Consider the following 55,876-nt stretch of genomic DNA (forward strand, 5'->3'; position numbering starts at 1 on the left):
CCTGCACGGCAGGCACGTCCAGCGGGCTGGGGAGGTAGTCCACGACCGCGTCGAGCATCGGCTGCACGCCGCGGTTCTTGAACGCCGAGCCACAGAAGACCGGGTAGATCTCGCTGTTGACGGTGAGCTTGCGCACGGCCGCCTTGATCTCGTCGGACGAGATCTCCTCGCCGCCGAAGAACTTCTCGAGCAGCGCGTCGTCGGTCTCGGCGACGGTCTCGAGCAGCTTCTGGCGGTACTCCTCGGCGCGCTCCTGGAGGTCGGCCGGGATCTCCTCGATCTCGTACTTCGCACCCATCGCGACGTCACCCTTGGCGTCGCCGCGCCAGGTGAGCGCACGCATCTCGACCAGGTCGACGACACCCTCGAAGCTCGACTCCGAACCGATCGGGAGCTGCATCACGAGGGGCTTCGCGCCGAGGCGCTTGATGATCGTGTCGACGGTGAAGTAGAAGTCCGCGCCGAGCTTGTCCATCTTGTTGACGAAGCAGATGCGGGGCACGTCGTACTTGTCGGCCTGACGCCAGACCGTCTCGGACTGGGGTTCGACGCCCTCCTTGCCGTCGAAGACGGCGACGGCACCGTCGAGCACGCGGAGCGAACGCTCGACCTCGACCGTGAAGTCCACGTGACCGGGGGTGTCGATGATGTTGATCTGGTGGTTGTTCCAGAAGCACGTCGTGGCGGCCGACGTGATGGTGATGCCGCGCTCCTGCTCCTGCGCCATCCAGTCCATCGTCGCGGCGCCGTCGTGCACCTCACCGATCTTGTGGGTGATGCCCGTGTAGAACAGGATGCGCTCGGTGGTGGTGGTCTTGCCGGCATCGATGTGAGCCATGATGCCGATGTTGCGGACCTTGTTCAGGTCGGTGAGCACGTCGAGTGCCACGGGGGTTCCTTCTTTCGGGAGTTGTCACTGGACGCGCAACGAGCGGCGCACAGGGCGCCGCTCGAGCGCGGAGTGGGAGTGCGTGTTACCAGCGGTAGTGCGCGAAGGCCTTGTTCGACTCGGCCATCTTGTGCGTGTCCTCGCGGCGCTTGACCGCGGCACCGAGGCCGTTCGACGCGTCGAGGATCTCGTTGGTGAGGCGCTCGGTCATGGTCTTCTCGCGGCGGGCCTTGGCGTAGCTGGTGAGCCAACGCAGCGCGAGCGTGTTCGCGCGGTGCGGCTTGACCTCGACCGGCACCTGGTAGGTCGAACCACCGACGCGACGGCTCTTGACCTCGAGCGTGGGGCGCACGTTGTCGAGCGCCTTCTTCAGCGTGACGACCGCATCCTGACCGTTCTTGGCCGCGACGCCCTCGAGCGCGCCGTAGACGATGCGCTCGGCGAGACCCTTCTTGCCGTCGAGCAGGATCTTGTTGACGAGCTGGCTGACGATCGGAGCGCTGTAGACCGGGTCGGCGACGACGGGGCGCTTCGGGGCGGGACCCTTGCGGGGCATTACTTCTTCTCCATCTTCGCGCCGTAGCGGCTGCGAGCCTGCTTGCGGTTCTTCACGGCCTGGGTGTCCAGAGCGCCGCGGATGATCTTGTAGCGCACACCGGGGAGGTCCTTCACACGACCGCCGCGCACGAGCACCATCGAGTGCTCCTGCAGGTTGTGGCCCTCACCGGGGATGTAGGCGGTCACCTCGGTGCCGTTCGACAGCTTGACGCGGGCGACCTTGCGCAGAGCCGAGTTCGGCTTCTTCGGGGTCGTGGTGTACACACGGGTGCACACGCCGCGCTGCTGGGGGTTGGCCTTCAGGGCGGGGGCCTTGGTCTTGGAGACCTTGGCGCTGCGTCCCTTTCGGACCAACTGCTGAATCGTTGGCACTGGACTTGCTCCTTGTGGGTTGTACTGCCGGTCTTTTCTGCACTACCGACCTCGCCGCGCAAAGCGGGCGTGTCGGGTTCGTCTGGTTCCTACCGGCGGTACACAATGCTTCTCGTACTGCTGGTCGGCACGGCGGTGGGGATCGAGGCCGATCCGACTTCGCCGGGAATCGGGCGCGCGTCAAAGCGCACACCGCAGAAATACTAGCCTCTGCGGTCAGGCCGGTCAAATGGTCCGGAGCCCGACACGAAGGTCATCCGCCGACGCCGCCCGGGCATTCCCCGAGCGGCGTCGATGCATCCGGTGCGCGATCACGCCGGACGGTACCCGTTCCGCTCACGTTCGACGCGCACCTGCTCGCGTTCGCGCTCGAAGTCCTCGCGCGCCTCCGCGTTGCGGGCCTTCACCCGGCGACCGCGGGCGGCGATCGCGGCGCCGATCCACAGCGAGACCTCGCGGGCGACGAGGCCGGCCACGATCACGATGGGGCTCGTCAGGTAGCCGACGAGGAAGCGCTGGGCCTCGACCGGGGTCATCTGCACGACGCCCTGCAGCACGAGCAGCACGCCCACCGTGCCGAGGTAGGTGAGCAACCCGACGAAGAGGCTGCCGACCACGTAGGCCCACCATCCGCCGCGGTTGACGATCAGCACGAGCAGCACGAAGGCGATGGCGAACACCACGACCGGGATGTAGAAGCCCGGCTGGGCGAGGAACCGCACGCTCACGTCGCCGAACGCGGTGCCACGGATGAGCACCGACAGCGCGGCGTAGAGCACGGCGAAGAGCAGGGTCGACAGCAGCGCGAGCAGCACGCCGAAGCCGCGGTTGCCCTTGCGCTTCGGCGGGGTCGGTTCGGAGACGTAGACCACCTGGCGCTGCGGGGCGTGGGCGGCATCCGGGTCGGCGACCGGCGGCACGTCGTGGCGGGCGGTCTCCGGGGCGGCGGCCGGGTACACGGCGGTCGCCTGCGGCGCGGTGAGCTCGTCGGCGGTGCGACCGTCGGGCAGGGTCGGTGCCGCGGTCGTGTCGGCCGCCGCGGTCGTGGCGGCCGCACCGGGGTCGGTCGTCGGTACGACGGGTTCCGTGGGCTTCTGCGCGACGGGCTCCGCGTCGACGCGCGCCTCGACGGGCACGTCGGGCGCGGTCGGGTCTTCGACGGGACGGTCCGCGGTGTACGCCGTCGCGACCGCGGTCGGTTCCGCGGGACGCTCGGGCTGCGGCGGCTCGACGAGCTCCGGCGCTCCGGCGCGGTCGTCGCCGCCGACCGTGACGGTGGTGTCGTCGGTCTGAGCGGACTCGGCACCGTGCTGGTAGCTCGCGGGCTGGGTCGGCGGGAGGCCGGCGGGGGGTTCGGCCGTGGGCGGCAGGTCGGAGAACGGCCGCTCCTCGCCGGGCGCCTCGGGGTCGAGCGCGTTGCCGACGGGCACCGCCTCCTCGCGCTCGACGAAGGTCTCGTCGGCGCCCTCCTCGCGCTCGACGAACGCGCCGCGCTCGGCGGGCTGGGCGGGCACGTGGTCGACGGGCGCGTCCGCGGCGCGGGCGTCGTCGACGCTCACGGGCTCGGCGCCGACGGGCTCGCGTCGCTCGTCCACGGGCGCGTCGCTCTCCGCGCCGCCCTGAGCGTCCGCCGTCGTGGCGTCGCCGTCGATGTCGCGCCGATCCTCCGGCACCGCGTCGGGGTGAATTCTGTCGCTCATGGGCGCCTCCTCGCGGTCTTCCGGCCGGTTGTGCTGGAAGTCTACTGAAGCCCGGCCGAGAGCCTCACTCGGACGCAGCGGTACCCGGCACCGTGTCAGGTGACGTCGCCGGGGACGCGGATGCGCTCGGCACGAGCACGTACACGTACGCCGAGATCGAGGCCGTCGACTCCTCGCCCGACCCGTCGACCGAGAAGTCCTTCACGAGGAACAACCGCGGGAGGTTGCGCAACGCGTCGACGAGGCTCACGACCTGCGCGACGTCGCCCTTCACCTGCAGGTCGAGCGGCACCGCGACGAGGTTGCCCGTCGAGACGAGTGCAGCATCGGTGGGGTCCACGGGTGCTGCACCTTCGAGCGGGTCGATGATCGCCGGCGCCGGCGCAGCGGGCGGTGCGGCATCCGTCGCCTCCCCGTCGGCGGGTGCGTCCGCCGGCGGGGCCTCCGGCGCGGGAGCGCCTGCGGACGGGGCGCCGTAGAGCACCGGCGTGCCGAGGGTCGCGCTGGTGATGCCGGCCCCGGATGCGGCGATCGCGTCGTTGAGCTGCAGGTAGATGCCCGACGGGTCGAGTTTCGGCGGAATGGCCGTCGCGACCCCGGCGAGCTCGTCCCGCAACGCGTCGATGCCGGCGAACTTCTCTTCGAGCACTGCGAGCTGCTGCTCGTGGAGGGCGTTGTCGGCCTCCGTCTGCAGGATCGACCCGGCGGCGGTGCCGATCTCGGTGAGTTTCGGGGCGATCCCCACGAACCAGCCGAGGGCCACGATCGCGACGATGAGAAGGGTTCCGCCGAGCACCCACAGTCGGCGCACGCTCACTGGTCGACCCCCTCGGCGTCGACAGTCGGTTCGGCGTCCGCATCGGTGGCCGTTCCGTCGGTGCCGGCCGGGGGCGTCACGAGGGCGTCGCGGGTGAGCGACACGGTCGCGATGCCGACGAGGCCGTTCTCGTCCTGCGTGAGTCCGTTCGGCATCACCTCCGACGCTCCCAGCATGCCGGCGAGGTTGCCCAGCCACGTCGCGTAGTCGGGCACCCCGCCGAAGGACGCGGTGAGCTGCATGGTCGCGATGCGACCGGCTCCGAGCGGCACGGTGGGTTGCGTGAGGGATTCGAGCGGGCTCGCGCCCTCGACCGAGACACCGGTGATCGTGGCTCCGGCCGGCAACGCGGCGGTCGCGGCGGCGACGTAGGCCGTCCAGTCGATCTCGGTCGCGGTTCCGACGCGTGCCGCGGCGCGGGAGACGGCGAGTTCGTTCTCGACGACCCGCACATCCGTGTACTGCAACTGCTGGGTGAGCAGGTCATCCGTGCGCGCCTGGGCGAGCTGCAGTTCGCTTTGCACCTGCAGCGCGACGAACGAGAACAGGCCGTACGCACCGCCGACCACGATCACGGCGAGCGCCGCGCCGATGATCATCCAGCGGCGCACGACCTTGTCGCGCTCGCGCTCGCGGATCTCGACGGGCAGCAGGTCGACGCGCGGGGACCCGCCGACGACGAGGTCGCCCTTCGCGGCGCGGGCGCTCACGCGGCGCTCCCGAGCGCGAGTCCGAGCGCGACGGTCATGCCGGCGGTCTGCTCGGCCGACGGGGTGAACTTGTGCAACTCGACCCGGGCCAACGGTTCGGCGGAGACCACCGGGATGCGGCTGAGCTCGTGCAGGGCATCCGGGATGCCCGGCATCCGCGCTCCCCGGCCGGTGAGCACGATGCGCGAGATCGGGGACTGCGGATGCTGCGACACGAAGTAGGTGAGGGTGTTGCGCAGCCCCACGAGGAGTTCGCCTACGGAGGCGTAGCTCGCCTCGGCGATGCGGTGCTCCTCTGCGTCCGCGGGGTTCGCCGGCATGCCGACGGTGCGCTTGAGCTGCTCGGCCTCGTCGAGGGTCACCTGCAGGCGGGACGCGAGGGCGGCGGTGAGGTCGTCGCCGCCGGCCGGGATGATGCGCACGAAGCCGGGCACCCCGCCGGTCGCGATGACGACCGTCGTGGTGGTGCCGCCGACGTCGATGAGGGCGACCGTCTCGGGGTCGTCGCGCGTGGTCAGCAGCCGGGTGAGGGCGAAGGGGATGAGGTCGACCTCGACCGGTTCGAGCTTCGCGAGCCGCACGGCGGTCACGTTTGCGAGCACCGCCTCCTTGAGGGCGGCGATGAGCAGTCCGTGCACGACCGGCCCGTTCTCGCTCACCCCTTCGGAGACCGGGTAGAAGTCGAGGATCGCGTCGGCGACGGGCACGGGCAGCAGGTCCTGCACTTGGAACGGCAGGGAGTCCTTGATCTGCTTCGCCGACAGCTTCGGCACCGTGAGCTCGCGGGCGAGCACGCGCTGGTTGCCCATCCCGAGCACGACGCGCTTGGTCGAGAAGCCGCCCTCGGCCCAGAGCCGCTTGAGCGAGGATGCGACGGTGTGCAGTTCGCGCACCTCGCCACTGCGCACCGCCCCTTCGGGCAGCGCGATCTCGTGGTAGCGCACGACCTTCGGCCGCGCCGAACCGGGGTCGACCACTTCGACCCCGCGCAGGCTGTCTCGACCGAAGTCGACACCCACCACCTTCGTACTCATCTGTTCCCCCCAGAAGTCATTGGCGTGCGGTCAGCTCACGCCGAAGAGACCGAGATACGACGACCAGATGCGGTCGCCGAGAAGGATCGCGAGCCACGCGCCGATGAGCATCCACGGGCCGAACGGGATGCCGGATCGACGCCCGACCCGCTTGCTGGCGAGCAGCACGAGGCTGACCACGCCGCCGACGAGGAACGCGGAGAGCGACCCCACGATCAACGCCGGCCAGCCGAGCCAGCCGAGCGCGAGGCCGATGGCCGCAGCGAGCTTGACGTCGCCCATCCCCATTCCTCCGCCGCTCGCGATCGCGAGCACGAGGTAGAAGGCGAACAGGATGAGCGCGCCGAGCGCCGCCGTGGCGAGCCGCGCGAGGTCGCCGGTGAGCAGAGCGGATGCGGTGAACAGCACCACGAGCACGGCGATCGTCGGCAGCACGATGCGGTTGGGCAGCGTGTGCGTGTCGAGGTCGATGAGGGTGAGCGCGATGCTCACCGCCATGAAGAAGAGGTACGCCGCGAGCACGAGCACCGCCGCGACGGTCGGCGCCCATCCACCCGCCTCGAGCACGCTCGGCCCGAAGACGAGCGTTACCGGCACGAACGCGAGTCCGGTGGCGAGTTCGACGAGCGGGTAGCGGGCCGAGATCGGCGTGGCGCAGTCGCGGCAGCGGCCACGGAGGGCGAGCCACGACAGCACCGGCACATTGTCGCGAGCGCGGATGGGCGTGCCGCAGTTGGGGCACGCGCTCGGCGGGTGCACCACAGACAGTTTGCGGGGCACGCGGTACACGACCACGTTGAGGAAGGACCCGATCAGGGACCCGAAGATCCCGAGGGCGACGGCGGCCACGATCATCCCGCCACATCGTAACGAGCGGTGAGCGTCACGGATCCGGGAGTGCTCACGGTGGTGGAGGAACTCGTCACGCCGGGGATGTCGAGGGGCTGGTAGATGAGGCGGGTGTTGCCCGGGAAGTTGACGTGGCCGCCGTACACCTGGCCCTGCATGCCCTCCGAGTGGTTGTTGATGCTCACGTTGCAGGGCGAGTACAACAGCATCTTCACGTTGACGAGATTGAACTTGTCGGACTTGATGTCCCCGGCGTTCTGGGTGTTCGTACACGAGACGGTGACGTTGTTCGGGTCACCAGGCACCGGCGCGAACGAGACGAAGCCCGCGTCGCTCGGCACGATGAACGCGACCTGCCGCTTGGTCGAATCGGTGGACTTCAGCTCGAAGTTGTTCTGGCTGCGGAATCCGCCGGCGTTCATGACGGCAAGATCGGCGCCGAGCTTCACCGTGACGTTGTCGAAGTTGATTGGCTCGAGGCAGCCGCGAGCGACGTAAAGAGTCTTGTGGGTGAGCGTCTCTGCATTCTGGATCGCGGTCTTCACCTGGCCGCAGGAGTTAGAACCGCTGTACAGCACCACGGTGTACCCACCATCGCGCCACTTCTGCAACGATGCGTCATCGCTCGCGATCTTCGGGAACGAGTCGCGGGCGGGCGGAAGCACCTGCGCGGGCACCGAGCCGGTCGCGGGGTAGCCGAGGTTGTTCGGCAGGGAGGCGGCGGGATCGGGAACCGGGATCGTCAGCGTTCCACAGGCAGGGTACGGGTCGCCCGTCTTGTTCGTACAGGTCTGGTTCTTGTCGCCGATGCTGCCGTCAGGGATGGAGATCTCGCCGTGCACGCGTACCGAGCCGCCGACCTTTCCGCCCTGGGTGCTCGACGTGCCATTGCCGATGAGGTTGCCCGAGGTCGAGAGCGCGTTCCGGCCGATGGCGTTGTAGCCGCTGGTGTTGTGGTTCGCGACGCCGATGCTGTCCTTGGCGTACACGCTGCCGCCGACGGACGCCTGCTGACCGATGGTCACGCCGCCCGCGAGGCTCACGATCGAGCCGCACACGCTGTGGCTGGCGCCGCCCGCGCTGCAGGGCTTGCGCCCGCCGTTGTCGCTCAGCTGGATCGGTCCGTTCGCGACGACGGTGCCGCCGACGTGGGCCGTACCGAGGTTGAGGAGCCCGCCACTCGCGGAGTAGACGCTGCCGTCGACCTCCACACCGCTCGAGAAGTTGATGTTGCCCTTCGCCCAGACGCCGCCCTTGAGCTTGCAATTGTTCTCGAGCGTGAGGTCGACCTGCGAGTGGATGTCGCCCTGGATGGGCACCTGCGTCTTGCAGTTGACCGACCCGTTCGTATAGACGTCGGCGTCGAAGACGCCGGGGGCCGAACCGATGAGCTCGGTGTTGTTCGTGAGCGTGAGCGACGACTCGCCGAAGATCGCCTTGTCGAGCGCGGCCGCGGCCTGGCCCGTCACGATCGTGAGCTCGGCGCGCATCACGTGGGTGTCGCCGACGCTCGACGACGTGCCGCGGTTCGCGGCACGGCCCGTCGAGGTGATCACGGCCGAGGCGGGGGTACCGGTCACGGTGGATCCGGTGCACGGCAGCACCGTGCCACCCGAATTCCGGTACTCGATCGTCGCGGTGTAGTTCGGTCCGTTCGGCACGCTCGGCGCGATGCAGTCGTACGAGCCGGTGAGGATCCGACCGTACGCCACATCGATGCCGGCATCCGCGGACGCCTTCGCCTGCACATCCGCTCGCGAGACCGTCGTGACGCTGTTCGCGGCGAGCACCGACGACGAGACGGCGACGCCGACGAGCACGCTCACCGCGACGAGGGCGACGACGAGCACGAGGGCGGACCCCTCGTCGTCGCGACGGAGTCGACGCAGGTTCGGGATGCGGGGCGACCGGGTCATGCGCATGAGGCGGGTGCCGTTCCGGTCGTGGGTGTCTTGAGTGCGGCGATGTCGGTGTCGATGCGCACCGGGGCCGTGTCGGTTCCGGCGATGTCGAAGACGACGCGCACCTTCGGCGCCGCGGTCGAGCCGGTGCTCTGGAAGATCGCGGTCTGGCCGGGCGCGAGCGTCACGCCTTGCGCGAGCAGGGTCCACCCGGCGAGGTCGCCGGCCGTCGCCGGGGTGGGTACCGCCGTCGCGCTGCGGCGGGTGTAGACCTCGCCGGTGAAGCGGTGGAACCAGGCCCGGCACTCCCACGTGACGGCACCCGCTTGCGTCACCTTCGCGGTGCGCGACTTGAGCACCTGCCCGAACGAGTTCGACGCGACGGAGATCGGGGTGGAGCCGCCCGCGTTGCGGATGCCCTCCTCGACCGAGGACGCGACCACTTGGCCGTCGCTCGTCGCGGTCGTGATGCGGGTGACGTCGCGCTGCGTCGTGATCGACGAGATGAGCATGCCGCCGCCGATCGCGACGATCACGCTCAGCAGTAGCGAGTAGATGATGAGCTCGACGAGCGTGAGACCGGCATCCTGCTCGCGCACTCGGCGCGCGGCGGTGCGGATGCTGTTCATGGTCTCACCCGCTTACATAGATGACGGTCTTCGCCGTGGAGACGAGGGTCGAGCTGCCCGACTTGAAGACCCGGGCGGTGTAGACGACGGAACCGGCCGAGGAACTGCAGGTGACCTGGTCGTCACTCGTGAAGGTGGTGCCGCGCCGGTCGGTGACCGACTCGTCCGACGCCGCATAGCTCTGCAGCGCCGCACACGTGGTGCTCGTGCGCGCCCCCTCGAGCCGGGAGCTGACGAGCTGAGTGGCGGTGGCGAGGGAGACGTTGTCCCTCGTCGTGGTGAGGCTCTGGATGAGGAGCGGCAGGATCGCGATCGCGACGAGCGCCAGCAGGAACATCGAGATCACGATCTCGATGAGGCCGATGCCCTCTTCACTCTTTGCTTGCCGGGCGAGGGCGGGGCGCCGTGCGTCCCGCCCTCGCTTTCGTCCGCGATTTAGGCGCAAGCGGCTTCGGTCTCTTCGACGGCCGTCTTGTCCGTGACCTTGAAGATCTTCCCGCCCTCGTACTGCGCGCTGATGCAGAAGGTCTTAGCGGCAACGTTGGGCTTGTAGGTGACAGGGATGTCGTCGCTCGGGTTGTAGCCCGCCCCGGTGTCGCCAGATTCGAGCGTGGTAGGAAGTTCGCCCTTCTCCGTGAGGTAGGCGACGACAGCGGTCTTTGCCTCAGTGACCGTGCCCTTCGCAGAGTTGTCCTTCGCCGTCGCCTGGACGTTCAGGTAGATCGGGATGGCGATGGCGGCGAGGACGCCGATGATGAGCACGACCACCAGGAGCTCGATGAGCGTGAAGCCCTTCTCGTCGCTCTTGATGCGGTCGCGGAACGAAGTCAGATTCGTGTGCAGGCGGGTGATCATTTTCGTGTCCTTTTTCTCGAAGAGAGTGATTCTCGAGCCGTCCCCCCAACGGTGATGACCCGACTCTTTGAGACTAGAAACCGCGACTCACCGGGGTAATCCCTTGAATGGGGGCAATGACGCGATATTGCGCCCCCAATGCGAGTGCCCCCGAAACGGGGGCACCTACTGCACGGTGCCGATGATCGAGAAGATCGGGAGGTACAGGGCGACGATCATGCCGCCGACGACGATGCCCAAGAACGCGATCATGAGCGGCTCGATGAGCGCCGTGAGCTGCTCCGTGGTGGACTGCACCTCGTCGTCGTAGAAGTCCGACACCTTGGCGAGCATCTGCTCGAGCGCGCCGGAATCCTCGCCGACGGCGATCATCTGCACGACCATCTGCGGGAACACCGGCTCTTGCGCGAGCGGTTTCGCGATCGACTGACCGTGCCGCACCGACTCCTGCACCTTGCGCAGCGCGCTCTCGATGACGAAGTTGCCGGAGGTCTCCCCCACGATCGCGATGGACCGCAGGATGGGCACGCCGGAGCCGATCATCGTGGAGAAGTTGCGGGTGAAGCGGGCGATGGCGATCTTCTTCGCCAGGTGGCCGAACACGGGCACGCGCAGCCGCCAGGGATCGACGACCCGGCGCACCTTCTCGTCGTTCTTGTGCCGGCCCCACCACACCGATCCGACGACGAGGAGCACGGCGAGCAGCGGCGCGAGCCACACCATCTGCTTCGACATCACGACGAGGAACTGGGTGGGCAGCGGCAGCTCGCCACCGAGGTCTTGGAACATCTTCTCGAACACCGGCACGATGAAGATGAGCATGCCGATCACCGCGAGGATCGACATGATGAGCACGATCACGGGATAGGTGAGCGCCGCCTTGATCGTGTTGCGGAGCTTCACCTCCTTCTCGAAGTTGCCGGCGACCGATTCGAGCGCCTTCTCGAGGAATCCGCCGACCTCGCCGGCGCGGATCATGTTGATCATGAGCGGCGGGAAGTCCAGCTGGTGCTTCGCCATCGCATCCGACAGCGAACTGCCGCGCTCCACATCCGTGCGCACCTCGCCGAGCACCGTCTTGAGCTTCTTGTTCTCGGACTGGTCGGCGAGGATGTTGAGCGTCTGCAGCAGCGCGAGGCCGGCGGCGATCATGGTGGCCGCCTGGCGACTCATGATCGCGAGGTCTTTGAGCCCGACCTTCTTCTCGAACGCCGGGATCGTGATCTCGCGCTGCAGTCCGGTGCCGCCGTTCACCGGGGTGATGCCCGTCGCCGCGATGCCGAGGGCGCGCAACCGCATGGCGACCGCCTGCTCGGAGGCGGCGTCGATGCGGCCCTTGATCGGCTTGCCGGAGCCGTCGACGCCCTTGTACTCGAACGTCGTCGCCGTGGTCATCAGGTGCCCCGCGAGAACGAGTCGCCGAAGTCGATGACGCCCATGTCCTGCAGCGGGGCGTCCTCGCGCTTCACGAGCCGCTGGAAGCCCTCGGGGTCGTGCACCTTCTCGAGCGCCGCCTCGTTGGTGACCGTGCCGGCGTTGACGAGTTCGGCGAGGTGCTGGTCCATCGAGTGCATGCCGAGCTCACGCCCCGCCTGCAGCGCCGACGGCACCTGGTAGGTCTTGCCCTCGCGGATGAGGTTCGCGACCGCCGGGGTCGTCACCATGACCTCGGTCGCGACGACGCGTCCCTTGCCGGATGCGCGCTTGACGAGCGTCTGACAGACGACGCCCTGCAGGGTCGCGGCGAGCTGGGAGCGGATCTGATCCTGCTGGTGCGGCGGGAACACGTCGATGATGCGGTCGATCGTCTGGGCGGCCGACTGCGTGTGCAGGGTCGCGAACACGAGGTGCCCGGTCTCCGCCGCAGTCAGCGCCGTGGAGATCGTCTCGAGGTCGCGCATCTCGCCGATCAGGATGACGTCGGGGTCCTGCCGCAGCACGTGCTTGAGCGCCGCACTGAAGCTCTTCGTGTCCTGCCCGACCTCGCGCTGGTTCACGAGCGAGCGCTTGTTGCCGTGCATGAACTCGATCGGATCCTCGACCGTCATGATGTGGTCGGCACGGGTGGAGTTCACGAGGTCGATGAGGGCCGCGAGCGTCGTCGACTTGCCCGAGCCGGTCGGTCCGGTGACGAGCACGAGACCGCGCGGCAGGCGCGAGAAGCGCTCCACGCTGTCGGGCACGCCGAGCTGCTTGAGCGTCTTGATCTCCGTCGGGATGAGACGGAATGCCGCCCCCATCGCCTCGCGCTGGAGGTACACGTTCACACGGAAACGCGACTCGTCCGAGAGCGGGTAGGCGAAGTCCAACTCGAGCTCGCGCTCGAACGTCTCGCGCTGCTGCTCGGTCATGATCGAGTGCAGGTGGGCGGTGACGGTTGCGGCATCCCAGGCGGCCGCGCCCTCGATCGGGCGGAGTCCGCCGTCGACGCGGATCATCGGCGGCGCGTCCGCGCTGATGTGCAGGTCGGATGCGCCGGACGCGACCACGTGGTGCAGCGCCTGGCGGATGACCGAGGCGTCGGCGGTGGACGCACGACCGGCGCTGTAGGCGCTCGGCGCGTCGGTCGTGTGCGGTGCCGGGAGGTACGACGTGGGGGGCGCTTCGACGGGCTCAACGAGCGTGCGTTCCCCGAGCTCGTCGACGGGAACCGTCGCGCGACCCGCTTCGACGGGCTCAGCGACCGCGCGTTCCCTGAGCTCGTCGAAGGGAACCGTCGCGTGACCCGCTTCGACAGGCTCGGCGGCCGGGGTGGCGTACATCGGAACGGCGAAGGCGGCCGCGTTCTGGGCCGCGTAGCCGACCGAGGGGTCCGCGCCGCCGAAGACGATCGGGTCGGGGGCGGGGGCCGGCGGCGGCGCCGTCGGAGTCGTCGTCTCATAGCCGGCGGGCGGCGGCACGACGGGCGGTGCCGCCGCGTAGCCGAGGTCGACCGGCGGGGCCGTGTACCCGAGGTCGACGGGCGGGGCCGCCGGGGTCGGCACGTACTTCGGGCCGGATCCCGAAGGGGGGCCGCCCCACGACGCGTCAGCCGAGGGAGCGGCCCACGCGTCGCGGGAAGCGGCGGTCCAGGCATCCGCTGCGGGTGCAGCGGACGGAGTGGCGGCGGCGGGGGCCGCCGGAGTGGTGTCACCGGCGGCGGGAGCTGGCCCGCTCGCCGCGGTCGTCCAGGCGGTCACGCCGGGGTCCGTCCAGGCCTGCACGGGCTCGGCGGGCGTGGTCCACGACCGCTCGTCCGGCGTCGCCCATGTGTTGGCGGGCGTGGCCGGGTCGGCGCCCCAGGCGGGCGACGACCAGGTGCCGTCCGCGCCGGACGCCGCGGCCTCATCCGCACCCCACACCGGTGGCGTGGGCTGCTCTTCGGCGCCCCCGAACGACGACTTGTCCATGCTCATGTCCCCCCTCGGGCCGTCAGGCGACGACCCGCAGAATCTCTTCGATCGAGGTGAGCCCGAGGCGCACCTTCGCCCACCCGTCCTGACGCAGCGTGAGCATCCCCTGCTCGATCGCCTTGCGCCCGATGTCGGCACTCGACGCTCGCGCCACGGCCATCCGCTCGATGTCCTCGGTGACCGTCATCACCTCGTGCACGGCGATGCGACCGCGGTAGCCCGTGTTCGAACACGTGATGCAGCCCACCGGGCGGTACACGGCGGGCGGCTGCTCCCCCGGGTGGTACAGGAACCCGAGTCGCGCGAGCTCGTCGATCGGATGCTGGTACGGCTCCTTGCAGCGGTCGCAGAGCCGCCGCGCGAGGCGCTGGGCGACGACGCAATCCAACGCGGACCCGACGAGGAACGGCTCGATGTCCATCTCGATGAGGCGGGTGACCGCGCTCGGCGCGTCGTTCGTGTGCAGCGTCGACAGCACGAGGTGGCCGGTGAGCGACGCCTCGATGGCGATCTGCGCGGTCTCCTGGTCGCGGATCTCGCCGAGCAGCACCACATCCGGATCAGAGCGCAGGATGCTGCGCAGCGCGCTCGCGAAGGTGAGGCCCGCCTTCGGGTTCACCTGCACCTGGTTGATGCCCGCCATGCGGTACTCGACCGGGTCTTCGACGGTGATGACGTTGATCTCCGGCCGGGCGACCGCGTTGAGCGTCGTGTACAGCGTGGTCGACTTGCCCGACCCGGTCGGGCCGGTGACGAGGATCATGCCGTACGGCTTCGTGTACGAACGGCGGTACGCCTCGAAGTTGCGCTCGAGCAGGTGCAGGTCGCTCATGCTGCGACCCGTGTTCGTGTTGTCGAGGATGCGCATGACGACCTTCTCGCCGTACACGGTCGGCAGGGTCGCCACGCGCAGGTCGATCTGCCGGCCCGCGTGCATGATCGCCATGCGGCCGTCCTGCGGGCGGCGGCGTTCGGCGATGTTGATGTCGCTCATGATCTTGAGCCGCGAGATGACGCCCGCCTGGATGTTGCGTGGCGCGCGCTGCACCTCGTGCAGCACGCCGTCGATGCGGTACCGCACGCGCAGGTCCTGTTCGCCCGGTTCGATGTGGATGTCGGAGGCGAGATCCTGGATGGCCTGGCTGATGAGCAGGTTGACGAACCGCACGATCGGCGCGTCGTCGTCCAGCGCCTCGATCGCGCTCGAGCCCATCGGCTCGATCGAGCCCGACTCCTCCTCGAGCGTCGAGGTCAGGTCGTTCAGCTCGCCGTCGGCGCGATGGAACCGGTCGATCGCCGCGGTGAGGTCGCCGCGTTCCGCGACGGCCTGCAGCACGGGCATCCGGGATGCCGTGCGCACGTCGTCGAGGGCGAGCACGTCGCCGGGGTCGGCCATCGCGACGATGAGACGGCCCTCGTGCATGCCGATCGGCAGCACCGCGTGGCGACGGCAGAGTCCGGCGGGCACGAGCGCGACGGCGGTACGGTCGACGGGGTAGTCGACGAGTTCGACGAACGGGAGTCCGAGTTGAGCGGCCCGCGCCGAGGCGACCTGCGCCTCGGTGACGACACCCGCCTCGATGAGCCCGCGCACGTGCTCCTCGTCCCCGCCAGGGTTCTGGGCGACCGCATCCAGGCTCTCGATGGGCATGAGGCCGCGGATGATGAGGATGTCGGTCAACGACGTCACGGTTCCCCCTCCCGCTCGGAATGCGTCGCGAGAAGAGGGCGATCCCCCCGAACGCCTCGCTCGTGTCACGCTAACCCGGCGTGTCTCCCCCGGACAGTCCGCGTTGTGGGGGTAGGACGCTCAGGATGCCCGGTCGGCCGCGCTGTCGCGGCGCCGCGCGACCACCGCGAGCCCGAGCATCGCGCTCGTCGCGAGCACCTGCGCAGCCACCGCCGTCCGCGTCAGCGGATCGGCATACCCCTCGTCGATGAGGCGCACGATCGAGATCACGACCGTGCCCAGCCACAGGACGGTGACGACGAAGAGGAGAAGAGCGGGGAGGACGGGATCCCGCCGTTCGCGGTCGTTCGCCCGTCGACGCGCGGCGAGCGTGAGCGCGACGAGTGCAGCGATCATGACGACCGCGGCGGCCACCGTGGCCTCGGCAGGCTGCAGCGCGTGGGCGTCGCTGCCGATCAGGGACGAGCGCGCGTGCAGGGCGGGCGCCACGAACGCGAGAACGACGCCGGTGATGCCGAGCGTCCGGGCAGTGCGGCGGCTCGGTTCAGCCACGGGGACGCCACCGGCGGCGTGCCGCCGCGTGCTCCCGCGCGACGTCCGGTCTCACTCCGGGCGACCGCCTCGGGGTGCGGGGCCGCCGGCCAGCCGCTGCAGCAGCCACCGCGCCGTCGCGTCGTCCACCTCTCCGTCGAGATAGAGCCATCGCACACCGGCGACCGCCGTGGGAACCGCCGCATCGCGGTCCGCGTGGTCGGCGACGACGTCGCGAAGGCGACGGAGCATCCCGCGGTCGATCTCGTCGTGCCGTTTCAACGCGTCGACGCGGGCCCGGTTCGGATCGACGGTGCGCTGCGAGGGCACGGCCCGTCGATGACGTCCGGCGAGCACGGCGTACGCCACGGCCGTCGCGAGGGCCGCGGCGAGCAGCACCAGTCCCCCGATGGCAGGTCCGGTCACGCCGAACGGCTCTCCGCCCGCGCGGGCGGCGGCCACGGCGAGTGCGATGGCCACGGCGATCGGGGTGGCGACCACCGCCGCACCCGACAGCAGCCCTGTGCGGGAGCCGAAGGTCCGGTCGCGACGGGTCTCCCCCCACAACAGCAGCGAGGCGGCGATCAGGGCGAGCACGCCCGAGATCACCGCACCGGTCTCCACCGGCAGGATGTACTCCCCGGCTCTCCTGAAAGCGGGAAGGACGGGGATCGGCGACAGCACCGCGAGGGTCGTGGACCCGACGGCGTGCGCCCGGACCGCGGGCGAGGCGCGCTTCCAGGCCGCGGTCTGGTCGTTCCCATCGGGCATCGGGACGGCCGCGAGTTCGGCCTGGTGCGACGTCACGAGCTCATCGAGTCTCGTGCGCAGGTCGGCGGGAGCGCTGGCACGCTCGAGGCGCAGCAGGATCTCCGCGCGGGAGTACGCACCGCGTCGGATCTCCTTGACCGTCTGCTCGACTGCAGGGGAGAGGGGAGCCTCGTTCACCGTGGCGTCGGCGAGCACCGCATTGCTGAGCGCGTCCCACTTCGAGGCATCCGTCATGTCGTCACCTCGCTCGGCTGCGACAGGGCGGTCGCATTCGCCTGCTGCGTGGCGGCGCCCGCGAGCACATCGAGATGTTCGAGCATCTGTCCCACCCACGGCAGCTGGTCGTCGATGACCTCGAAGATGTCGATGTGGTCGCCTTCCACCCGCGCTACACGGACGACGCCGTACACCCGGGGCAGAGGCTCCTCGTCATCGCCGCGTGCCAGCCGGGCCACACGAACCAGCCGTTCCGCGGAGCGCGGGGCGAGCTCGGTGACCACCGGATCGGTGGACGGCGACGGAACCTCCGCCAGCAGATCGACGAGCACGTTCTCGAGAGCGGGAGTGCGGGCGAGCCGGTACTGCTGCACGACCGCCAGTGCATGCCCGGCCAGCGGGTAGTACCAGTACCGGCGATGAGCACCGTTCCCCGGGTGGGAGGCGATCGCTCGCGCGCCGGCTCGGATGAGGTCGGCCTGCACACCCCCGGGGACGGCCGCTTGACGGGCGACCTCGTCAGCCCAGTCGTCGGGACCGGCGAGGTGTCCGGCGGGGAAGGTGAGGGGCACCTCGATCCACAGCTCGGGGTCGAGGTCGTCCTGATCCGCTTTCGCGTCCGTCACTCCGACCGCCTCCACGTGAACGTCCCTGCGACGGCGTCGATGAGCGCGAGAAGCGAACGGGTGAGCTCATTCTCCTCGTCCCCGGTCGGGTACAGGATGGATCCGGCGACCACGGCCGGCCGCAGCCGACTGCCGTCCGGCGCCGGGAAGACATACCCCACCGACAGGGCTGACACACCCTGCTCGCCGGCGGCGTGATCGGTGCGTTCCTCCCAGCGCACGATCCGTGCGGTCCCCTCTTCGCCCACCTTGACCGTCGCGCCGCGCGCGGTGAGCGCCGCCTCGAACCGCGCGGCGTCCTCCTCGCTGCGGAACGGGGCGGGCAGCACACTCACCGATGCGGGCAAGGCGACGCCCTCGACGGTCTCCGTGGGTACGTGCACGGCGACGGCACCTCGTCGACGCAGCTCCTCGAACGACGTATGCACGAGCGCACGGAATCGCGTGAGGGCCCGCATGTCACCGCTCGCGGCGAATGCCTCTGTGAGGTTGTGGACGACGTGGCGCTCCGCCTCCTGGTTCGGCCGGAAACGGCCCCACCCGGGCGGGAAGATCAAGGAGTACTCGTACGACGTGCCGCTCACGATGCTGCCGGCGCCAGGAACTCGTCCCGGAACTCCCCATAGCCGGGCACGACCTGCTGGGCCGGCGTGTCGAGGGCCAAGAGGGCGTTGATGCCGTTGTGCACCTGATTCGCGACGCTCGGCACCAAGTCGGCGAGTCCGGACTGTGTCATCGCTCGACGCAGGTCCGCGGCGCCGTTCATCGCGCTGAGCGCGTTCTGCTGCAGGCCGAGCGCGTTCGCCGTGAGCGTGTTGCCGCCGAGGATCGTGTTCCAGACGTTCTGCAGCCCGCGCTGCACGACGTTGCCGGAAACGGGACGCATGAGGTCGTCGATCTGACTGAGCACGGGGCCCCGCGCCGACTGCGCGACACCCTGAGTCATGTAGTGCGTCAGCTTGTCCCGTGTCAGGCCGAGGGCGGACTGCATGGCGGCCGGGCCGAGCGAGGCGGTGAAGGTGCGGACGAATCCTCCGCTCGCGCCGATGGCCGCCGCCGCGGGTTTGACGAAGGGGATGAGGCCGACGACGTCGAGGCCCACGTCGATCCAGGTGGCCCTGCCGCGCGAGACCCGGTAGATGTTGGCGAGCAGGCTGACGACGGTGAGCACGGCCGCGATCGCGAGGAGCACCGCAGCGGTCACCGGGAAGAGCATCGCGACGACGGTGATTGCCACGAGCAACCATCCGAGTGCCGTCATGAACTCGTCGAGGGCGTCGTCGAACCAGCTGTCGTCGTTGCCCGCGATGTCGAGGGCGTGTTCGATGCCGGCGACGGCGTCGTCGTAAGCGCTCGACCATGCCTCGAAGTGACGGTCGTACCGGGACCAGAGGTCCTCGAGAGCGTCCTCGGCGGAGGACAGTGCCGACCTTGCGTCGGAGAGCGTATCGCGGGCGTCGGCGCGCTCGCGGTCCGTCGCCTCCTCCTCCCACAGCCAGGTCGTGTTCTGGTCGTCGATCGTGCCCTGGGCCGCATCGACCTCCTCGCGCGCCGCGGCGGCGTTGCGGACGGCCTGTTCGATGTCGTCCACGAGGGGATCGACGTTCTGTCGAGCGGTCTCGAGCGCGGCCGCGTAGGCGCGCAGGACCTCGCCCGTCTTCTCGTAGCGGACGGCCGCCTTGCTCAGATCCTCGTGGACCTCCCCCGCGGATTCGCGCAGCTTGTCCACAGCGTCGCTGATCTGCGTGACGCCGTCGCTGATCCGCTCGAGCGAGGTGGCGGTGGCGTCCATCTGCTGCCCGAGCCGCTCGAGCTGCCGCCCACGGCGGTCGAGGTCGTCCGCGTTGCCGTCGAGCACCGTGAGCGGGTTGCCGCCCGGTGAGGTGATGAAGGTCATGATGCGCTCCCTCTCAGACGGCTCGGTTGTCGGGGCCGGGATTGTTCAGCAGCGTGTATTCGGCGTCCGACATCGACGACTGCAGACCCGCATCCAGCTCGCGGAATCCATCGACGATCGCCTGCAGGTGCTCCTGGGTCTTGGTGAGCTTCTCGGTGAGCTGTTCCCGGTTGTGATCCCAGCCGGACTCGAAGTCACCGACGCGGGCTTGCAGTTCGCCCCGGCCCGCCGGGTTTCCGGCCGCCTGCTCGGCGCGGTCGTTGTCCTGTGCCACATCGGTGAACTCGGTGATCGCGGCTCTGAGCCCCGCGTTCACCTCGTCGAGGTCCTCCATGTTGAGCCAGACCCTGTCGCCCACCCGGGCCCTCCTTCGGTTCGTTCGGTCACGACCGGACGGCGGGCACGCACGCGCACCCGCCGTCCGGTCGTACGACTTCGATCAGTTGCCGGCGAGTGCGGCGTCGTGCTCGCGGGTCTTCTGCGCCATGTCGCGCAGCGCCTGCGCCATCTGGGAGATGCCCTCGACGGCGTCACCCACACCCTTGTTCAGCTCGCGGTAGCCCTCACCGAACTTGCCCGAAGCAAGCTCCGTCTGGAACCCCTCACCCAGCAGGTCCTCGACCTTGCCCAGCAGCGTCGCCAGCTGGCCCCGCATGTCCTCGGCGCCGGCGTCGAGCGTGCTCGCGGTCTGCTCCATGTCGTCATAGCTCGCGTGGAAAGTCATCTCACTCGTCCTTTTCGATCCGATCAACGACCGCCCGAACCGGCGATCAACTGCTCACAAACTAACCGAGCACCCATCACCTGCGCGATGGGGAGCCCTCCCCATCCGCCTCAGACCGGCGAGGCGGGGTCGCGCTCGAGCTCGTCGATGGTGCCGATCCGGATGGAGTCGAGCAGCCCGAGCAGGTCGTCGAGCATCAGGGCGATGCGGTCGAGCGAGGGGTCGATGACCTCGATCAGGAAGATCGCGCCGTGCGACTCGGCGGCGAGACGGGCCACTCCGAGGATCCCGACGCCCGTTCCGCCGTCGGCGTCGTCGATCCTCGCCGGGAGCGTCTCGAGAGCGCGGACCGCTTCGCCGAACACCCGGGACGGGATCCGCTCGATGCGCGGCGCCATCACCGTCTCGGCTCCCGTGGTGGCGATGTCTTCGAGGGTCGCCTCGCCGATCACGGCGCGGGGTACCACCGAGAGGTGAGCCAGCGTGGTCTCCAGACGGTCGAGGGGCAGGTACCAGAAGGTCTCCTGCACTCCGGCGTGCGGCGCGGGCACGTCGAGCACCGCACTCGCGGTGCGGCGGTACCACTCGGCGATCTCCCCGGCGTCCGTCACGCCGGCCGCGAGCCGGCTCGGCACGTCGGCGAGCCAGGCGTCGGCGTCGACCCACTCGCCGAAGGGGAACTCACGCGGCACCGGCACCCACGTCGCCGGGTCGGCGATCAGGCGGTAGCCGTATTCGGTCATGTCCATCGGAACGTCCCAGCGATCGCATCGGAGAGCAGTTCGAGCGTCGAGACGTAGTCCGCCTCCGGCTCGTCGGTGAGGTGCAGCACGGCCGTGGACATGAGCATCGCCCGGCGCGTGTCGCCGGGAGCCGGGATGAGGTAGTGGAACGTGCGCGATCCGACCTCTTTGTCGCCCTCGACCCCCTGCCGTTGCTCCACCCAGCGCATCACCGCGCCGACCGGCAGGTCGGCCACGCCGAAGGAGCCGCGCGAGCGGTGCGCGGCGACCGTCTCGAGCGTGCTGCCCGGGTCGGCGGTGTAGCGGAACAGCACGACGGACATCGGAACGGGCGTCTCGTCGTCGAGCTGTCCGGGAAGGTAGACGGCGACGGCACGGGACCGCCGCAATCCCTCCATGTACTGCGTCACGCGACGGCGGACGACCGCCTCGACGTCCGGCCGCCCGGCACGCCGGAAGCGGTTCGTCGCGAGATTCAAGAGCGCGGACTCTCCCGCCGCGTCGGCGGTGAACTGACGCCATCCGGGCGGCAGGGCGATCCGGTAGGAGGCAGGGGTCGCGGACGAGCCTTTGAGGCTGTCGACGAGAGACGCGTTCATGCGGTGCCCTTCGGGACGGGGGTGAAGCTCGTCGCGCGCACGAGGTCGGCGAGCGGCTCGAGCAGGTCGTGGGCGATCTGCGGGTGCGCGGTCACCAACTCCGCCGCGACGACCATGTCGTCCACGACGCCCACCGCACGCGCGGTCACGATGTGATGATCGCTGCGGCCCACACGATAGACCGCGTCCCAGGCCGCGGACGCGACCTCGCCGTATCGGTCGTCCGGAACGCCTCCGTGGTGGAGCAGCGCGGCGGTGTCCTGCCTGCCTGCCAGCACCAGCTCACGCACGGACCCGCGTCCGATCGCGGCCACCGACGTGGTGTCGACTCGCGCGACCGTCACCGGTTCGCCGTCGACGTCGAACGCCCAGAAGGCGCCCACGGTGGTCACGGTCCGGAGCTTGGTGTCCGCCGCCTCCCCGGCGCTGGATCTCCATTGCCGTCGCGAGCGGCGCACGCGGCGCGCGTGCCGGTCCGCGTGCTCGGCGGCATCCGCGATCCACGCCGCCTTGGTCGTCCAGCGATCATTCGGATACTCGAAGGGCACCTGGAGCCACGTCGACGGGTCGGCGTCGACCTGCGCCGCCGCGCGGACGGTCGCGTCGGCCACGGCATCGCCGCCGCGCTTGCGGGCCGCGATCATGCCGACGATCAACGCCACGGCCCCGATCAGCTGCAACGGCACACCGATCCAGTGCAGTCCGAGCCCACCATCACGATCGAAGGGCACGCCCCCCTCCATGGGGTGCCACCGGGCGAAGGCGAACGGGACGAACCCGAAGACGATCACCTCGAGGACCAGGAAGTAGAACAGATCGGGCACGTCGCTGCGGCGTGCTCCCGCCGCGAGGAAGACGGCGGCCACGGGCGGGACCAGCGAGATCGCGACCGGGACGAACCACGGCAGCGGCACGACCGGCCACTCGATCAGTGGAGGCCATCGCACCTCGTCCAGCTCCCCGAACCGGCCGCCCGCGATGAAGGCCGCGACGATCGAGAGCAGGAACAGCGCGATGATCGCGAGCGCCGCCCCCATGAACGCGCGCCGGGCGTAGCGGTAGCGGGGCCACGGATTCGCGGCATCGGTGCTGAGCATGTCTCCCGAGCCTAGTAGCCCTTCTCGGCGTCCTTCAGCCCGTCGAAAGCACCGAAGTTGTTGGAGAGGTCGATGCCGAGGCCCCCACCCCAGAGTCCGGTGAAGCCGACCTGGTAGCCGGCACCGGGCAGCGCGGCCCGGCCGGTGTTCGCGAGCCACTGCGTGACCGCGGGGAAGTGCGAGAAGTTGTTCTTGACCTGGCCGAGGAAGGTGGCGTACTGCCCGAACTCGTCGCCGAAGCGGATCGCGTTCAGGGGGTTCTGCAGCAACGGGATCTTCGTTCCGGCATTCGTGATCGACCTGGCGGTCCACCAGGCACCGAGGCTGCGGAACGGGTGCAGCAGGCTGAAGCGCGGCAGCGTCGCACGCACGGACTGGTAGACCACCCCGCGGCCGCTGCTGATGAGCGTCGAGATGGCGGGCGCTCCCTTGCCGGCGAGCCGGGTCAAAGCGCCGCCGGCACCGAAGGTCAACAGCCCGATGGCTGCGACCGCCACGTCGGTCCACGATCCCCGCCCGTTGGCCACCTTCACGATCTGCGCGACGAGGATGGCCGCGGAGAGCGCGACGGCGAGCGCGGTGATGACGAGGCCGATGGGGCCGGTGATGACGAGCGCGAGCAGACCGAGCCCGATCACCACCCATCCGGCGACGTCGAGCACGTTGTCGAGGATCTCCCAGCCGCCGTCGTTGTTGTCCGCGGTGTCCATGGCGCTCTGCACGCCCTTGACCGCTTCGTCGTACGCCGTCTCCCACTCGCCGAACGCCTGGTCGAACGTCGTCCACAGCTCGTTGAGTGCGGTCTCCTTGCCGGTGACGGCGGTCTTCGCCGACGACAGCTCCCCGCGCGCCGCAGTGAGCTCGGCCTCCGTGGGTTCCTCCTCCCACACCCAGACCCGGTTCAGGCCGTTCAATTCGCCTTCCGCGTCGTCGCGGGCCTCACGCGCCGCCTCGAGGTCGGCATGGGCCTGCTCGATGTCGTCGATGATGGGATCGATGATGTTCTGCGCCTTCGACAGCGCGGTCGCATAGGTCTTCAGCGTGTCGCCGGTCATCTCGTAGCGCACGCCGGCCGCACGCAGATCCTGGTCGATGTCGCCCGCGATCTCGCGGATCTTGTCGACCGAATCCGCGATCTGCGCGGTGCCTTCCGAGATCTTGGTCAGCATCGTGGCGGTCGTCTTCATCGACTCGCCCACCTCGACGAGGTAGGTGCCGCGTGTGTGGATGTCCTCGGGGCGGCCTTCGAGGTGTCGCAGCTCGTGGCCACCCGGCGATGTCAGCGTCATGGTGCTCTCCGTAGTTCGCCGCGCCTACCGGGCGCCGTTGTCGGGACCCGGGTTGGTCAGCGCGTTCTGCATGTCCTGGTCGAATTGCTGCCAGCCGTCGATGATGCCCTGCAGGTGCTCCTGCAGCTTTTCGAGGTTCTCGAGGAGGTCGCCGCGCTTGTCGTTCCAGTCCTCCTCGAACGCCTCGACCTTGGAGCGCAGCTCACCCCGGTCGTCGGGGCGCCCGACGGCCTCCTCGGCGCTCTCATTGCTCTCGGTGGCGTCTTTGAAGTCGGTGATCGCCGCCTTCAGGCCGGCATTCACCTCGTCGAGGTCCTGCATGTTGAGCCAGACCTTGTCGGCCATGCTCGTCTCCTTCGCATGAGGCGGCCATCGCCGCGAAAAGACGGGGGTGGGAGCGGCGGGCGGTCACCGCCCGCCGCCCCTGGGTCAGTTGCCGGCGAGTGCGGCGTCGTGCTCGCGGGTCTTCTGCGCCATGTCGCGCAGCGCCTGCGCCATCTGGGAGATGCCCTCGACGGCGTCACCCACACCCTTGTTCAGCTCGCGGTAGCCCTCACCGAACTTGCCCGAAGCAAGCTCCGTCTGGAACCCCTCACCCAGCAGGTCCTCGACCTTGCCCAGCAGCGTCGCCAGCTGGCCCCGCATGTCCTCGGCGCCGGCGTCGAGCGTGCTCGCGGTCTGCTCCATGTCGTCATAGCTCGCGTGGAAAGTCATCTCACTCGTCCTTTTCGATCCGATCAACGACCGCCCGAACCGGCGATCAACTGCTCACAAACTAACCGAGCACCCATCACGTGCGCGATGGGGAGCCCTCCCCATCCGACTCAGACCGGCGAAGCGGTGCTCGGCACGTCGTCAGCTCGGCGTTCCACGTCCACCACGCGGTCGGTGTCGGAGACGAGCGGGAGCTGCACCCGGAACACCTGCCCGTTCTGCACGTACAGCCCGCGGCCCTCAGGGAACTCGTGTCGCGCGACGCGCGGGAACGGCACCTTGAACACGCTGTCGCCGTCGTGGGTGTCCGGTTTGAGGATGATCCCCTTCCGGCCGCCCTTCATGTCGCCGACGAGGCCGAACCCGCTGCCGAGCGCCGTGATGTCGGCTTCGGTGATCAACAGGTGGTCGCTCCGGTTGATGAGCTGAGCGAGCTGGGTGAGCGGCTTCTCGGCCGGCGTGCCGGCGAATTGCGGGAAGTTCTCGATCACGATGACGACTCGATCCCGGATGTCCTCGTCGGCGACGACCTCGTTGAGCTCCTTGATGAGTTCCACGGCGTCGTCGACCCGCGTCGCGCTCCGCATCCACGGGAAGTCGTCGGTCAGCCGCGAACGACGACCACCGATGTGGAAGAAGCGCGCCGAGGGATCCCATCGATGCACCAACCGGGTGAGGGCCCGGAGGGCGTTGGTCTTTCCGCTCAGCGGCGGTCCGCCGACCACGAAGCTGCCCATGGGGTCGAAACCCATGGCCGCGAGGGCTTCGTCCGAGACTCCGAGGGTCGGGAACTCGCCGACGGCATCGGGCAGCTGATGGAGCGACAACTCCCGCGGCAGGGCGCCGACCGGCGGGGCCGGAATCACGCCGTGCGCGACGAGACGCTCGGCGAGCGCCTTCGTCGCCGCCGTCTGCTCCGACACGTTCGTCGTGCCGCCGATGATCGCGAGCTGCGTCTCGTCGCCGTCCACGATGGCGCGACCAGGCGGTGACTTCTCGCTGAGCACGTCTTTCGGAGCGTCGAGGACCGCGTACGACCCCTCGTCGGGCATCCGGAGCACCACGCGGCGCTGGATCGCGGCGTTGACGGCGGTCGGCACGCTTCCGTACCGGTCCGCCGTGATCACGACGTGGATGCCGAGCGGTCGCCCCTCCCCGAGCACGCGCATGAAGGCGTTGTAGAGCGGCCCCCGCGAGAGGTTCGTCTCGTATTCCGCTCGGAAGGCTCCGAAGCCGTCGAGGAGCAGGAGGATGCGCGCCTCGTCGGGACGACGGGCAAGCTGCCGGTACTCGTCGATGCTCGCGGCATTCACCGCGGTGTAGGCCTCCGAGCGCCGATCGAGCTCGCCGCGGATCATCTTGAGCAGCCGGGCGATGCGCTCGTGGTCGTCACCGGATACGACGGCCCCGACGTGCGGGAGCACCTCGACGCCCCGCAGTGCACCCGTTCCGAAGTCCATGCCGTACACGGCGACCCGGCCGCCGCCGGGGTTCATGCCCGCCGCGACGGCGAGCGATCGCAGCAGGGCCGTCTTGCCCGTACCACCGGTCCCGTACACGGCCATGTGGCCGTCCTTGTCGGGGTGGAAGTACGTCGGCACCTGCAGCTGCAGGTGCGGGCGGTCGCTGATGCCGATGACGAGAGCGGAGTCGCGCTCCTGAGGGAGCTGCAGCAGGTCGTACGCCGGCCCCAGGTCGTCGAGCCACGGACGGCGCGGCGCGGGGATGTGCGCCTGACGGGCCGCCTCGACGAGGTTGGCGACGAGCCGCGACTGGTCGTTGGGACCGAGATCCGCATCCTGCGTGGCCGACTCGTGCGCGGGGGGCTCCCACACCTGCGTGGCGCCGAACCGCAGTTCCGCGACGCTCACGCTCACGGCATCCGGCTCGTCGGTCGTCCAGCCTCCCGCGTAGCCCGACTGGAACGGCGTCAAGCGTCCTGGACCGGTCTTGGCGATGCCACGGCCCGGGATGGCCGGGTCGAACGTGCCCGCGACGGGGTCGCCCACAACGTCCTTCGAGTCCGATTCGTCGGCCATCCGCAGCGCGACCCGCAGGTTGGTGTTGGCACGCAGGTTGTCCTTGATGACCCCGGCGGGCCGCTGGGTCGCCATGATGAGGTGGATGCCGAGCGAGCGGCCGCGTTGCGCGATGTCGACCACGCCGTCCACGAACTCCGGCACCTCCCCGGCGAGCGCCGCGAACTCGTCGATGACGAGCACGAGGGCAGGGGGGCACTCCGGGTCGCCGCGCTTCTCGAGCTCGAGCAGATCCTTGGCCTTCTTGCGGTTGAAGAGGTGCTCACGGTGATGCAGTTCCGCTCGCAGGCTGGTCAGCGCACGCCGCACCAGGTGCGGGCTCAGGTCGGTCACCAGCCCGACGCAGTGCGGCAGGTTGACGCACTCCGCGAAGGCCGACCCGCCCTTGTAGTCCACGAAGAGGAAGGTCACCCGGTCGGGGCTGTACTCGGCGGCCATGCCGAGCACCCATGCCTGCAGGAACTCGGACTTCCCCGACCCAGTCGTACCGCCGACGAGGGCGTGCGGCCCCTGCGTGCGGAGGTCGAGGTGCATCGCGTCCGGTGACGACTGCCCCACGAGGGCACGGAGCGTACCCGCGCGCTTGCGCTGCACGGGCGGTCGGCCGCTGCGGTCGTGGATCGAGTTGTTCTGAGTCCACCGCTCCACGGCCGCGCGGGGCTCCGCCCCGAGGTCCGTGCCGAGCAGCGTGAGCAGGCTCACGCTGCGGGGCAGATCGCTCGAGTCGGCGATGACGGCACCGGCATCGACGACGGGGGCGAGACGGCGTGCCAGCATCCGGGCGTACTCGACGGACACCCCCTCGACGGCCACGCGCTCGACGACCATGCCCTGCCGCACGAAGTGCACCTGAGCCTCGGTCAGCCCGGTGCTCACGTCCACGAAGGTGCGGCAGGCCGCGGGCAGCGCCTCGCGGACCGGTGCCATCCAGATCGGGAACACGTGTGCATCCGCAGCGTCCTCGACGAGCTGTACGAGGCGTGCGCGGTCGACCGGCGCGTCGTTGGCGATGAGGAGGACGAGCGCAGCGCCCCCGTCGGTGAAGAACGACGCGGCGTCGCGCGTACCCACCTTGGCCCCGCGGGCGGCGGCGGCATCGTCCTCGTCGCTCGCCCCCCGCTGCAGCTCGCGGACCCCGAGCTGCTTGCGGCGCACCGCGATGATCTCCTCGAGGGCGTTCAGCAGGGCGGTCCCCGTCGCGGCACTGTCGGCCAGCTGGATGCCCTCGACCGGGCTGTGCGGGGAGGTGGTGTGGGGCAGCCACTTGAGCCACTCGAACTCGGGGGTGACCGTCGGCGAGAGCAGGGCCGCGAACGCGACCTCCGCCGGCGAGTGGAGCCCGGCGTACTGCACGAGCAGCGCGCGCACCGCGTCGGCCGCCTCGACGGCGCCCCCGCAGACGCCCAGTGCGCCGGAGAGGAACGGGTTCTCGACGACGGGCACCCCGTCGATGAACCGCATGCGGTCGCGGAGCTCGTCGACCCGACGCTGGAAGGCGGGGAGCCCCCGATTGGCGTCGTTGTCCTCGATCGTGTTGCGGCTGGGCATGGCCCCCAGCCCGAGCCGCACGTCGAGGAAGTTCCAGTGCTCGGGGCGCCGGGTCCAGAGCATCGGGCCGAGCCGGTGCGCCTCGGCGTAGACCTCGGCGACGGACGGGCTTTCCTTGAGCCGGAGCGCCCGCTCCTTCGGCACCTCCGTCTGCAGCTGCTCCTCGAGGTCCTCGATCTGGAGTTCGAAGCGTTCGATCTCGATCTTCGTCTTCTTGCCCACGCGACTGCGTTGCGCGAACCAGTTGCCGATGGCCATGACGGGCGCGAGGGCGATGAACCCGAGCGACATCGGATTGCCCGTGAAGCTGAACATCATCGCGCCCATCAGGACCGGCGCGACCATGATGATCCAGTTGAACGGCTGCGGCTCCTTCTCCCGTGGCACCTCGGGGGCGTCGTATTCACGCCCGAGGTAACGCGCCTCGACCCGGGGGGACCGGTTGAACCGGAGCGCCCCGCCACGCTCGATGATGCCGTCGTCGAGTTCACTCGCCGACGCCAGCAGCACGATGGACACCCGCGTGTCACCGAGCAGCACGGACTGCCCACTCGGCAGCCGCAGTCGCGGAACGAGACCCCCGTCGACCAGGATGCCGTTCGCCGAGTTCATGTCGACGACGTCGATGGTCGACGAGGTGATCTCGACCCGGGCGTGACGCTTCGACACGAGCGGATCGCTCAGCACGACGGCGTTCCCGGCGTCGCGGCCGATGGTGCTCGAGCCGACGGGCAGCCGCACTTCGAGCCCGGCATCCGGACCGCTCAGCACCCGCACGACGGCCGCCGCGCTCCGCGGGTCGACGCCCGCGGCCCCCGTCGGATGGATGGGTGCCGGCACCGTCGCGGCGTCGAAGCCCGACCCGACCGGGGCGTCTCCGATCGGCGACGCGGGGTCGAGGGTCACACCCTTCGGGGCCTCGGGGGGCGCCACCTGAAGGGTGAGGGGGACGGACCGGTCGGGCGCGCCCGGCGAGAAGGGATCGGCCTCGATGACCGCGCGGGCGACATCGCCGACGGTGGCTGTCGCGTCCGCCGTGACGACGATGTCCACCGGCTCGCCACTCGAGCGCCGGTATGCGAGCTTCAGCTTCATCAGTCGACCGCCGTTTCGAACTGCTTGACAAGGAAGGACCGCTCACCGAGGTGCACCCTGCTGCCCCAGGGTGCGTGCGCGCGCTCCTCGGGCACGAGCGCCGTCTCCTGGCCCGAAGGGGGAACGACGGCGGATCCGTTGCTCGATCCTCGGTCCTCGATCCAGATGCCATCGGGCTCGATGCCCACGAGCGCATGGGTCTTGGACATCGAGAAGGAGGGGTCGTCGATCGCGATGGCGGAGGAGATGTTCTCACCCGCGCGGGGTTCGGGCCGACGGCCGATGAGCGTCGTGCCAGTGAGTTCGTAGCGCGCACCGTCGTCGCCGACGAGCACGGCGCCGTCCGGCGCCCGCGGCGGCATCGGAGGCGGTGTGACGTAGCCGGGACGGACGGGCGGCGGCGCAGCGGTGGGAGCCGGGGCGCCCGAGTGATCCGGGGCCTCCGCGCCGACCACGGCGGCGCGCGAGCGCTCCCCGGCCGCGAAACGGACGGCATCCGATGCGCTCGTGGCCAGTGAGGGCATCTGCACCTCGTCGGCGTGCGGTGCATTGAGGCGCCTCCGCGCCATCCGCAGCGCCTTGGCGTCGAAAGGGTCGACCCCGTGTCGCCGGTCGATGATCCAGTTGCCGCCGATGTGGTCGTGCCAGCCGCGCCCGCGCCGCTCGCGGTCCCACAGCGGCGAGAGCAGGAACACCAACGCGCCGATCAACGGCACGATGACGGACGCAGCACCGACCACGAACGCGCGCAGCACCATGCGCCAGAAACCCGGCTTCTCGAACGTGCGGGCGTTGACGGAGCGGATGCCGACGATGGCCTTGCCCGCCGTCACGCCGCGTAGTCCGTGCACGATGAGCTGGACGAGCACGTAGACGACGATCAGGGTCTGGCTGATGATCGACCAGAGCAGAACCGCTTGCAGGTCGGGGTGCCCGAGCCCGGCCGACACGGCGTCGGGGTCGGCCATCAGACGGAGCGCAGCGGGCGCGGCGCCGATCCCCATCGGCAGCGCCAGCAGGGCGTAGAACGCGGCGTCGATCGCGAACGCGGCGGAACGACGACCGGCGGAGGCGGGGACCAGGCCGAGGGCGGCGGCGTACGCAGGGTCCGGCTTGCCGTCGGGGAGTAGTCCGGCGATGGGCTCCTTCTCAGGCACGTCGAGCGTGACGCTCACTGGCACTCCCCTCGGGTTCTCGTCGTCCACGGCGCGCGTGACCGATCCATCCAGTTCAATCGGCGCGAGGAAGGATGTCGATGGGGACGAGTTCCCATCCCCCCGCGCCAGGATACCGGCGGCGCGGCAAACCTGAGGGCGCCTCTTCGAGGGGCGCGGCCGCGCCGGCGAGATCAGCGGGCGGCGTCGTCCGTCGCCGGCTGCGGGGCGGGGAGCGTGCCGAGCAGGCCGGCGAGGGTCTCGGCAGCCGCGTCGTCGGTCTGCGCGGCGGCGCGGTTCTGCTCGGCGACGGCGGCGACGACCTCGGCACGCTGGATGGGCACACCCTTGGGGGCGTCGAGCCCGATCCGCACGCTGTCGCCGCGCACGTCGATGACGGTGATGACGATGTCGTCGCCGATCATGACGCGCTCCCCCTTCTTGCGCGTCAGCACCAGCATGGCGTCAGACTACACGCGCTCCGCCCAGCCGACCGGGAGCCCGAGGGCGTCGACGGTGGCGGGCGAGGCGGTGTGGGCTCCGTGCACGACGGCGAGCGCGTGCACCGTCAGCGCCTCCCGGGCGACGCGCACCCAGCGCTCCGTGTCGTCGGCCTTGCGCGACGCGTCGACGACGAGCCACAACTGGTCGGCGCCGATCTGCCGCAGGGCGTCGAGGTGGGCGACGACGGATGCTCCGCTGCCGAGCCCGTACGCGACGAGCACCCGGTGACCGGACTCGACGCCGCGGGCGCGGGCGGCGGTGGCCGTGCGGCGATCGTCGACCCGGGGTCGCTCGGGCGAGCTCAGTTCGCCGCCCTCGAACAGCATCCCGCCGAAGGGGTCGCGGCCGAACGCGGCGGCGACCTTCACCGCATCCGCGGCGAGACCGGCCACGACGACGAGGTCGCCGGGACGGGGCGGGGCGGCCGGGGGCGCGTCGCGGCCCGGCACGACCGTCCTCGTGCGCGGGGCGGCCTCCCGCTGCAGCTCCTCGAGCAGTTGGGCGAACGCCGCGCCCTGGGTAGATACCGGGGTGGGGGCGGGAGGCGCGACGGCGGGGGCGACGAGGGTGCGTTCGACCGCGTCCGCCTCGTCGATGAGCGCGGCGATACCGCCGGCCCCCGTCGCGCTCGGCGGCGCGGCCGGCGCCGGAGGGGCGGCCGGCGCGGGACGCCGGTCGGGCACCGCCTCGAAGTGCGGCGCGGGCACGTCAACGGTCACCTCGAGCACGCGTTTGGCGAAGAACCCGGCGATGCCGCCGACACGCACCTCCTCGATCGAGAGGATGCGCGCATCCGGGCCGTACTCCGCCCGCACGTATCCGTCGAAGCCGCCGCGCGGGCGCTTCTCACGCCGGAATCGGATCGAGGGCACGCACCACCCCCACGGTCTCGATGTCGGCGTCGGCCGAGGTGACCTCGGTGTACGACAGCACCGGCAGCCCGCCGGTCTGCGGGGCGACCATGCGCCGCACCGCCGCACGCAGCGCCGGAGCGCAGACGAGCACCGGCGAGTGCCCCTGCTGCTGGGCGGTGTCGAGGGCGCTCTTGAGCGACGCCATCACGGCCTCGAGCCGGGTCGGGTCGAGCACGATCTGGGTGCCGAGCTCCGACGGCCGCAGCGACTCGAGCAGGTGCTGCTCGAGCGCGGGCTCGATCATGAGGATGCGCAGCAGCCGACCCTCGAGGTGCGGGGCGACGACGACCGGGCCGAGCGCGACCCGGGCCGCCTCGACGAGCCCCTCCGCATCCGGCGACAGCTTCGCCCGCACCGCGAGCGCCTCGTAGATGCGCGGCAGGTCGTTGATCGGCACGCGTTCGGCGAGCAGCCCCTGCAGCACCCGGTGCACATCCGCGAGGGAGAGCAGCCCCGGAACGAGCTCATCGACGGCCGCCGGGCTCGACTGCTTGACGTGGTCGGTGAGCATGCGCACGTCTTCCCGGGACAGCAGACGCGCGGCGTTCGCCGTGATGACCGAGTTGAGGTGGGTGACGATGACCGAGCCGCGGTCGATGACCGTCGCGCCGGTGAGCTCGGCGCCGTGGCGCATCTCACCGGGGATCCACTTGCCCGGCAACCCGAACACCGGCTCGACCGTCGCCGTGCCCGGCAGGGTGTCGAGGGCGTCGCCGAGGGCGAGCACGCGACCGGCGGGGGCGATGCCGCGGGCGACCTCCACCCCGGCGAGGCGGATGGCGTAGGTCGATGGCGGCAGGTCGACGCTGTCGCGGGTGCGCACCGGCGGAAGGACCATGCCGAGGTCGAGGGCGGTGCGACGGCGCAGCGCCCGCACCCGGGCAAGCAGATCGTCCGCGGCGCCCGAGACGAGGTCGACGAGGTCGGGGGCGAGCTGGATCTCGAGCGCGTGCACCCGCATCTGCTCGAGCAGGTCCTCCGTCGTCTCCGTCGCGGTCGTCGCCGGGGCCGCCGCGGCGGCGGCTTCGGCGGCCGCCGCGGCCTTCTGGCCGCGCACGATGCGTCGGGACGAGACGATCAGCAGCCCGCCGACGATGAGGAACGGCAGCACCGGCATGCCGGGGATGAACGCCATCACGATGGCCGCGCACCCCGCGATGAGCAGCGCGAGCTGCGACTGCGCGAGCTGCGACTGGGTCGCGGTGCCCATGTCGGCCTCGGCGTTCGAGCGGGTGACGATCATGCCGGTCGACACCGCCATGAGCAGCGCCGGGATCTGCGTCACGAGCCCGTCGCCGATGGTCAACAGCGCGTAGGTGTTGAGCGCCTCCTCGATGCCGAGGCCGTTCTGCAGCATGCCGATCGCGATGCCGCCGACGATGTTTATCAGGATGATGACGATGCCGGCGATCGCGTCGCCCTTGACGAACTTCGACGAGCCGTCCATCGCGCCGTAGAAGTCGGCCTCCGCCGAGACCTCCGCGCGCCGCGCGCGCGCCTGCTCCTCGGTGATGAGGCCCGCGTTGAGGTCGGCGTCGATCGCCATCTGCTTGCCCGGCATCGCGTCGAGGGTGAAGCGGGCGCCCACCTCGGCGACGCGTTCGGCGCCCTTCGTGACGACGACGAACTGGATGACGACGAGGATGAGGAACACGACCGCGCCGATGATGAGCGACCCGCCGACGGCGACGTGCCCGAACGCCTGGATGACCTGCCCGGCGTAGCCCTCGCCGAGCACGAGACGGGTCGAGGCGACGTTGAGCCCGAGCCGGAACAGCGTCGCGACGAGCAGCAGCGACGGGAACACCGAGAAGTCGAGCGGCTTCTTCACGAACATCGTGGTGAGCAGGATCACGAGCGCGAACAGGATGTTCACGATGATCAGCAGGTCGAGCAGCCAGGCGGGCACCGGCACGACGAGCAGCAGGATGATCGCGACGACGCCGACCGGCACGGCGAGCGTGGGGAGCATGCGTTTCATGGGTTTCCTCCGGTTCAGGCGGGCTGCGGGGCGAGGCGGTGGACGCCGGCGGCGGACCCGCGGGCGGTGAGACGGTGCACGAACGCGAGCACGCGGGCGACGGCGGTGTACAGCTCGACGGGGATCTCCTGACCCACCTCGCACGCGGCGTGCAGGGCGCGCGCGAGCGGCACATCCTCGACCATCGGCACGCGGTGCTCCCCCGCCTTCTCGCGGATGCGCGCGGCGATGAGCCCGGCGCCCTTCGCGACGACGCGCGGGGCGGAGCGACCCGGTTCGTACTTCAGGGCGACCGCGATGTGGGTGGGATTGAGCAGCACGACGTCGGAGTCGGCGACCGCGGCGATCATGCGGTTGCGGCTCATCGACAGCTGCCGCGACCGGCGGTGCGAGCGCACGAGCGGGTCGCCCTCGCTGTTCTTCGCCTCGTCGCGCACCTCGCGCTTGGTCATCATGCTGCGCTTGCGGTTGCGGCGCATCACGACGAGCAGGTCGAGCGCGGCGAGGGCGAGTCCCGCGGCGATCGCCGCCTGCAGCAGCGAACCGACACCACCGGCCGCCGCCTCGAGCAGGCTCGCGACGGAGAGCCCGCCCGCGGTCATCAGCACCGGCATGAGTCCCTGGGCGACGGCGAACAGCACCACCCCGACGACGATCGACTTGAGCAGGGCCTTCGCCCCCTCCCACATCGCCTGCGCCCCGAAGATGCGCTTGCTGCCGGCGACGAGGTCGAAGTTGCGTCCGCTGACCTCGAACTTCTTGAGGTGGATGCCGCCCTGCAGCACCGCGCCGCCGAGGGCGCCGAGCAGTACGGCTCCGAAGAACGGCAGCAGCATCCCGCCGAGCGTTCCGAGCGCTGCGGCGAGGAACGCGAGGGCGCGCTCCGGATCCGGATCGCCGACGAAGGTGCCGAGGTCGATGACCATGGCCGTCGTCGCGTCCGCACCGGATTGCAGCAGGAACGGCAGGCTGACCGCCCCGGCGCCGACCGAGAGCCACGCGGTGAGGTCACGCGAGGTGCCGAGTTCGCCCTTCTCGCGCGCCTCCTTGAGGCGCTTCGGCGTCGCCTTCTCGGTGCGCTCCTGCCCGCCCGACATCAGCCGACCCCCGTCAGCAGGGTGACCGCCTCACCGGCGAGCGCCGCCACCACGCGCGGCAGCGCGAGGAAGAGGATGCCGGCGAGCACGACGGTGAGCAGGATCTTGAGCGGGAAGCCGAGGGAGAGCGCGTTCATCGCGGGGGCGACGCGCGTGAGCAGGCCGAGCCCGACATCGGCGAGGAACAGCACCACGAGCAGCGGCCCGGCGATCTGCACCGAGGCGACGAACATCTGCGTGATGCCGCCGAGCGCCGCATCCGCCGCCCACGCCATGTCGATGCCGCCGCCGATCGGCACGGCGTCGAAGGTGCGGATGAGTCCGCCGAGGATGAGCTGGTAGCCGTCGGTCGCGAACAGCAGGGCGAGCGCGGTGAGGTGGAACAGGCGGGTGAACTGCGCGCCGTTGACCATCGACTGCGGATCGAACGCCTGGGCGAGCTGGAACCCGCCGAACAGGTCGATGAGGTTGCCCGCCGACTGCACCGCCGAGAACAGCACGTACACGAGGAAACCGAGCGCGAGTCCGGCGAGCAGTTCGAGCACGAGTGCCGAGAGGAACGGCCACGTGTCGAGCGCCTCGTACCCGGGCGTCACGCGCGGCGAGACGGCGACGGCGAGCCCGACCGCGAGCATCCCCTTGATGCGCAGCGGGAAGCCGTTGTGCGCGAACGGCGGCGCGATCACGAGGAACCCGATCATCCGCACCCCGGCGAGCGCGACCGCTTCGAGCCACGCGGCGTCGACGGCGAACTCCACCTCAACCCCCGCCCGTCAGCCGCGGGATGAGCGCGAACATGTCGTGCGTGAAGGCCACCGATTCGGTGATCATCCAGTGCCCGCACACGAGCAACGCGACCGCGCACGCGACGGCCTTCGGCACGAACGAGATCGTCATCTCCTGCAGCTGGGTGATCGACTGCAGCACCGAGATCGCGAGTCCCACGACGAGGGCGGTGATGAGCACGGGGGCGCTCAGCTTCGCGGCGAGCATGACGGCCTGCGTGGCGATGTCGATGACCTGGTTCTCGTTCATCACGTCACCTGGTAGCTGCCGACGAGGGCGGTGACGATGAGTCCCCAGCCGTCGACGAGGATGAACAGCAGGATCTTGAACGGCAGCGAGATCATCACCGGCGGGAGCATCATCATGCCGAGGGCCATGAGTCCGGCCGAGACGACGAGGTCGATCACGAGGAACGGCACGAAGATGACGAAGCCGATGATGAACGCGCTGCGCAGCTCCGAGATCATGAACGCCGGGATGAGCGTCTGCATCGGCACGTCGGCGAGCGACTCCGGGTTCTCCTGCCCGGCCGCCCGCGTCATGAGGGCGAGGTCCTCCTCGCGGGTGTGGGCGAGCATGAACTCGCGCAGCGGGCCGGAGGCCGCCTCCACGGCGGCGGAGAAGTCGATCCGCCCCTCGACGTAGGGTTCGACAGCGGTCGTGTTCACCTCGCCGAGCACCGGCCACATGATGAACAGTGACAGGAACAGCGCGAGCCCGGCGAGCACCTGCGTCGGCGGGATGGTCGGCAGGGCGAGGGCGTTCCGCGTCATCGCGAGCACGACGAAGATCTTCGTGAACGACGACATCATGAGCAGCAGCGCGGGCGCGACGCTCAGCAGGGTGATGCCGAGCAGAACGAGCACGGAGGCCGACGGGGCGCCATCGGGGCCGGTGATGTCGATCGAAATGCCGGGCGGGGTCGGGGTGACCGGCGCGGTCGGCGCCGTGGGGTCGGTCGGCTCGACCGGTTCCGCCGAGGCGAGGGAGGCGGGCAGCACGACGAGCAGGGCGGCGAACGCGGCGGTGGTGCCGATCCGCGCGAGCACCCCCCTGCCGCGCGTCGCCGTGCCCCCTCGGGTCATCGCGCCTGCCGCAGGGCTGCGCCGGCCTGGCGCCAGGTGTCGGGCGAGAGGATCGAGCCGGCGAACGGACCGGCGGCGCGTTCTCGCTGCAGGCTCGAGCGCACCTGCCGGCGGGTCGGCAGCACGGTGACCGCCGCGGAGGGCTCGACCCGCAGCGGGTCGACCGGGGCGGCGTGCTGGGCGTTCGACTGCGAGACCTGGGCCTGCTGCAGGTCCAGGATGCGCGCGAAGCCGGGCGCGGTCGGCACCGCCTGCAGCTCCGGCTGCTGCAGCGGAGTCGCGTTGAGCACGTTGACCGACTGCTCGGTCACGCCGAGCAGGAAGCGTGTGCCGTCGACCTCGACGACGGCGACCGACGCCTTCGACCCGACACCCTGCCGACTGACGACGCGGATGTCCTTGCGGTGGCCCGCCCCGCGGCCGCGCGCCCAGCGGCGCTGCACGTACCAGATGACGGCGAGCACGGCGGCGAGGGAGACGAGCACCCGCAACGCAAGGAAGATCGTGTCCACGATCAGCGCACGCCGTCAGCGGTGTCGAGGATCGAGGTGATGCGCACCGCGTAGTCCTGGTCGACGACGACGACCTCGCCGCGGGCGATGAGGCGGCCGTTCACGAGCACGTCGGCGGGCGTGCCGACGGAGCGGTCGAGTTCGACGACAGAGCCGGGTTCGAGCGAGAGCAGGTCGCGCACCGACATCCGGGTGCGGCCGATCTCGACCGTGAGTGCCATCTCGACCGAGCTGATCCGGCCCAGGCGGCTCGACACATCCGTGGCCGCCGCCGCGGCGCGGTCGCGCAGCCGCACGGCGAACCAGCCGACCGTGCGGCCCTCGCCCGTGAGCTCGAACACCGTCGCGCCCTCGCCGAGCACGTCGACCGCCGTCGCCTCGCGGAGTTCCCCGAGCACGCCGTCGCCGAGCAGGTCGCTCGCCCGCTCGAGCGCCGGCCGCAGCACGTCGAGCGGCGACGCGAGCGGCGCCCCCTCGCCGATCGACACGAGCTCGTCCCCCGTGAAGGCGAGCACGAGCTCCGCCGAACGGGAGCCGACGAACGTCGCGGCGACGGCCCGGGCGCCCGCGAGACGCTCCGGGGCGACGGCGGCCGGGTGGGCGGTGAGGCCGGGGAGCGGCAGGTGGTCGGTGAGCCGGGCCGCGACGGCGTGCGCCTCGGACTGCTCGAGCAGGGTTGCGGTCATGCGGGGACCTCCAGGGTGTCGACGACGACGCAGGCGAGTCGGGCGCCGTTCGCGCCGACCGCGGCGTGGGCGACCGTGCGGCCGTCCACGGCGATGTTGAGGGGGCGGTGCTGCGGATGCGCGAGCGGCAGCACGTCGCCGACCCGCAGCCCGAGGATCGCCGCGGGAGACACGGCGGTGGCGTCGAGCTGCAGGGCGACGTCGACCGGCGCGGCGGCGAGCTGGTCGCGCAGCGCCCGCGCCGGATCCGTCGCTTGCGTCGCATCCGGCGTCATGCCCAGCTGCGGCAGCACGCTGTCGGCGGGCAGCGCGACCGTCGCGGCGGTCGAGCGGTCGCCGACCTGCACGACGAACTGGGCGACGATCATGAACTCGGTCGTCGCCGCCGCCTGCGCGAACTGCGCGTTGTAGTGGATCGTGTCGACCGCGAGGGCGCTCGTGATGAGCGAACCGAGCGAGTACTCGAGGTCCTCGAGCGCGTCCTCGACGAGGGCGCGCACGATCGCCTGCTCGATGGGCGTGAACTTGCGCTCCGGCGGCTCGATCGACCCGGCACCGCCGAGCATCCGCCCCACCCAGCCGAGCGCCGCGGCGGTCGGGAACTGCACCACGGCGCGGGCGCTCGCCCCGTCGAGGGTGCACAGGATCATCGCGCTCGTCGGCGGCAGCGACGCCGCGTACTCGTCGTAGGTCTGCATCACGACCTGGTCGAGCGCCACCCGCGAGATCACCCGGATCTTCGCGGTCAACTGCGTGCCCCACTGGCGCGCGAACGTCTCGAACGCGAACTCGAGGGCACGCGACTGGTCGCGCGCGAGCGTCGCGGGTCGCTGGAAGTCGTACGGCTCGGCGTCCGGCCGCACGCGAGCGCGCGCGGGTGCCTCGAGGTGTCCCAGAACCGTCACGCGGGTACCTATCGGCCGCGTGCGGGCGCCCGTTACCCTCCGCGTTCGGGGGGCACAGCCGCCGGGGCCGCCTCCTCGCCCGCCAAGACGCCCGGGATGAGCGAGCGAACCGCATCCGATTGCATCGAATGAACGACGATGTCGACCCGCCGGTTCAGCTCGCGATCGGCCGGGGTGTCGCCGGGAGCGAGCGGATGGGAGGAGCCGAAACCGACGGCCGAGACGCGCGCGCCCGGCAGTCCGCTCGCCTCCACCATGCGGCGCAGCACCTGGGTCGCCCGCGCGGAGGAGAGCTCCCAGTCGGTCGGGAACCGGCCTGAGGTGCCCCGCGGATCGGCGTGACCCTCGACCGAGACGCGGTTCGGCACGCCGGCGAGCACCGGTCCGATGGTGTCGAGCACTTCGCGGGCGATCGGGCGCAGCGCGTCGCTGTTGCCGTCGAAGAACGTCTCGCTGCCGACGAGCTTCACGGTGAGACCGCGCTCGTCGATCGAGAACTCGACGCGTTGCGCGTGCCCGGCCTGCTCGAGGCGGATGCGCAACTGCTCCTCGAGCTGTTCGAGGTTGTCGACCTCGAGCTCGGCGAGTTCGGCCGCGGTCGGCTCGTTCTCGACCACGCTCTCGGTGGGCGGGGTCGAGGCGTCGATGAACCCCTCCCCCTTCTCGTCGACCGCCTCCGGCGGCACGACCACCCCGGATGCGGTGTCGACCGTCTCGGAGGACTCCTGCCCGAACCCCGTCGCGAGGGAGGCCTTGAGCTTGACGAACTTGTCCTGGTCGACGGTCGAGATCGCGTACAGCACGATGAACAGGCACATGAGCACCGTCACCATGTCCATGTACGACGCCATCCAGCGCTCGTCGGGACCGTCGTGACCGCCGCCGTGGCCGCCCGCGGCGCGGCGGCGCCGCGCGCTCATCCGAGCACCTGCTCGATCGGCACGGACTCCTTCGCCGCCGCCTTGGTCGTCGACGGCAGCTGGTGGGCGGGCACGAGCGCGCGCAGCCGCTCCGCGAGCATCCGCGGCTGGTGGCCGGCCTGCACGGCGACCATGCCCTCCATGAGCAGCGTCATCCGCTCGGCGTCGAGTTCGGCGAGCCGGGCGAGGCGGGTGCCGATCGGCAGCCAGATGAAGTTGGCCGACAGCACGCCCCACAGGGTGGCGACGAACGCCGCGGCGATCGAGTGGCCGAGCTTCTCGGGGCTCGAAAGGTCTTCGAGCACGTGGGTGAGCGACACGACGGTGCCGATGATGCCGATCGTCGGGGCGTAGCCGCCGAGGGTCGTGTAGAACTTCGCGGCGGAGCGGTTCACGCGTTCCCGCGTCGCGATCTCGTCGTCGAGCAGCGTGCGCAGATCCTCGGCGTCGGTTCCGTCGGCGATGTTCTGCAGCGCCGTCTTCACGAACGGGTCGTCGACCTCATCCGCCTCCTGCTCGAGGCTCAGCAGACCCTCACGGCGGGCGCGCTCGGCGTATCCCACCACCTGGTCGATGACCTCCTGCGGCGGGGTGACCCCGCCGCGGAACGCGCGGGGCAGCGCCTTGAGCGCCTGCACCGCATCCGGGATCGTGCCGCTCGCGATGCCGACCGCGATCGTCGCGCCGAACACGAGGATCATCGGCGCCGGCAGCAGGATCGAGTCGAGACTCGCCCCCTCGAGGAACACCATCGTCACGAGCGCGCCGAACGCGAGGACGATGCCGATCAGGGTCGCCGGATCCATCAGCGTGCCTCTCCGGCGAGGGCGTCCGCGCTGCGCAGCGGCACCGGCGCCGCGATCGGACGCGCGACCTCCTGCGGGGCGTGGGCGAGGGCGATGACGCGCGCCCGGTAGTGGGCGATCATGTCGATGACCGCGTCGAGTTCTTCGCGCACCACGTAGGTGGTGCCGTCGACGAGAACGAGGGTGGTGTCGGGGCTCGCCTGGATGCGCTCGATCAGGTCGGGATTGACCGCGAAGCGGCTCCCGTTCAGTCGTGAAACGACGATCATGCTGCGTCCTGTCCCCTTCAGCACGGCCGTCCTGGCCGTGGAACCCCGGTGACGGGGGCCCATCCTGGGCCCCTCGACCTGCACTGTCGGCCGCTCCGCCGCATCCGTTAGGTGCGGGCTGCCGCACTCGCCCCGATCCGGCGGCTCGCGGATGCGGCGAAGTCGCAGTCGCGCACAGTGCGATCGCGCCCGCACTGTGCCGGAGTGCGACTTGGCGCGCTCCTCGCTGGTCGAGTGGGCGCGGCGGAGCCGCCGTATCGAGACCCCCACGCGCTCGGCGGTTCTCTGAAACGGCGAACGTGCCCGTTTGCGACGCGGAGAGCCCGGATGGGCGGGTTTCGTGTCGCGAACGGGCACGTTCGGCGGCGAGCGCGCCGGGCGGCGCGCCGGGCGGCGCCGGCGGGTGGGTCAGCGCTTGAGGTTGGTGAGCTCCTGCAGCACCTCGTCGGAGGTGGTGATGATGCGGGCGTTCGCCTGGAAGCCGCGCTGGGCGACGATGAGGTTGGTGAACTCCTGCGAGAGGTCGACGTTCGACATCTCGAGGGCGCCGCCGACGAGCTCGCCGATGCCGTCGCTGCCCGGCGTGCCGAGCGTCGCGACACCCGAGTTGATCGTCGCGCGGTACGCGGAGCCGCCCGCCTTCTCGAGGCCGCCGGGGTTGACGAAGGTCGCGAGCGAGAGGCGCGCGAGCGGCTGTGTGGCCCCGTTGCTGAACGACCCGATGAGGGTGCCGTCCTTCGACATCGTGTAGTTCTGCAGCGTGCCCGCCTCGCGGCCGTTCTGCTGCTTGATCGAGACCGTGCGCAGCTCGGCGAACCCGGTCACCTGGGAGAGGTCGACCGTCACGCCCCCGACGGTGAGGCTTCCGCCGGTGGCGAGCTCGCCGTCGACGAACGTCATCGCGCCGGTCGCGGTGCCGCCCTGGCCGTCGTTGCCGGCGACATCCCATCCGGCGGCCGTGCGGGTGAAGGTGAGGGTGAGCGTGTGGGCGCCACCGAGGTCGTCGTAGACCTGGATGTCGCGGGTCAGCGCGGTGCCGACCGTCGCATCCGAGGGCAGGTTGCCGGCGACCGTGGCCGCATCCGTGCCGACCGCCGGGGCGACGGCGTTGCGCGGGATGGTGATCGGTCCGATGCCGCCGCCGGTGTTGACCACGCCGTTCACGGCGCTCCACCCGAGCACGAGGGCACCCTCGGAGGTGAGGCGTCCGAGCGGGTCGATGTCGAATGCGCCGGCGCGGGTGTAGAGCGTCTCGCCGCCCGCCTGCACGGTGAAGAACCCGTCGCCCGAGATCATCATGTCGAGCGAGCGGCCGGTGGCCTGCGTCGACCCCTGCGTGAAGTTCGTCGAGATGCCGGCGACGCGCACGCCGAGGCCGACCTGGGCGGGGTTGGTGCCGCCGACGGTCTCCTGCGGGCCGCCGGCGCCCTGCACGAGCTGCGACAGCGTGTCCTGGAACCGCACGGCAGACGCCTTGAACGCGGTCGTGTTGACGTTGGCGATGTTGTTGCCGGTCACATCGAGCATCGTCTGGTGGGAGCGGAGACCGGAGATGCCGGAGTAGAGCGAGCGGAGCATGGTGCCGCCTTTCTGGATGAGGTGGGTGGGAGGTCAGGAGGCCGGCGGCGTCGGTGCCGCCGGCGGGGTGTCGGTGACGGCGGAGATCGCGTCGAGTCGCACGTCCTTGTCGCCGATGCGGATCGTCGGCACGGCCGCGGCGAACGACACCGACGACGCGACACCGGTCTTCGTGCTGCCGTCGGCGTCGAGGTAGCTCACCGTCTTGCCGATGAGCGCGGATCCCGCCATGCGCATCTGCAGCGAGAACCCCTCCTCGTTGAGCCCGGTGAGGGTGGTGAGCTGCTCCATCGAGGCGAGCTGGCTCGTCTGCGAGATCATCGCGTTGGTGTCCATGGGCGAGCTCGGGTCCTGCGCGCGCAGCTGGGTGACCAGCAGCGAGAGGAACATCTCGCCGTCCATCTTCTGCTTCGGCGCTCGTGTGGGCGGGGTGGAGTAGAGCGCGGTCGTGGATGCGACACCGTCGACGGGCATGGGTCCTCCTAGGCGTAGACGTCGAGCGACGTCGTGGGATCGGTGGGGCGGATGCGGGGGGTCGCGTCGGGCACGGCAGTCGGCTCGACGACGGATGCGGGGTGCGCGGCGGGTCGGCGGTCGCCGGCGCGGTCGCCGTGGTCGGAGCCGCCGGAGTCCCCCGCCGCCACGTCGAGCGCGGCGCCGGCACCGCCCTGGGCGAGGTCGCGGCGCAGGTCGGGCAGGAGGGCGCGGAGGGCGTCGCGGGCCTGGTCGGTGGGGGCGAGGAGTTCGACGTGCTGCAGTCCGTCGACGCCGACGGTCGCCGTGACGGTGACCGGTCCGAGCGCTTCGGGGGTGACGCGCACGGTGATGACGTGCTGGCCGGGTGCCGCGTGCCGCAGCGCGAGCAGCGGTCGCACGAGCTGCGGCGTGAGGTCGGCGTGCGCGGGCGCGGCGGCAGGTGGCGGGGCCGCAGCGGCCGCAGCGGACGTCGCCGGGGCGGCCGGGGCGGCGGTCGTCGTCACCGCGGCGGTGGCCACCGGCTCGACGGGTCGTCGCTGCGGGGCGGATGCGGTGTCGGGCGACGCGGCGGATTGCGCGGGTGGCGACGCGGCGACGCCCTCCGGTTCGCCGGCGCCGGCGGGCGGCCCGCCCGGAGACGCGGGCACTGCGCGCGCGCCCGACTGCGCGGCGGGCTCGCCCGATTCGTGCGGGGCTGGAGCGTTCGAGGGGTTCGCCGACGCGGGGTCTGCAGACGCGGAAGACGGGGGCGCCGGCGAGGCGCCGGCTGCGGTGGTCCCGGCGACCTGCTCGGCGGCGGGCGCTGCGGCCGGGGCGGGCGCCGCCGGTGCCGGTGATGCCGCGATGGACGGCGTAGCGATGTCGCCCTCGGTGACCACCGACGGCGACCGGACGGCGGACGTGACCGCGGCGTTCGCGCCATCGGGGGCGTCCGTGCCGACCGGCACGGCGACGGAGGCGTCGGGTACGGGGACGGAGACGTTCGGCACCTCGACGGCGATCGGGAGGAACGTCGGGGGAACCGCGGCTGCGGGCACGCCGGCGTCCGCCGGGGTGACCTCTGCCCCCTCCGACGTCGACCCCTCCGCGGCCGTTCCTCCCGAACCCGACTGATCGGCGTCGAGCGCGAGGGCGACCTGTGCCGCGATCCGGCCGAACTCCTCGGCCCCCGTCGGCGACGCACCCGCGGCCGAAGCGCCCGACGACGATGCGGCGGCGGGCGCGGACACCGGCGGAAGCAGGGTTCCGACCGGGCCGGTCACGAGCGCGCTCCCGCGAGCAGCGCCGACTGGGCGACCAGCAGTCGGGCGATCGTGCCGGCACCGGCGGCCGACCCGCCGAGCCCGGCGCCGCCCAGACCCGCACTGAGCCCGGCGCCACCGAGCCCCGAGCCACCGAGCCCCGAGCCGCCGAGGGCGGACGCGAGCAGCGCGGTGACGTCCGTCGCCGCGGGGGCGATCGGCGCCGGCGCGGGCGGGGCGGACTGGGTGGGGGCGATCCGGCGGATCGTGTCGATGCCGTCCTCGCCGACCCACAGCTTCTGCAGCGAGACGGTGCGGCCCGGGTAGGGCGCGTGGATGACCATGCCGTCGCCGGCGTAGATGGAGATGTGGCCGCCACCGCCGGTGACGATGAGGTCGCCGGGGCGCGCCTCGGCGAGCGACGGCACCTCGGTGCCGAGGTTCTTCTGGTCACGCACGAGCCGCGGCACGTCGATGCCGTGGTCGGCGAAGACGCGCTGCACGAGGCCGGAGCAGTCCATGCCGCTCGCATCCTCCCCGGCGAAGACGTAGGGGACGCCGAGGTACTTCTTCGCCGCCGCGACGATGCTGTCGCCGGTCAGCTGGCCGCTGCCGGCGACCGGGGTGCCCGTCGCCGGCGCCTGGCCGCCGAGCACCCGGGCGAAGTCGGCGGCGGATGCGGGAGTCGTCGACGCGGGCGGTGCCGCCGTGGTGCCCTGCGGTCCGAACAGCTGCTGCAGCCGCGACTCGATCTGCTGGATCGACGCGATCGCCTCGGTGACGCTCATGCCTTCCCCCTGTTCCGTGTATGCCACGCCCGTGCGGCGAGCTCGTCGAGCACGCCCTGTTCGGCGCGCGCCTCGAGCACGCCTTGTTCGACGGCGAAGCGCTCGCCGAGCTTCTCGATCGCGAGCTGTCGTCCGCGGGCCTCGTCGTGCGCCGCTCGTGCTTCGTCGATGCGCTGCCGGTGGCCCGCCTCGAGGGCCCCCAGATCGGCGAGCATGCTCGATGTGGACGCGCGAGCGGCCGCGATCGCGGTCACCGTCTCGGCCGAGTTCGGCTGCGACGGTCCCGCAGCGAGCACGCTCCGGGCCGCGCGCCGGCGGTGGGCGGTGCGTGCCGCGTCGGCGCGGGCGGCGGCGAGTTCTGCGGCGGCGAGGTCCTTCTCGACCTGGCGGATGCGCAGCAGCCCGGCGAGCGGGAAGAGCCGGCTCATGAGGTCGCCCCCATCGTCGCGACGAGGTCCGCGAGGCGCGCCCACGAGTCCTCGGCGTTCGCGGTCTCGTCGACCCGCTGCTGCAGGAACGCGTCGATCGCCGCCTCGTGGTCGACCGCCGCATCCACGAGCGGGTTCGCGCCGCGCGCGTATGCGCCCACGTCGAGCAGGTCCTGCGCCGTGCGTCGCGCGGCGAGCACGCGTCGCAGCCGACGCCCGAGCTCGACCTGCTCCGGCGAGCTCACCCGCGACGCGACGCGCGAGACGGAGCCGAGCACGTCGATCGAGGGGAAGTGGCCCGCGGCCGCGAGCCGACGGTCGAGCACGACGTGACCGTCGAGGATCGACCGGGCCGTGTCGGCGATCGGCTCGTTGTGGTCGTCACCGTCGACGAGCACGGTGTAGATGCCCGTGACCGACCCGCGGGGGCCGGTGCCGGCGCGTTCGAGCAGCCGGGCGAGCAGCCCGAACACCGACGGCGGGTAGCCGCGGGTGGCGGGCGGCTCGCCGACCGAGAGGCCGATCTCGCGCTGCGCCATCGCCACGCGGGTGAGCGAGTCCATCATGAGGGTCACGTGGCTGCCCGCATCCCGGAACGCCTCGGCGATGCGGGTCGCGGTGAACGCGGCGCGCACGCGCATGAGCGCGGGCTGGTCGGCGGTCGCGACCACGACGACGGAGCGGGCGAGACCGTCGGGCCCGAGGTCGTCCTCGAGGAACTCCCTCACCTCGCGTCCGCGCTCGCCGATGAGGGCGATCACCGACACCTCCGCGGCGGTGCCGCGCGCGATCATCGACAGCAGCGACGACTTGCCGACCCCGGAACCGGCGAACAGCCCGATCCGCTGCCCCACACCGACGGTGGTCAGGGTGTCGAGCACCCGCACGCCGAGCGGCAGGGCGGTGCGGATGCGCGCACGGTCGAGTGCGGGAGGAGCGTCGGCGTCGACCGGCACCCGGTCGACCTGGCCGAGCGGTCCGCGGTCGTCGAGGGGCGCCCCCGTGGCGTCGAGCACACGCCCGAGCAGTGCGGGACCGGTCGGCACGAGCATCCGCCGTCGTGCCGTCGTCGCGGGGGTGCCGGCGACGAGCCCGTCGGTGCGGTCGAGCGGCATCGCGGTGATCGAGTCGCGGGCGACCGCGACGACCTCCGCCCGGAGCCCGTCGCCGAGGGTGACGAGGTCGCCGAGGCCGGCGGTGAGCCCGCGGATCTCGATGCCGAGACCGGCGACGGCGGCGACGGTCCCGCTGCGCAGCGGACGGGCCGCGTCGGTGACCCGGTCGAGCGCGGTCGGGCGGTGCAGCACGGCGGCGCTCACGATGCCGCCTCCGCGAGCGCGGCGCGGGCGCGCCGCAGGGCGGCGTCGATGCGCGCGTCGAGCAGCCCGTCGGCGAGCTCGACGACGACGTCGCCGGGCGCGAGGGCCGGGTCGGCGGCGATCGGATGCGCGGGGCCGGTGTCGACGGCCCTCACGAGGTCGCGGTCGGCGGGGTGCAGCCGCACGGCCACCACCTCCGCGGCGTCGAGACCGGTGAGGGCGTTCCGCAGGCGGTCGCGCACCGAGCCGGGGTGGTCGGTGAGCTCGCGGGCGAGCACCGCCTCGGCGAGCTCGATGGCCGCGGCGGTGAGAGAGGCGTCGACCGTGTGCAGCGCGGGCAGGGCGAGCGCTTCGACGCGGGCCCGCGCGGCGTCGAGCGCGGCGACCGCCCTCGCGACGGCCTCGCGACCCTGGCGTTCCCGGCGCTCGGCGTCGTCGGCGAGCCGTGCGCGTTCGGCCGCGAGCTCCCGATCCGCGGCGCGGCGACCGGTCGCGTACCCCTCCGCGTGCCCGCGGATGCGCGCCCGCTCGGCCACCGCATCCGTCTCGGCGTCGCGCAGCACGGGGTAGCTGACGGGGGCGAAGGCGGGCTCAGGCGACATACTCGTCCTCGTCGCCGCGCTGCACGGTGATCGCGCCGGTGGCCTCGAGTTCGCGGATCGCGCGGACGACCGCGCCGCGCGCGTCGTCGACCTCGGCCTTGCGCACCGGCCCGAGCATCGAGATCTCCTCGTCGAGCAGTTCGCGGTTGCGCTCGGACATATTGCCGCGCACCGCCTGCACGACCTGCTCGGCGGCGCCCTTGAGCGCCACGGCGAGCACGGCCGCGTCGATGCCGCGCAGCACCTGCTGCACGTCGCGGGATTCGAGCCGCACGATGTCGGCGAAGGTGAGCATGCGGGAGCGCACCTCGTCGGCGAGCGCCGGGTCGCGGGCGTCGAGCGCGGCGAGCAGCTCCCGCTCGGTCGCCGCGTCGGCGCGGTTGATGATGTCGACGAGGGGCTGCACTCCCCCGACGACGTCGAGGTTCTCGCGCGGCACGACGATCGCACGCGCCCGGTGCCGCAGCGTGTCGGCGACGACCGCCACCGCATCCGGGGAGGCGCTGCCCATCGTCGCGATCGACTGGGCGACGTCGGCACGCAACTCCGGATCCACCCGGGTGAGCACCGCGGAGGCGTGCGGGGCCGGCAGGTGGGCGAGTACGAGCGCGATCGTCTCCGGCAGCTCGCCGTCGAGCAGGGTCGACACCTGGGTGGGTTCGGCCGCCTCGAGGAACTCGAACGGGTTGCCGGCCATGGTCGAGGTGAGTCGGTCGAGCAGGCCCGCCGCGCGTTCGCTGCCGAACGACGCCTCGAGCAGTCCCGCGGCGACGTCACGGCCGCCGCGTGCCTGGCGCCGGCCGGAGAGCGCGCGTTCGTGGAACTCGGTGAGCGCGGCTTCCGCGGTCTCGACGTCGACCCGTCGCAGTCGCACGATCTCGGCGGTGATCTCCTCCGCCTCGCTCTCGGTGAACTGGCGCATCACCTCGGCCGCGCGGTCCTGGCTCATCTGCATGAGCACGAGGGCGGCCTTCTGGGTGCCGTTCAGCGCGGCGGTGCGGTCGCTCATACCGGCTGCCGGTCGTCCATGAGGTTGCGCAGGAACTCGGCGGTGCGCTCCGGACTCGCGCTCGCGAGCGCGTCGACGTCGGCGCGCACGCGGTCGATCGGTGTGGGCTCGAGCACGAGCGCCTCGGTCGGCGCGGTCGGCAGGGTCGGCATCGGCAGGGTGATGCCGGCGCTCTCGAGCTGCGCGGTCGTGTCGTCGACGAGCGGGTCGAGGGCGCCCGCGTCGAGCGGACCGAGGTCGGTCGCACGGCGCCGGGCCCGGCGCACGATCGCGATCACGGTGATGAGCAGCAGGATCGCGCCGAGCACGACGATGCCGGTGGTGATGAGGCTCGTGGTGGCCGCGCGCTCCTCCGCGGCTCGTTCCTCGGCGAGCGCGGCGGCGGCCTCGTCGGCGCCGGCGGTGGTGAACGGCACCGACTCGACGGTGACCGCGTCGCCGCGCTGGATGTCGATGCCCGCCGCGGCGACGACGAGATCCTGGATGCTCGCGGCGCTCACCCCGTCGAGCGCCTCTTCGTTGAGTGCGACGGAGACGGTCTGCCGGTCGATCGCTCCGGCGGGGATGTTGCGGGTCTCGGTCACCTTGTTGACCGCGTTGTTGCGGGTGGCGGAGTCGGAGGTGAACTCACCCTGCCCGTCGGCCCCGCCGGGCACGGCGATGTTGTCGGGTCCGAGCACCCCGGTCGCGCCGCCTCCCGCGCCGCCCGCGTAGTTCTCGCTCGTGGTCGACTCGTTGAGCACCGGGGCACCCTCCGGGGTCGTGAAGGTCTCCTCGACGCGTTGCGCGGTCTCGGCGCTCATGTCGGCCGTGACGACGACGGTCGCGTTGCCGGATCCGACGACCCGGTCGAGCATCGACTGCACCGACTCCTGCACCCGCTTCTCGTAGTCGCTCGCCTGCTGCGCCGCACCGCCCGCGGCGCCGACACCGACGGAGGAGAGCACCGTGCCCTCCGCGTCGACGACGGCGACGTTGTCGGGGTCGAGCCGGTCGACCGATGCCGAGGTGAGGTGCACGATCGCCTGCACCTGCTCGCTCGTGAGCGTGACGCCGCGCTCCGTGTCGACGAACACCGAGGCGGTGGGATCGGCTGCCTCCTCGACGAAGACCGTCTCCTCCGGGATGGCGAGCCGCACCGACGCGGTGCTCACGCCCTCGAGCGCCTCGATCGTGGTCGCGAGCTCGCCCTCGAGCGCCCGCTTGTAGGTGACCGACTGCTGGAACTCGCTCGAGGTGACACCCATCGAGTCGAGCAGCGCGTAGCCGCCCGTGTCGGCGCTGGGCAGCCCGGCCGACGCGGCCTGGAGGCGTTCCTGGTCGACCCGGTCGGCGGGCACCATGATCGTCGAGCCGCCGTCGGTGAGTTCGTACGGCACCCCGTCGGTGCGCAGCTGGTCGACGATCTCGCTCGCGTCGGAGGCGGCGAGACCGGAGAACAGGGGCGCGAACGCGGGGCGGGTGAGCCACGTGCCGAGCGCGATCCCGCCGAGTACGACCGCCGCGAGTCCGATGAGCGCGATGGTGCGCTGGGCGACGGTGAACTCACGCACCGCGTGGGCGAGCCGGCGGAAGACGCCGGTGACCTGCGCGGGCATCAGGCCTGCATCCGCATGATCTCGTTGAATGCCTCGACGCCCTTGTTGCGCACGGTGGCGACGAGTTCGAGGGTGACGGCAGAGCGCGTCGCGGCAATGGTCGCGTCGTGGATGTCGGTGAGGTCACCGGTCACGGCCTGCACGGCGAGCCGGTTGGATGCGGCCTGTTGGGCCTGCACCTCGTCGATCGCGCCGGCGAGCACGGCGCCGAAGTCCGGACCCGAGGTCGCTTGGGTGCCGCGCGTCGGCTGCACCGAGGTGACGGCGGCGGAGACGGCGGAGACGGCGTCGATGGGCATCAGGACCTCCCGATCTGCAGGGCGGCGAGGTAGGTCTCGCGGGCGCGGTCGACGACCGCGGCGTTCGCCTGGTATCCGCGCTGGGCGGTGATGAGCTGACCCATCTGCGCCGACATGTCGATGTCGGGGTAGCGCACGTAGCCCTCGGCGTCGGCGAGCGGGTGATCCGGTTCGTAGACGAGACGACCGGCGGCGTCGCCGTACGCGGCGCCGCTCACGTAGACGCCGCTCGTGCCCTCGCCTTCGGTGGCGATGACGTAGCGGGCGCGGAACGCCTCGTCGGCGCTCGCCCGCACGGTGTTGACGTTGGCGAGGTTGTCCGACACGGCGTCCAGCCATTTGCGGTGCACGGTGAGCGCCGTGCCGGCGATTCCGATGGCGTCGAAGGTCATCCGTTGCTCCTCATCGCGGTGCGGACGCTCGTGAACGATCCCTCGACCGCGCGGGCGGCGAACTGGTACCGCAGCACGGTGTCGATGTTCGAGAGCGTCTCGGTGTCGAGGTTGACGTTGTTGCCGTCGAGCCGGGTGGGCTCGAGCGACCGCTGGGTCGTGGGGGCGACGTCGCCGTCGCCGGCGCGCACCGACCGCGCGAGCGCGTCTTCGAACGCGACGCGCTTGGCGCGGTAGTTCGGGGTGTTGACGTTCGCGATGTTGTTCGCGATGGCGCGCTGACGCTCGGCGAGCCCGTCGAGGGCGCTCGTCAGCGCGGAGAGAGTGATCGAATCGAACACGAAGAAGCCCGTCCCAGTACGGTTTCCGGTCGGCCGATCCTTGGCCTGCTCGTCGAGCGATCCCTGCTCGCCGAGTGCTATCGACGAGGCGGTGGAGGCCGTTAGGAGGTGAGGGGGTTTCGCCCCGAACGGGGGGTCAGCCGCTCGTGTCGAGGTACACGGAGGCGCGCTCGTCGGTGGGCACGGCGCGCACGGCGGCGAGCTCCGCCGCGACGGACGAGCGCCGACCGGCCAGGTCGGCGGCGCGGGCGCGCTGCAGCGCGAGCACCGCCCTCGCGCGGTCGATGAGCTCGGGAGGCAGCGGTCCGAGGTCGGCCGGCGGATGCCAGTCCGCGGCCTCGGCGCTCAGCTCGTCACGGGCATCCGCTTCGAGCAGGTCGAGCACCTCCGCCCAGCCCGGTGCGTCACGCACTGTGCGGCACCGGGGCGGTCGACGGGGTGGCGGCGGCCTCGTGCCACGCCTGACGCAGGGGCTCGAGCAACGCGATGCACTCGCGGGTGCGGGCCGGATCCCGTTGCACGTTCGCCTCGACGAGACGCATGGCCACGTAGGTGTAGAGCGCCTGGAGCCCCGGTCCGCCCGACCAGAGGTCCGGGCGCAGCGAGGCGTGCAGCTCCGCGACGATGTCCTGGGCGTGCAGCAGTTGCGTGCTCGCGATGGCGTGGTCGCCGGCGTCCTGCGCGATCGCGGCACGCTCGAGGTCGAGCAGCAGCCGGTCGTAGAGCATCGTCAGCAGGCGGGCCGGCGTCGCCGAGAGCACGGCGTCGCGGGCGTAGGCGTTCCGCGCCGAGGCGAACGGGGTCAGGGTCACGATGAGCTCCGCGAGAAGGAGGGCAGGGTCGCCAGTTGCGACGAGAGCCAGGAGGACTGCGCGTTGAGGCTGCTCAACTGCACCTCGAGCGCGGCGTAGGTGCGCTCGAGCGTGGCGCGGCGTGAGGCGAGACGACGGTCCCAGTCGGAGATCTGAGCGGTGAGGTCGTCGGCGCGGCTCTGCTGCCCGGTGATCCGGCCCGTGAGGGTGCCCTCGTAGCGGTCGGAGATGCCCGACGCCGCCGTCTCCACCCGGCCGGCGATCGCCGTCAGCGCGGCCTCGGTGCCCTCCGGGTCGGCCGCGAGCGCCTTCGCGAACTTCTCCTCGTCGAAGTCGACCGTGCCGTCGCGGGTGATGGAGATGCCGATCGAGGAGGGCGAGATCCCGGCAACCGGCGAGGTCGCGGCCGAGACGAGCGCGTCCTTGATGGTGCGCACCGTGACGTCGCCGGTGAAGATGCTGCCGGCGGCCGACGTGCCCGTGGTCGACACGGCGGTCTTGCTCTTGATCGTGGCGAGGATGCCGCCGAGCGACTCCATGAGGCCGGCCGCGGCCTTCTTCGTGGCCGCCGGGTCCCCCGACACCGTGATCACGACCGGGTCGGGCTCGGGCTTGCTGAAGGTGACGTCGACGCCGGGCAGTAGCGACGTGAACGTGTTCGTCGACGATTCGACCGTCTGCTCGGCGGCGGTGCCCGCCCACAGCGTGACCGCCGCGTCGCGGGCGACGCTCACATGGGCGGCACCGGGCTGGGCGAAGAGGTCGGGTGCGGTGCCCGCCGTCACGGCCGCCTCGTCGCCGATGAAGACCTGGAACGCGGCGTCGTCGCCCGTGGTCTCGGAGGCGAACTGCAGCCGGTGGAGCGGCTCGCCGCCCGGTCCGCTGCCGGCGGCGACACGGGTGGCGGTCACGCCGATGTCGGCGGCGTTGACGGCCGCCGCGATGTCGGCGAGCGACGAGGAGGCGGCGGTGATCTTCGTCAGCGTGCCGTCGGCGGCGCGCACCGTGAGCACGGCCGGCTGCTCGGGGAACGTGCTCATCGCCGCGGTGACCGACACCTGCGACTGGGCGACCCGGTCGACGCGCACCGAGAGGGTGCCGACTCCGGCGGACGCCCCGACGGAGACGGTGGCGCTCGCGGCGGAACTGGTTCCGGTGAGCGAACCGGTCTTGCCGGGCAGGGCCTTCGCGTTCTCGGCGAGGGCGGCGATCTGCGTGTTGAGGGCGCGCAGCTCGGTGAGCAGGCGCTGGGTGCTCGAGGCGGCGTTCTTGAGCAGCTTCTGCGGTGTCGCCTCGATGTCCATGAGGGAATCGATGAGCTGCCCGGTCGGCAAGCTGCTCACCAGACCGTCGATGCCGAGGGCCATGGCTCATCCTCCTTCGCGTGGGTGGGTCGACCGGCGGCGGGCGCCGTTCAGCGCGCCGCCGCCGGTCGGATGGGTCAGCCGAGCAGCTGCAGCACGCCCTGCGGCAGCTGGTTCGCCTGCGCGAGCATCGCCGTGCCGGCCTGCGACAGGATGTTCGCGCGCGTGAACGACGACATCTCCTGCGCCATGTCGGTGTCGCGGATGCGGCTCTCCGACGCGGCCAGGTTCTCGGCGGTGACGTTGATCGACTTGATCGCGTACTCGAAGCGGTTCTGCTTCGCACCGAGGTCGGCGCGGATGCCCGAGACGGTCGCGATGGCCGCGTCGATCGCGGTCAGCGCGGTGTCCGAGCCGCCCGCGGCGGTGACGTCGAGCGCGTTGATGCCGAGGCCCGTCGCGTCCGTGTCGGTCGCGATCGCGACGGTGATCGCCTCGCCCGTGTTCGCCCCGACCTGGAAGTCACCGTCGAAGGTGCCGTCGAGCAGCGACTTCCCGTTGAACTTCGTCTGGTCGGAGATGCGGGTGACCTCGAGCGCGAGCTCGTCCATCTCGGTCTTGATCGCCGACAGCGCGTCGTCGTTCAGGCCACCGGTGTTACCGGCCTGCACCGACAGGTCGCGCATGCGCTGCAGGATCGAGTGGACCTCGTTGAGGGCGCCTTCCGCGGTCTGCACGACGGAGATGCCGTCCTGCGCGTTGCGGGCGGCGACCTTGAGCCCACCGACCTGCGCGCGCAGGCCCTCCGAGATCGAGAGGCCGGCGGCGTCGTCGCCGGCCCGGTTGATCCGGAAACCGCTCGAGAGCTTCTCGAGCGACTTGTTCAGGTCGTTCTGCGTGTTGGACAGGTTGCGGTACGCGTTGAGCGCGCCGACGTTGGTGTTGATCTGCATACCCATGTCGATTCCTCCATGATCCGGGTGATGTACACCGGCCCATCCATGGGCCGGCGATCCCTGCTATCGGTCGACGGCAGGGACGCGTTAGGAGCGCGGCGCGGATTCCTCTGCGACCGCGTCAGGACGCCTGGGTGCGGGCGTACTCCGCGCTGAGCGATTGCGCGGCGCGCGCACCGGAGTACTCCGCCAGGCGGGCGAGGTAGGCGGTGCGCCGCGAGGGAGCGACGCGGGAGTGGATCTCGGTCGGGGCGGCGTCGTCGTCGGCGAAGTGCGTGCCGATGCCGTCGCGCATGAGCCGCATCGCCTCGGAGCGCTGCTGCGAGATGGCGGAGTGGGTGGCGCCGAGTTCCTCGGCGAGCTCCTTCACCGTGCGGTCCTCGAAGTAGATCTGCTCGACGATGTACCGCATCCGCTCGGGCAGGGCCTCGACCGCGGCGCGCACGAAGCCGGTGCGTTCGGCTTCGACCACCGACTCCTCGGGCGTCGTGATCTCCGCCGCGACGGTGTCCGCGATCGTGGTGTCGAGGCTGGCGACCGTGCGGGACGCGTCGGCGAGGGCATCCGCGGCCTGCTGCCGGTCGATGCCGAGCGCCGAGGCGATCTCGTCGATCGTCGCGCTGCGGCCCAGGGAGGCGCTCAGCGCCTCCTGCGTCGCGAGGGTCTCCCGGATGCGCTTGCGCACCGTGCGGGTGGCCCAGTCGGCCGAGCGCATGTCGTCGGCGAAGGCGCCGATGATGCGCCGGCGGGCGAACGCGCCGAACGGCACGCCGAGCGACGGGTCGAACGAGTCGGCCGCGGTGATGAGCGCGAGGGCGCCCGCGGAGGCGAGGTCGTCGCGGGAGAGATGGGTCGCGCGCGACATGAGGTCGTTCACGAGGTAGCCGACGATCGGCAGGTTCTCGACGACGAGTCGGTTGCGCTCTTCGCGGTCCAACGGGTCCCCTTGTCGTTCGATGCAGCGGATGCGGTGCACTGGTGCGGCGAACGGGCATCTCGGGGCGCTCGGCGGGAATCCGCCTCGGGATGAACGCACCCGGGATCTCTCGGCGTGCCCAATGCTGGCGTGCCCGGGCGCTCGGCCGACAGTCCCCACAACTGGTCGCGTCCTCGACTGGCGACGGATGCTCAGCAAGCGGTACAGTTCGGCCTCCCCGCTCGCACGGGCTCCTAACGCGTGGTTCGGAGCGGCCGACAGTCTCCTGTGCTGGGCCGACCGGTCAGCGCCACCACCACAAGCGAGCGGGACACTCGGATGACCGACCTCAAGGAGCGTGCACACGTGGGAGCCCACGAACTGTCGACGCTGCTGTGGCGGGAGCGCGAACTGCTCGAGATGCTGTTGTTCAAGCTCGAGGAGGAGCAGCTCCTGCTCACGGCAGGCAAGAGCCGCTGGCTGCCTTTCGCCACCCGCGAGGTGGAGCAGGTGCTCGAACGGCTGCGCGCCGCCGGGCTCGAGCGTTCCGTCGAGGTGGCCGCCCTCGCCGACGAGTGGGGCACGAGCGACGACGCGACCCTGCGCGACATCATCTCCGGCGCCCCCGACGACGCGTGGCGCGAGGTGTTCACCGCCCACCTGGCAGCACTGACCGACCTCACCGCCCAGATCGCGGGCGTGCGCGATTCGAACGTGCAGTACCTGCGCGCGGCGGCGCGCAGCACGCAGGAGACCCTCGCCCGCCTGAATCCCGAGGCCGGAACCTACGACACCCGCGGCACCACCGCATCCGGCCCCTCGACCGCGCACCTGTTCGAGAAGGACCTCTGACCGATGGACACCACCCGATGAGCACGTTCGGCTCGCTCAACACCGCGTACACGGGCCTCG

The 55,876-nt window shown here is 71.1% G+C and carries 62 protein-coding genes (2 of these 62 only partly in view); 2 read left to right on the forward strand and 60 right to left on the reverse strand.

Going from position 1 to position 55,876, the window contains the following annotated elements; genetic code table 11:
• From fusA to CLV46_RS14310, 60 genes are all read right to left on the reverse strand, one after another.
• Positions 1–889, reverse strand: partial view of an elongation factor G gene (gene fusA, locus CLV46_RS14015; protein ID WP_100365349.1) — the beginning only. Its footprint begins 1,226 nt before the window's first position; the window shows 889 of its 2,115 coding nt (coding positions 1–889); its start codon is at positions 887–889; the stop codon falls past the left edge of the window.
• 85 nt (positions 890–974) lie between these two features.
• Positions 975–1,445, reverse strand: a complete 471-nt coding sequence (gene rpsG / locus CLV46_RS14020; RefSeq protein ID WP_100365350.1) for a 30S ribosomal protein S7 — start codon at positions 1,443–1,445, stop codon at positions 975–977.
• Positions 1,445–1,819 (reverse strand): 30S ribosomal protein S12, encoded by a 375-nt coding sequence (gene rpsL / locus CLV46_RS14025; RefSeq protein WP_100365351.1) that lies wholly within the window; start codon positions 1,817–1,819, stop codon positions 1,445–1,447. The genes rpsG and rpsL overlap by 1 nt, the downstream gene beginning before the upstream one ends.
• 311 nt (positions 1,820–2,130) lie before the next feature.
• Positions 2,131–3,519: a Yip1 family protein gene (locus CLV46_RS14030; RefSeq protein ID WP_157802339.1), complete on the reverse strand. Its 1,389-nt coding sequence runs from the start codon at positions 3,517–3,519 to the stop codon at positions 2,131–2,133.
• 64 nt (positions 3,520–3,583) lie between these two features.
• Complete coding sequence (locus CLV46_RS14035) at positions 3,584–4,336, reverse strand: hypothetical protein (RefSeq protein ID WP_100365353.1); 753 nt, start codon at positions 4,334–4,336, stop codon at positions 3,584–3,586.
• Complete coding sequence (locus CLV46_RS14040) at positions 4,333–5,046, reverse strand: hypothetical protein (protein ID WP_100365354.1); 714 nt, start codon at positions 5,044–5,046, stop codon at positions 4,333–4,335. The genes CLV46_RS14035 and CLV46_RS14040 overlap by 4 nt, the downstream gene beginning before the upstream one ends.
• The gene (pilM, locus tag CLV46_RS14045; RefSeq protein WP_100365355.1) at positions 5,043–6,080 is read right to left on the reverse strand and encodes a type IV pilus assembly protein PilM; all 1,038 of its coding nucleotides are present in this window, start codon (positions 6,078–6,080) and stop codon (positions 5,043–5,045) included. Before pilM ends, CLV46_RS14040 begins: the two co-directional genes overlap by 4 nt.
• Before the next feature lie 30 nt (positions 6,081–6,110).
• The gene (locus CLV46_RS14050; RefSeq protein WP_100365356.1) at positions 6,111–6,935 is read right to left on the reverse strand and encodes a prepilin peptidase; all 825 of its coding nucleotides are present in this window, start codon (positions 6,933–6,935) and stop codon (positions 6,111–6,113) included.
• Positions 6,932–8,845: a hypothetical protein gene (locus CLV46_RS14055; RefSeq protein WP_157802340.1), complete on the reverse strand. Its 1,914-nt coding sequence runs from the start codon at positions 8,843–8,845 to the stop codon at positions 6,932–6,934. The genes CLV46_RS14050 and CLV46_RS14055 overlap by 4 nt, the downstream gene beginning before the upstream one ends.
• On the reverse strand, positions 8,842–9,459 hold the full coding sequence (locus CLV46_RS14060; RefSeq protein ID WP_100365358.1) for a PilW family protein: 618 nt from the start codon (positions 9,457–9,459) through the stop codon (positions 8,842–8,844). The genes CLV46_RS14055 and CLV46_RS14060 overlap by 4 nt, the downstream gene beginning before the upstream one ends.
• 4 nt (positions 9,460–9,463) lie before the next feature.
• A complete protein-coding gene (locus CLV46_RS16735) occupies positions 9,464–9,805 on the reverse strand; it encodes a hypothetical protein (RefSeq protein WP_157802341.1) in 342 nt (113 codons plus the stop codon).
• 89 nt (positions 9,806–9,894) lie between these two features.
• Positions 9,895–10,314, reverse strand: a complete 420-nt coding sequence (locus CLV46_RS17085) for a type IV pilin protein (RefSeq protein ID WP_100365360.1) — start codon at positions 10,312–10,314, stop codon at positions 9,895–9,897.
• 165 nt (positions 10,315–10,479) lie between these two features.
• Positions 10,480–11,709: a type II secretion system F family protein gene (locus CLV46_RS14075; protein WP_100365361.1), complete on the reverse strand. Its 1,230-nt coding sequence runs from the start codon at positions 11,707–11,709 to the stop codon at positions 10,480–10,482.
• Positions 11,709–13,709 carry a type IV pilus twitching motility protein PilT gene (locus tag CLV46_RS17090; protein WP_281253578.1) on the reverse strand — a complete coding sequence of 667 codons (2,001 nt, stop codon included), beginning with the start codon at positions 13,707–13,709 and terminating at the stop codon, positions 11,709–11,711. Before CLV46_RS17090 ends, CLV46_RS14075 begins: the two co-directional genes overlap by 1 nt.
• 16 nt (positions 13,710–13,725) lie before the next feature.
• Positions 13,726–15,396 (reverse strand): GspE/PulE family protein, encoded by a 1,671-nt coding sequence (locus CLV46_RS14085; RefSeq protein WP_100365362.1) that lies wholly within the window; start codon positions 15,394–15,396, stop codon positions 13,726–13,728.
• 120 nt (positions 15,397–15,516) lie between these two features.
• Positions 15,517–15,948 (reverse strand): hypothetical protein, encoded by a 432-nt coding sequence (locus CLV46_RS14090; RefSeq protein WP_100365363.1) that lies wholly within the window; start codon positions 15,946–15,948, stop codon positions 15,517–15,519.
• A gap of 51 nt (positions 15,949–15,999) precedes the next feature.
• A complete protein-coding gene (locus CLV46_RS14095) occupies positions 16,000–16,932 on the reverse strand; it encodes a hypothetical protein (protein ID WP_100365364.1) in 933 nt (310 codons plus the stop codon).
• Positions 16,929–17,540, reverse strand: coding sequence for a hypothetical protein (locus CLV46_RS14100; RefSeq protein ID WP_157802342.1), 612 nt, complete (start codon positions 17,538–17,540; stop codon positions 16,929–16,931). Before CLV46_RS14100 ends, CLV46_RS14095 begins: the two co-directional genes overlap by 4 nt.
• Positions 17,537–18,124: a hypothetical protein gene (locus tag CLV46_RS14105; RefSeq protein WP_100365366.1), complete on the reverse strand. Its 588-nt coding sequence runs from the start codon at positions 18,122–18,124 to the stop codon at positions 17,537–17,539. The genes CLV46_RS14100 and CLV46_RS14105 overlap by 4 nt, the downstream gene beginning before the upstream one ends.
• Positions 18,121–19,437: a hypothetical protein gene (locus CLV46_RS14110; protein WP_100365367.1), complete on the reverse strand. Its 1,317-nt coding sequence runs from the start codon at positions 19,435–19,437 to the stop codon at positions 18,121–18,123. Before CLV46_RS14110 ends, CLV46_RS14105 begins: the two co-directional genes overlap by 4 nt.
• Before the next feature lie 13 nt (positions 19,438–19,450).
• Positions 19,451–19,795: a hypothetical protein gene (locus CLV46_RS14115; RefSeq protein ID WP_100365368.1), complete on the reverse strand. Its 345-nt coding sequence runs from the start codon at positions 19,793–19,795 to the stop codon at positions 19,451–19,453.
• 81 nt (positions 19,796–19,876) lie between these two features.
• Positions 19,877–20,161, reverse strand: a complete 285-nt coding sequence (locus CLV46_RS14120) for a WXG100 family type VII secretion target (protein WP_245866884.1) — start codon at positions 20,159–20,161, stop codon at positions 19,877–19,879.
• A 110-nt stretch (positions 20,162–20,271) separates the two neighbouring features.
• Complete coding sequence (locus tag CLV46_RS14125; RefSeq protein ID WP_157802343.1) at positions 20,272–20,910, reverse strand: hypothetical protein; 639 nt, start codon at positions 20,908–20,910, stop codon at positions 20,272–20,274.
• Positions 20,901–21,503, reverse strand: coding sequence for a hypothetical protein (locus CLV46_RS14130; protein ID WP_100365370.1), 603 nt, complete (start codon positions 21,501–21,503; stop codon positions 20,901–20,903). The genes CLV46_RS14125 and CLV46_RS14130 overlap by 10 nt, the downstream gene beginning before the upstream one ends.
• Entirely contained in the window at positions 21,500–22,600 is a 1,101-nt protein-coding gene (locus tag CLV46_RS14135; RefSeq protein ID WP_100365371.1) for a hypothetical protein, read from the reverse strand. Before CLV46_RS14135 ends, CLV46_RS14130 begins: the two co-directional genes overlap by 4 nt.
• Before the next feature lie 11 nt (positions 22,601–22,611).
• Positions 22,612–23,889, reverse strand: a complete 1,278-nt coding sequence (locus CLV46_RS14140; protein WP_100365372.1) for a hypothetical protein — start codon at positions 23,887–23,889, stop codon at positions 22,612–22,614.
• A 24-nt stretch (positions 23,890–23,913) separates the two neighbouring features.
• Positions 23,914–24,234, reverse strand: coding sequence for a flagellar protein FlgN (locus CLV46_RS14145; protein WP_100365373.1), 321 nt, complete (start codon positions 24,232–24,234; stop codon positions 23,914–23,916).
• An 84-nt stretch (positions 24,235–24,318) separates the two neighbouring features.
• The gene (locus tag CLV46_RS14150; protein WP_245866884.1) at positions 24,319–24,603 is read right to left on the reverse strand and encodes a WXG100 family type VII secretion target; all 285 of its coding nucleotides are present in this window, start codon (positions 24,601–24,603) and stop codon (positions 24,319–24,321) included.
• Positions 24,604–24,713: 110 nt separating this feature from the next.
• Entirely contained in the window at positions 24,714–29,285 is a 4,572-nt protein-coding gene (locus CLV46_RS14155) for a type VII secretion EssC family protein (protein ID WP_100365374.1), read from the reverse strand.
• Positions 29,285–30,460 carry an RDD family protein gene (locus tag CLV46_RS14160; RefSeq protein WP_157802344.1) on the reverse strand — a complete coding sequence of 392 codons (1,176 nt, stop codon included), beginning with the start codon at positions 30,458–30,460 and terminating at the stop codon, positions 29,285–29,287. The genes CLV46_RS14155 and CLV46_RS14160 overlap by 1 nt, the downstream gene beginning before the upstream one ends.
• A 173-nt stretch (positions 30,461–30,633) precedes the next feature.
• Positions 30,634–30,900, reverse strand: a complete 267-nt coding sequence (gene csrA / locus CLV46_RS14165) for a carbon storage regulator CsrA (protein ID WP_100365376.1) — start codon at positions 30,898–30,900, stop codon at positions 30,634–30,636.
• Between the two features lie 9 nt (positions 30,901–30,909).
• Positions 30,910–31,815: a hypothetical protein gene (locus CLV46_RS14170; RefSeq protein ID WP_100365377.1), complete on the reverse strand. Its 906-nt coding sequence runs from the start codon at positions 31,813–31,815 to the stop codon at positions 30,910–30,912.
• Positions 31,790–33,838 carry a flagellar biosynthesis protein FlhA gene (locus CLV46_RS14175; RefSeq protein WP_100365378.1) on the reverse strand — a complete coding sequence of 683 codons (2,049 nt, stop codon included), beginning with the start codon at positions 33,836–33,838 and terminating at the stop codon, positions 31,790–31,792. Before CLV46_RS14175 ends, CLV46_RS14170 begins: the two co-directional genes overlap by 26 nt.
• Positions 33,839–33,852: 14 nt before the next feature.
• Positions 33,853–34,935: an EscU/YscU/HrcU family type III secretion system export apparatus switch protein gene (locus CLV46_RS14180; RefSeq protein WP_100365379.1), complete on the reverse strand. Its 1,083-nt coding sequence runs from the start codon at positions 34,933–34,935 to the stop codon at positions 33,853–33,855.
• The gene (locus tag CLV46_RS14185) at positions 34,935–35,693 is read right to left on the reverse strand and encodes a flagellar biosynthetic protein FliR (protein WP_100365380.1); all 759 of its coding nucleotides are present in this window, start codon (positions 35,691–35,693) and stop codon (positions 34,935–34,937) included. The genes CLV46_RS14180 and CLV46_RS14185 overlap by 1 nt, the downstream gene beginning before the upstream one ends.
• Before the next feature lies 1 nt (position 35,694).
• A complete protein-coding gene (gene fliQ / locus CLV46_RS14190) occupies positions 35,695–35,970 on the reverse strand; it encodes a flagellar biosynthesis protein FliQ (RefSeq protein ID WP_100365381.1) in 276 nt (91 codons plus the stop codon).
• Positions 35,970–36,806, reverse strand: coding sequence for a flagellar type III secretion system pore protein FliP (gene fliP / locus CLV46_RS14195; RefSeq protein WP_100365382.1), 837 nt, complete (start codon positions 36,804–36,806; stop codon positions 35,970–35,972). The genes fliQ and fliP overlap by 1 nt, the downstream gene beginning before the upstream one ends.
• Positions 36,803–37,318 carry a FliO/MopB family protein gene (locus tag CLV46_RS14200; RefSeq protein ID WP_157802345.1) on the reverse strand — a complete coding sequence of 172 codons (516 nt, stop codon included), beginning with the start codon at positions 37,316–37,318 and terminating at the stop codon, positions 36,803–36,805. The genes fliP and CLV46_RS14200 overlap by 4 nt, the downstream gene beginning before the upstream one ends.
• Before the next feature lie 2 nt (positions 37,319–37,320).
• Entirely contained in the window at positions 37,321–38,004 is a 684-nt protein-coding gene (fliN, locus tag CLV46_RS14205) for a flagellar motor switch protein FliN (RefSeq protein WP_100365384.1), read from the reverse strand.
• A complete protein-coding gene (locus CLV46_RS14210; protein ID WP_245866886.1) occupies positions 38,001–38,909 on the reverse strand; it encodes a flagellar motor switch protein FliM in 909 nt (302 codons plus the stop codon). The genes fliN and CLV46_RS14210 overlap by 4 nt, the downstream gene beginning before the upstream one ends.
• A 32-nt stretch (positions 38,910–38,941) precedes the next feature.
• Complete coding sequence (locus tag CLV46_RS14215; protein ID WP_100365385.1) at positions 38,942–39,829, reverse strand: OmpA/MotB family protein; 888 nt, start codon at positions 39,827–39,829, stop codon at positions 38,942–38,944.
• Positions 39,826–40,635, reverse strand: a complete 810-nt coding sequence (locus CLV46_RS14220; protein ID WP_100365386.1) for a motility protein A — start codon at positions 40,633–40,635, stop codon at positions 39,826–39,828. Before CLV46_RS14220 ends, CLV46_RS14215 begins: the two co-directional genes overlap by 4 nt.
• A complete protein-coding gene (locus CLV46_RS14225) occupies positions 40,635–40,904 on the reverse strand; it encodes a flagellar FlbD family protein (protein ID WP_100365387.1) in 270 nt (89 codons plus the stop codon). Before CLV46_RS14225 ends, CLV46_RS14220 begins: the two co-directional genes overlap by 1 nt.
• Positions 40,905–41,312: 408 nt before the next feature.
• The gene (locus CLV46_RS14230) at positions 41,313–42,482 is read right to left on the reverse strand and encodes a flagellar hook protein FlgE (protein WP_100365388.1); all 1,170 of its coding nucleotides are present in this window, start codon (positions 42,480–42,482) and stop codon (positions 41,313–41,315) included.
• Between the two features lie 33 nt (positions 42,483–42,515).
• Complete coding sequence (locus tag CLV46_RS14235; RefSeq protein ID WP_100365389.1) at positions 42,516–42,956, reverse strand: flagellar hook assembly protein FlgD; 441 nt, start codon at positions 42,954–42,956, stop codon at positions 42,516–42,518.
• Between the two features lie 8 nt (positions 42,957–42,964).
• A complete protein-coding gene (locus tag CLV46_RS14240) occupies positions 42,965–44,221 on the reverse strand; it encodes a flagellar hook-length control protein FliK (RefSeq protein WP_100365390.1) in 1,257 nt (418 codons plus the stop codon).
• Positions 44,218–44,988, reverse strand: a complete 771-nt coding sequence (locus CLV46_RS14245) for a C40 family peptidase (RefSeq protein WP_100365391.1) — start codon at positions 44,986–44,988, stop codon at positions 44,218–44,220. The genes CLV46_RS14240 and CLV46_RS14245 overlap by 4 nt, the downstream gene beginning before the upstream one ends.
• Positions 44,985–45,416 carry a flagellar export protein FliJ gene (locus CLV46_RS14250; protein ID WP_100365392.1) on the reverse strand — a complete coding sequence of 144 codons (432 nt, stop codon included), beginning with the start codon at positions 45,414–45,416 and terminating at the stop codon, positions 44,985–44,987. The genes CLV46_RS14245 and CLV46_RS14250 overlap by 4 nt, the downstream gene beginning before the upstream one ends.
• Positions 45,413–46,735: a FliI/YscN family ATPase gene (locus CLV46_RS14255; protein WP_170028588.1), complete on the reverse strand. Its 1,323-nt coding sequence runs from the start codon at positions 46,733–46,735 to the stop codon at positions 45,413–45,415. The genes CLV46_RS14250 and CLV46_RS14255 overlap by 4 nt, the downstream gene beginning before the upstream one ends.
• Entirely contained in the window at positions 46,732–47,337 is a 606-nt protein-coding gene (locus CLV46_RS14260; RefSeq protein WP_100365393.1) for a FliH/SctL family protein, read from the reverse strand. Before CLV46_RS14260 ends, CLV46_RS14255 begins: the two co-directional genes overlap by 4 nt.
• Positions 47,327–48,346: a flagellar motor switch protein FliG gene (fliG, locus tag CLV46_RS14265; protein WP_100365394.1), complete on the reverse strand. Its 1,020-nt coding sequence runs from the start codon at positions 48,344–48,346 to the stop codon at positions 47,327–47,329. The genes CLV46_RS14260 and fliG overlap by 11 nt, the downstream gene beginning before the upstream one ends.
• Positions 48,343–49,944 carry a flagellar basal-body MS-ring/collar protein FliF gene (gene fliF / locus CLV46_RS14270; RefSeq protein WP_100365395.1) on the reverse strand — a complete coding sequence of 534 codons (1,602 nt, stop codon included), beginning with the start codon at positions 49,942–49,944 and terminating at the stop codon, positions 48,343–48,345. The genes fliG and fliF overlap by 4 nt, the downstream gene beginning before the upstream one ends.
• A complete protein-coding gene (gene fliE / locus CLV46_RS14275; protein WP_100365396.1) occupies positions 49,944–50,243 on the reverse strand; it encodes a flagellar hook-basal body complex protein FliE in 300 nt (99 codons plus the stop codon). Before fliE ends, fliF begins: the two co-directional genes overlap by 1 nt.
• Positions 50,243–50,635 carry a flagellar basal body rod protein FlgC gene (locus CLV46_RS14280; RefSeq protein WP_100365397.1) on the reverse strand — a complete coding sequence of 131 codons (393 nt, stop codon included), beginning with the start codon at positions 50,633–50,635 and terminating at the stop codon, positions 50,243–50,245. Before CLV46_RS14280 ends, fliE begins: the two co-directional genes overlap by 1 nt.
• The gene (gene flgB / locus CLV46_RS14285) at positions 50,632–50,976 is read right to left on the reverse strand and encodes a flagellar basal body rod protein FlgB (RefSeq protein ID WP_100365398.1); all 345 of its coding nucleotides are present in this window, start codon (positions 50,974–50,976) and stop codon (positions 50,632–50,634) included. Before flgB ends, CLV46_RS14280 begins: the two co-directional genes overlap by 4 nt.
• 136 nt (positions 50,977–51,112) lie before the next feature.
• Complete coding sequence (locus CLV46_RS14290) at positions 51,113–51,388, reverse strand: hypothetical protein (RefSeq protein ID WP_100365399.1); 276 nt, start codon at positions 51,386–51,388, stop codon at positions 51,113–51,115.
• A complete protein-coding gene (gene fliS, locus CLV46_RS14295) occupies positions 51,381–51,788 on the reverse strand; it encodes a flagellar export chaperone FliS (RefSeq protein ID WP_342746120.1) in 408 nt (135 codons plus the stop codon). Before fliS ends, CLV46_RS14290 begins: the two co-directional genes overlap by 8 nt.
• On the reverse strand, positions 51,785–53,155 hold the full coding sequence (gene fliD, locus CLV46_RS14300) for a flagellar filament capping protein FliD (protein WP_100365400.1): 1,371 nt from the start codon (positions 53,153–53,155) through the stop codon (positions 51,785–51,787). The genes fliS and fliD overlap by 4 nt, the downstream gene beginning before the upstream one ends.
• A gap of 74 nt (positions 53,156–53,229) precedes the next feature.
• The gene (locus CLV46_RS14305) at positions 53,230–54,051 is read right to left on the reverse strand and encodes a flagellin N-terminal helical domain-containing protein (RefSeq protein WP_100365401.1); all 822 of its coding nucleotides are present in this window, start codon (positions 54,049–54,051) and stop codon (positions 53,230–53,232) included.
• Between the two features lie 118 nt (positions 54,052–54,169).
• Positions 54,170–54,985 carry a sigma-70 family RNA polymerase sigma factor gene (locus CLV46_RS14310; RefSeq protein ID WP_100365402.1) on the reverse strand — a complete coding sequence of 272 codons (816 nt, stop codon included), beginning with the start codon at positions 54,983–54,985 and terminating at the stop codon, positions 54,170–54,172.
• A gap of 318 nt (positions 54,986–55,303) precedes the next feature.
• On the opposite strand from CLV46_RS14310, the gene CLV46_RS14315 reads away from it, so the two are divergent.
• Positions 55,304–55,816: a flagellar protein FlgN gene (locus CLV46_RS14315; RefSeq protein ID WP_245866888.1), complete on the forward strand. Its 513-nt coding sequence runs from the start codon at positions 55,304–55,306 to the stop codon at positions 55,814–55,816.
• 17 nt (positions 55,817–55,833) lie between these two features.
• Positions 55,834–55,876: the 5' portion of a flagellar hook-associated protein FlgK gene (gene flgK / locus CLV46_RS14320; protein WP_100365403.1), read on the forward strand. 1,373 nt of this gene lie beyond the right edge of the window; 43 of the gene's 1,416 nt are visible here — the first part of the coding sequence; the start codon lies at positions 55,834–55,836; the stop codon falls past the right edge of the window.

Source organism: Diaminobutyricimonas aerilata (genome assembly GCF_002797715.1).
Taxonomy (GTDB): Bacteria; Actinomycetota; Actinomycetes; order Actinomycetales; family Microbacteriaceae; genus Diaminobutyricimonas; species Diaminobutyricimonas aerilata.

Excerpts from the sequence above, each read along its gene's own strand:
- CLV46_RS17085 (WP_100365360.1), bottom strand. The coding sequence starts at position 10,314 with ATGATCACCCGCCTGCACACGAATCTGACTTCGTTCCGCGACCGCATC.
- fliQ (WP_100365381.1), bottom strand. The coding sequence starts at position 35,970 with ATGAACGAGAACCAGGTCATCGACATCGCCACGCAGGCCGTCATGCTC.
- CLV46_RS14220 (WP_100365386.1), bottom strand. The coding sequence starts at position 40,635 with ATGGATCCGGCGACCCTGATCGGCATCGTCCTCGCGTTCGGCGCGCTC.
- CLV46_RS14110 (WP_100365367.1), bottom strand. The coding sequence starts at position 19,437 with ATGACCTTCATCACCTCACCGGGCGGCAACCCGCTCACGGTGCTCGAC.
- CLV46_RS14055 (WP_157802340.1), bottom strand. The coding sequence starts at position 8,845 with ATGACCCGGTCGCCCCGCATCCCGAACCTGCGTCGACTCCGTCGCGAC.
- CLV46_RS14120 (WP_245866884.1), bottom strand. The coding sequence starts at position 20,161 with ATGACTTTCCACGCGAGCTATGACGACATGGAGCAGACCGCGAGCACG.
- fliD (WP_100365400.1), bottom strand. The coding sequence starts at position 53,155 with ATGGCCCTCGGCATCGACGGTCTGGTGAGCAGCTTGCCGACCGGGCAG.
- fliG (WP_100365394.1), bottom strand. The coding sequence starts at position 48,346 with ATGAGCGACCGCACCGCCGCGCTGAACGGCACCCAGAAGGCCGCCCTC.
- csrA (WP_100365376.1), bottom strand. The coding sequence starts at position 30,900 with ATGCTGGTGCTGACGCGCAAGAAGGGGGAGCGCGTCATGATCGGCGAC.
- CLV46_RS14130 (WP_100365370.1), bottom strand. The coding sequence starts at position 21,503 with ATGAACGCGTCTCTCGTCGACAGCCTCAAAGGCTCGTCCGCGACCCCT.
- CLV46_RS14235 (WP_100365389.1), bottom strand. The coding sequence starts at position 42,956 with ATGCCCGTCGACGGTGTCGCATCCACGACCGCGCTCTACTCCACCCCG.
- fliE (WP_100365396.1), bottom strand. The coding sequence starts at position 50,243 with ATGCCCATCGACGCCGTCTCCGCCGTCTCCGCCGCCGTCACCTCGGTG.
- rpsG (WP_100365350.1), bottom strand. The coding sequence starts at position 1,445 with ATGCCCCGCAAGGGTCCCGCCCCGAAGCGCCCCGTCGTCGCCGACCCG.
- CLV46_RS17090 (WP_281253578.1), bottom strand. The coding sequence starts at position 13,709 with ATGAGCATGGACAAGTCGTCGTTCGGGGGCGCCGAAGAGCAGCCCACG.
- CLV46_RS14060 (WP_100365358.1), bottom strand. The coding sequence starts at position 9,459 with ATGAACAGCATCCGCACCGCCGCGCGCCGAGTGCGCGAGCAGGATGCC.
- fliN (WP_100365384.1), bottom strand. The coding sequence starts at position 38,004 with ATGACCGCAACCCTGCTCGAGCAGTCCGAGGCGCACGCCGTCGCGGCC.
- CLV46_RS14135 (WP_100365371.1), bottom strand. The coding sequence starts at position 22,600 with ATGCTCAGCACCGATGCCGCGAATCCGTGGCCCCGCTACCGCTACGCC.
- CLV46_RS14230 (WP_100365388.1), bottom strand. The coding sequence starts at position 42,482 with ATGCTCCGCTCGCTCTACTCCGGCATCTCCGGTCTCCGCTCCCACCAG.
- CLV46_RS14225 (WP_100365387.1), bottom strand. The coding sequence starts at position 40,904 with ATGATCGTCGTTTCACGACTGAACGGGAGCCGCTTCGCGGTCAATCCC.
- CLV46_RS14095 (WP_100365364.1), bottom strand. The coding sequence starts at position 16,932 with ATGACGGATGCCTCGAAGTGGGACGCGCTCAGCAATGCGGTGCTCGCC.
- CLV46_RS14030 (WP_157802339.1), bottom strand. The coding sequence starts at position 3,519 with ATGAGCGACAGAATTCACCCCGACGCGGTGCCGGAGGATCGGCGCGAC.
- CLV46_RS14180 (WP_100365379.1), bottom strand. The coding sequence starts at position 34,935 with ATGTCGGGCGGGCAGGAGCGCACCGAGAAGGCGACGCCGAAGCGCCTC.
- CLV46_RS14125 (WP_157802343.1), bottom strand. The coding sequence starts at position 20,910 with ATGGACATGACCGAATACGGCTACCGCCTGATCGCCGACCCGGCGACG.
- fliP (WP_100365382.1), bottom strand. The coding sequence starts at position 36,806 with ATGACCCGAGGGGGCACGGCGACGCGCGGCAGGGGGGTGCTCGCGCGG.
- CLV46_RS14315 (WP_245866888.1), top strand. The coding sequence starts at position 55,304 with ATGACCGACCTCAAGGAGCGTGCACACGTGGGAGCCCACGAACTGTCG.
- CLV46_RS14150 (WP_245866884.1), bottom strand. The coding sequence starts at position 24,603 with ATGACTTTCCACGCGAGCTATGACGACATGGAGCAGACCGCGAGCACG.
- CLV46_RS14175 (WP_100365378.1), bottom strand. The coding sequence starts at position 33,838 with ATGAAACGCATGCTCCCCACGCTCGCCGTGCCGGTCGGCGTCGTCGCG.
- CLV46_RS14145 (WP_100365373.1), bottom strand. The coding sequence starts at position 24,234 with ATGGCCGACAAGGTCTGGCTCAACATGCAGGACCTCGACGAGGTGAAT.
- CLV46_RS14140 (WP_100365372.1), bottom strand. The coding sequence starts at position 23,889 with ATGACGCTGACATCGCCGGGTGGCCACGAGCTGCGACACCTCGAAGGC.
- CLV46_RS14260 (WP_100365393.1), bottom strand. The coding sequence starts at position 47,337 with ATGTCGCCTGAGCCCGCCTTCGCCCCCGTCAGCTACCCCGTGCTGCGC.
- CLV46_RS14050 (WP_100365356.1), bottom strand. The coding sequence starts at position 6,935 with ATGATCGTGGCCGCCGTCGCCCTCGGGATCTTCGGGTCCCTGATCGGG.
- pilM (WP_100365355.1), bottom strand. The coding sequence starts at position 6,080 with ATGAGTACGAAGGTGGTGGGTGTCGACTTCGGTCGAGACAGCCTGCGC.
- fliF (WP_100365395.1), bottom strand. The coding sequence starts at position 49,944 with ATGCCCGCGCAGGTCACCGGCGTCTTCCGCCGGCTCGCCCACGCGGTG.
- CLV46_RS14280 (WP_100365397.1), bottom strand. The coding sequence starts at position 50,635 with ATGACCTTCGACGCCATCGGAATCGCCGGCACGGCGCTCACCGTGCAC.
- CLV46_RS14250 (WP_100365392.1), bottom strand. The coding sequence starts at position 45,416 with ATGAGCCGGCTCTTCCCGCTCGCCGGGCTGCTGCGCATCCGCCAGGTC.
- CLV46_RS14305 (WP_100365401.1), bottom strand. The coding sequence starts at position 54,051 with ATGGGTATGCAGATCAACACCAACGTCGGCGCGCTCAACGCGTACCGC.
- CLV46_RS14245 (WP_100365391.1), bottom strand. The coding sequence starts at position 44,988 with ATGAGCGTCACCGAGGCGATCGCGTCGATCCAGCAGATCGAGTCGCGG.
- CLV46_RS14155 (WP_100365374.1), bottom strand. The coding sequence starts at position 29,285 with ATGAAGCTGAAGCTCGCATACCGGCGCTCGAGTGGCGAGCCGGTGGAC.
- CLV46_RS14075 (WP_100365361.1), bottom strand. The coding sequence starts at position 11,709 with ATGACCACGGCGACGACGTTCGAGTACAAGGGCGTCGACGGCTCCGGC.
- CLV46_RS14215 (WP_100365385.1), bottom strand. The coding sequence starts at position 39,829 with ATGAGCGCGCGGCGCCGCCGCGCCGCGGGCGGCCACGGCGGCGGTCAC.